At 41.1% G+C, this 57671-nt stretch carries 57 protein-coding genes (2 of these 57 only partly in view); 15 read left to right on the top strand and 42 right to left on the bottom strand.

Annotation, left to right across the window (positions count from 1 at the left end):
• On the bottom strand, positions 1-1031 hold the 5' portion of the coding sequence (locus CYLST_RS20805) for an NAD(P)/FAD-dependent oxidoreductase (protein WP_015209719.1). The gene continues 319 nt to the left of window position 1, outside the view; only the first 1031 of its 1350 coding nucleotides appear in the window; its start codon is at positions 1029-1031; its stop codon lies beyond the left edge, outside the window.
• Positions 1032-1429: 398 nt separating this feature from the next.
• On the opposite strand from CYLST_RS20805, the gene ilvC reads away from it, so the two are divergent.
• Positions 1430-2425 carry a ketol-acid reductoisomerase gene (ilvC, locus tag CYLST_RS20800; protein ID WP_015209718.1) on the top strand — a complete coding sequence of 332 codons (996 nt, stop codon included), beginning with the start codon at positions 1430-1432 and terminating at the stop codon, positions 2423-2425.
• A gap of 186 nt (positions 2426-2611) precedes the next feature.
• Here ilvC and CYLST_RS36060 read toward each other — a convergent pair whose 3' ends face one another.
• A complete protein-coding gene (locus CYLST_RS36060; protein ID WP_015209717.1) occupies positions 2612-3382 on the bottom strand; it encodes a hypothetical protein in 771 nt (256 codons plus the stop codon).
• Between the two features lie 344 nt (positions 3383-3726).
• On the opposite strand from CYLST_RS36060, the gene CYLST_RS20790 reads away from it, so the two are divergent.
• Positions 3727-4218, top strand: a complete 492-nt coding sequence (locus CYLST_RS20790; RefSeq protein ID WP_015209716.1) for a hypothetical protein — start codon at positions 3727-3729, stop codon at positions 4216-4218.
• Between the two features lie 327 nt (positions 4219-4545).
• Entirely contained in the window at positions 4546-5871 is a 1326-nt protein-coding gene (locus CYLST_RS20785; protein ID WP_015209715.1) for a hypothetical protein, read from the top strand.
• A gap of 87 nt (positions 5872-5958) precedes the next feature.
• Here CYLST_RS20785 and CYLST_RS20780 read toward each other — a convergent pair whose 3' ends face one another.
• Positions 5959-7173, bottom strand: a complete 1215-nt coding sequence (locus CYLST_RS20780) for an RNA-guided endonuclease InsQ/TnpB family protein (RefSeq protein WP_015209714.1) — start codon at positions 7171-7173, stop codon at positions 5959-5961.
• A 62-nt stretch (positions 7174-7235) separates the two neighbouring features.
• Between CYLST_RS20780 and CYLST_RS20775 the strand changes: the two genes are divergently transcribed.
• Positions 7236-7421 (top strand): hypothetical protein, encoded by a 186-nt coding sequence (locus CYLST_RS20775; RefSeq protein ID WP_015209713.1) that lies wholly within the window; start codon positions 7236-7238, stop codon positions 7419-7421.
• Positions 7422-7672: 251 nt separating this feature from the next.
• Here CYLST_RS20775 and CYLST_RS20770 read toward each other — a convergent pair whose 3' ends face one another.
• From CYLST_RS20770 to CYLST_RS36055, 17 genes are all read right to left on the bottom strand, one after another.
• Positions 7673-8230 (bottom strand): 3'-5' exonuclease family protein, encoded by a 558-nt coding sequence (locus tag CYLST_RS20770; RefSeq protein WP_015209712.1) that lies wholly within the window; start codon positions 8228-8230, stop codon positions 7673-7675.
• Positions 8231-8315: 85 nt separating this feature from the next.
• Positions 8316-9713 carry an amidase gene (locus tag CYLST_RS20765; protein ID WP_015209711.1) on the bottom strand — a complete coding sequence of 466 codons (1398 nt, stop codon included), beginning with the start codon at positions 9711-9713 and terminating at the stop codon, positions 8316-8318.
• A 680-nt stretch (positions 9714-10393) separates the two neighbouring features.
• The gene (locus CYLST_RS20760) at positions 10394-10591 is read right to left on the bottom strand and encodes a hypothetical protein (protein WP_015209710.1); all 198 of its coding nucleotides are present in this window, start codon (positions 10589-10591) and stop codon (positions 10394-10396) included.
• Positions 10592-11069: 478 nt separating this feature from the next.
• Positions 11070-11708, bottom strand: a complete 639-nt coding sequence (locus tag CYLST_RS20755; protein ID WP_015209709.1) for a hypothetical protein — start codon at positions 11706-11708, stop codon at positions 11070-11072.
• A 31-nt stretch (positions 11709-11739) separates the two neighbouring features.
• On the bottom strand, positions 11740-12027 hold the full coding sequence (locus tag CYLST_RS20750; RefSeq protein ID WP_015209708.1) for a hypothetical protein: 288 nt from the start codon (positions 12025-12027) through the stop codon (positions 11740-11742).
• Between the two features lie 41 nt (positions 12028-12068).
• Positions 12069-13205 carry a HEAT repeat domain-containing protein gene (locus CYLST_RS20745; RefSeq protein ID WP_015209707.1) on the bottom strand — a complete coding sequence of 379 codons (1137 nt, stop codon included), beginning with the start codon at positions 13203-13205 and terminating at the stop codon, positions 12069-12071.
• A 282-nt stretch (positions 13206-13487) separates the two neighbouring features.
• Complete coding sequence (locus CYLST_RS20740; RefSeq protein ID WP_015209706.1) at positions 13488-14432, bottom strand: hypothetical protein; 945 nt, start codon at positions 14430-14432, stop codon at positions 13488-13490.
• The gene (locus CYLST_RS20735; RefSeq protein WP_015209705.1) at positions 14416-15105 is read right to left on the bottom strand and encodes a hypothetical protein; all 690 of its coding nucleotides are present in this window, start codon (positions 15103-15105) and stop codon (positions 14416-14418) included. Before CYLST_RS20735 ends, CYLST_RS20740 begins: the two co-directional genes overlap by 17 nt.
• A 181-nt stretch (positions 15106-15286) precedes the next feature.
• Positions 15287-15628: a hypothetical protein gene (locus CYLST_RS20730; protein ID WP_015209704.1), complete on the bottom strand. Its 342-nt coding sequence runs from the start codon at positions 15626-15628 to the stop codon at positions 15287-15289.
• Between the two features lie 49 nt (positions 15629-15677).
• On the bottom strand, positions 15678-15911 hold the full coding sequence (locus tag CYLST_RS36840; RefSeq protein WP_085960652.1) for a papain fold toxin domain-containing protein: 234 nt from the start codon (positions 15909-15911) through the stop codon (positions 15678-15680).
• Positions 15912-16003: 92 nt separating this feature from the next.
• Complete coding sequence (locus tag CYLST_RS20725) at positions 16004-16657, bottom strand: hypothetical protein (protein WP_015209703.1); 654 nt, start codon at positions 16655-16657, stop codon at positions 16004-16006.
• Positions 16658-17058: 401 nt separating this feature from the next.
• Entirely contained in the window at positions 17059-17223 is a 165-nt protein-coding gene (locus tag CYLST_RS34705) for a hypothetical protein (protein ID WP_157162618.1), read from the bottom strand.
• A gap of 229 nt (positions 17224-17452) precedes the next feature.
• A complete protein-coding gene (locus CYLST_RS20715; protein ID WP_172642163.1) occupies positions 17453-17752 on the bottom strand; it encodes a hypothetical protein in 300 nt (99 codons plus the stop codon).
• A 139-nt stretch (positions 17753-17891) separates the two neighbouring features.
• Positions 17892-18833, bottom strand: a complete 942-nt coding sequence (locus CYLST_RS20710; protein ID WP_015209700.1) for a WD40 repeat domain-containing protein — start codon at positions 18831-18833, stop codon at positions 17892-17894.
• 143 nt (positions 18834-18976) lie between these two features.
• Complete coding sequence (locus tag CYLST_RS20705; RefSeq protein WP_015209699.1) at positions 18977-19402, bottom strand: hypothetical protein; 426 nt, start codon at positions 19400-19402, stop codon at positions 18977-18979.
• 80 nt (positions 19403-19482) lie between these two features.
• The gene (locus tag CYLST_RS20700; protein WP_015209698.1) at positions 19483-19908 is read right to left on the bottom strand and encodes a hypothetical protein; all 426 of its coding nucleotides are present in this window, start codon (positions 19906-19908) and stop codon (positions 19483-19485) included.
• Between the two features lie 23 nt (positions 19909-19931).
• Positions 19932-23969, bottom strand: a complete 4038-nt coding sequence (locus tag CYLST_RS36055) for a phage tail protein (protein ID WP_015209697.1) — start codon at positions 23967-23969, stop codon at positions 19932-19934.
• Positions 23970-24232: 263 nt separating this feature from the next.
• On the opposite strand from CYLST_RS36055, the gene CYLST_RS20690 reads away from it, so the two are divergent.
• Positions 24233-24517 carry a hypothetical protein gene (locus CYLST_RS20690; RefSeq protein WP_041233194.1) on the top strand — a complete coding sequence of 95 codons (285 nt, stop codon included), beginning with the start codon at positions 24233-24235 and terminating at the stop codon, positions 24515-24517.
• Here the strand turns inward: CYLST_RS20690 and map are convergent.
• The 17 genes from map to CYLST_RS20635 all read right to left on the bottom strand — a co-directional run bounded on the left by map (position 24514) and on the right by CYLST_RS20635 (position 39925).
• Entirely contained in the window at positions 24514-25341 is an 828-nt protein-coding gene (gene map / locus CYLST_RS20685) for a type I methionyl aminopeptidase (RefSeq protein ID WP_015209696.1), read from the bottom strand. The two genes, CYLST_RS20690 and map, sit on opposite strands and share 4 nt — an antisense overlap.
• A 709-nt stretch (positions 25342-26050) precedes the next feature.
• Positions 26051-27283 (bottom strand): nucleotidyltransferase domain-containing protein, encoded by a 1233-nt coding sequence (locus tag CYLST_RS20680; RefSeq protein WP_015209695.1) that lies wholly within the window; start codon positions 27281-27283, stop codon positions 26051-26053.
• 7 nt (positions 27284-27290) lie between these two features.
• Positions 27291-29108, bottom strand: coding sequence for an ABC transporter ATP-binding protein (locus CYLST_RS20675; RefSeq protein ID WP_015209694.1), 1818 nt, complete (start codon positions 29106-29108; stop codon positions 27291-27293).
• 3 nt (positions 29109-29111) lie between these two features.
• Positions 29112-29555, bottom strand: a complete 444-nt coding sequence (locus CYLST_RS20670; RefSeq protein ID WP_015209693.1) for a lasso peptide biosynthesis B2 protein — start codon at positions 29553-29555, stop codon at positions 29112-29114.
• Positions 29552-29647 carry an NAD-dependent epimerase/dehydratase family protein gene (locus tag CYLST_RS36835; protein ID WP_157162617.1) on the bottom strand — a complete coding sequence of 32 codons (96 nt, stop codon included), beginning with the start codon at positions 29645-29647 and terminating at the stop codon, positions 29552-29554. The genes CYLST_RS20670 and CYLST_RS36835 overlap by 4 nt, the downstream gene beginning before the upstream one ends.
• A 29-nt stretch (positions 29648-29676) precedes the next feature.
• Positions 29677-30573, bottom strand: coding sequence for a glycosyltransferase (locus CYLST_RS20665; protein WP_015209692.1), 897 nt, complete (start codon positions 30571-30573; stop codon positions 29677-29679).
• Between the two features lie 52 nt (positions 30574-30625).
• Positions 30626-31639, bottom strand: a complete 1014-nt coding sequence (locus CYLST_RS20660; protein WP_015209691.1) for a phosphoenolpyruvate carboxykinase (ATP) — start codon at positions 31637-31639, stop codon at positions 30626-30628.
• A gap of 278 nt (positions 31640-31917) precedes the next feature.
• Positions 31918-32067 (bottom strand): hypothetical protein, encoded by a 150-nt coding sequence (locus CYLST_RS35260; protein ID WP_015209690.1) that lies wholly within the window; start codon positions 32065-32067, stop codon positions 31918-31920.
• A 392-nt stretch (positions 32068-32459) separates the two neighbouring features.
• Positions 32460-32603 carry a hypothetical protein gene (locus CYLST_RS34690; protein WP_157162616.1) on the bottom strand — a complete coding sequence of 48 codons (144 nt, stop codon included), beginning with the start codon at positions 32601-32603 and terminating at the stop codon, positions 32460-32462.
• Positions 32604-32860: 257 nt separating this feature from the next.
• Complete coding sequence (locus tag CYLST_RS35255) at positions 32861-33001, bottom strand: hypothetical protein (protein WP_015209688.1); 141 nt, start codon at positions 32999-33001, stop codon at positions 32861-32863.
• 179 nt (positions 33002-33180) lie between these two features.
• Entirely contained in the window at positions 33181-33342 is a 162-nt protein-coding gene (locus CYLST_RS35250) for a hypothetical protein (protein WP_015209687.1), read from the bottom strand.
• Positions 33343-33520: 178 nt separating this feature from the next.
• Entirely contained in the window at positions 33521-33676 is a 156-nt protein-coding gene (locus CYLST_RS35245; RefSeq protein WP_015209686.1) for a hypothetical protein, read from the bottom strand.
• Between the two features lie 314 nt (positions 33677-33990).
• On the bottom strand, positions 33991-35172 hold the full coding sequence (locus tag CYLST_RS20655) for a glycosyltransferase family 4 protein (RefSeq protein WP_015209685.1): 1182 nt from the start codon (positions 35170-35172) through the stop codon (positions 33991-33993).
• A 24-nt stretch (positions 35173-35196) separates the two neighbouring features.
• Positions 35197-35487, bottom strand: a complete 291-nt coding sequence (locus tag CYLST_RS20650; RefSeq protein ID WP_015209684.1) for a PqqD family protein — start codon at positions 35485-35487, stop codon at positions 35197-35199.
• 290 nt (positions 35488-35777) lie between these two features.
• A complete protein-coding gene (locus CYLST_RS20645; RefSeq protein WP_015209683.1) occupies positions 35778-38615 on the bottom strand; it encodes a M16 family metallopeptidase in 2838 nt (945 codons plus the stop codon).
• Positions 38616-38918: 303 nt separating this feature from the next.
• A complete protein-coding gene (locus CYLST_RS20640; RefSeq protein WP_041233777.1) occupies positions 38919-39347 on the bottom strand; it encodes a VOC family protein in 429 nt (142 codons plus the stop codon).
• 68 nt (positions 39348-39415) lie between these two features.
• The gene (locus tag CYLST_RS20635) at positions 39416-39925 is read right to left on the bottom strand and encodes a TIGR02652 family protein (protein WP_015209681.1); all 510 of its coding nucleotides are present in this window, start codon (positions 39923-39925) and stop codon (positions 39416-39418) included.
• Between the two features lie 242 nt (positions 39926-40167).
• Here CYLST_RS20635 and CYLST_RS20630 point away from each other — a divergent pair, with 242 nt between their 5' ends.
• The 3 genes from CYLST_RS20630 (at position 40168) to CYLST_RS20620 (ending at position 42467) form a co-directional block, all read left to right on the top strand.
• Positions 40168-40695, top strand: a complete 528-nt coding sequence (locus tag CYLST_RS20630; protein ID WP_015209680.1) for a gamma carbonic anhydrase family protein — start codon at positions 40168-40170, stop codon at positions 40693-40695.
• Between the two features lie 143 nt (positions 40696-40838).
• Positions 40839-40964 carry a photosystem II protein Y gene (locus tag CYLST_RS20625; RefSeq protein WP_015209679.1) on the top strand — a complete coding sequence of 42 codons (126 nt, stop codon included), beginning with the start codon at positions 40839-40841 and terminating at the stop codon, positions 40962-40964.
• Positions 40965-41168: 204 nt separating this feature from the next.
• Positions 41169-42467, top strand: a complete 1299-nt coding sequence (locus CYLST_RS20620; RefSeq protein WP_015209678.1) for a bifunctional folylpolyglutamate synthase/dihydrofolate synthase — start codon at positions 41169-41171, stop codon at positions 42465-42467.
• Positions 42468-42536: 69 nt separating this feature from the next.
• Here the strand turns inward: CYLST_RS20620 and CYLST_RS20615 are convergent, their stop codons facing one another.
• Positions 42537-43832 (bottom strand): ABC transporter substrate-binding protein, encoded by a 1296-nt coding sequence (locus CYLST_RS20615; protein ID WP_015209677.1) that lies wholly within the window; start codon positions 43830-43832, stop codon positions 42537-42539.
• Between the two features lie 127 nt (positions 43833-43959).
• Here CYLST_RS20615 and pilM point away from each other — a divergent pair, with 127 nt between their 5' ends.
• The 7 genes from pilM to CYLST_RS20580 all read left to right on the top strand — a co-directional run bounded on the left by pilM (position 43960) and on the right by CYLST_RS20580 (position 52786).
• A complete protein-coding gene (gene pilM, locus CYLST_RS20610; protein ID WP_015209676.1) occupies positions 43960-45084 on the top strand; it encodes a type IV pilus assembly protein PilM in 1125 nt (374 codons plus the stop codon).
• A 4-nt stretch (positions 45085-45088) separates the two neighbouring features.
• Positions 45089-45853 carry a PilN domain-containing protein gene (locus CYLST_RS20605; RefSeq protein WP_015209675.1) on the top strand — a complete coding sequence of 255 codons (765 nt, stop codon included), beginning with the start codon at positions 45089-45091 and terminating at the stop codon, positions 45851-45853.
• Positions 45850-46629, top strand: coding sequence for a hypothetical protein (locus CYLST_RS20600; protein WP_015209674.1), 780 nt, complete (start codon positions 45850-45852; stop codon positions 46627-46629). Before CYLST_RS20605 ends, CYLST_RS20600 begins: the two co-directional genes overlap by 4 nt.
• A 259-nt stretch (positions 46630-46888) precedes the next feature.
• Positions 46889-49228: a type IV pilus secretin family protein gene (locus CYLST_RS20595; protein WP_015209673.1), complete on the top strand. Its 2340-nt coding sequence runs from the start codon at positions 46889-46891 to the stop codon at positions 49226-49228.
• Positions 49229-49757: 529 nt separating this feature from the next.
• Positions 49758-50042 carry an HU family DNA-binding protein gene (locus tag CYLST_RS20590; protein WP_015209672.1) on the top strand — a complete coding sequence of 95 codons (285 nt, stop codon included), beginning with the start codon at positions 49758-49760 and terminating at the stop codon, positions 50040-50042.
• Positions 50043-50068: 26 nt separating this feature from the next.
• Positions 50069-51184, top strand: coding sequence for a threonine-phosphate decarboxylase CobD (gene cobD, locus CYLST_RS20585; protein ID WP_015209671.1), 1116 nt, complete (start codon positions 50069-50071; stop codon positions 51182-51184).
• Between the two features lie 78 nt (positions 51185-51262).
• Positions 51263-52786: a dihydrolipoyl dehydrogenase family protein gene (locus tag CYLST_RS20580; protein ID WP_015209670.1), complete on the top strand. Its 1524-nt coding sequence runs from the start codon at positions 51263-51265 to the stop codon at positions 52784-52786.
• 303 nt (positions 52787-53089) lie between these two features.
• On the opposite strand, the gene CYLST_RS20575 is transcribed toward CYLST_RS20580, so the two are convergent.
• The 4 genes from CYLST_RS20575 to CYLST_RS20560 all read right to left on the bottom strand — a co-directional run.
• A complete protein-coding gene (locus CYLST_RS20575; protein WP_015209669.1) occupies positions 53090-53440 on the bottom strand; it encodes a hypothetical protein in 351 nt (116 codons plus the stop codon).
• Positions 53441-53541: 101 nt separating this feature from the next.
• On the bottom strand, positions 53542-55671 hold the full coding sequence (locus CYLST_RS20570; protein ID WP_015209668.1) for a GumC family protein: 2130 nt from the start codon (positions 55669-55671) through the stop codon (positions 53542-53544).
• A 110-nt stretch (positions 55672-55781) separates the two neighbouring features.
• The gene (locus tag CYLST_RS20565) at positions 55782-56558 is read right to left on the bottom strand and encodes a WecB/TagA/CpsF family glycosyltransferase (protein ID WP_015209667.1); all 777 of its coding nucleotides are present in this window, start codon (positions 56556-56558) and stop codon (positions 55782-55784) included.
• 26 nt (positions 56559-56584) lie between these two features.
• A protein-coding gene (locus CYLST_RS20560; protein ID WP_015209666.1) for a glycosyltransferase family 4 protein crosses the window boundary here: on the bottom strand, positions 56585-57671 show its 3' portion. Its footprint extends 104 nt past the window's final position; 1087 of the gene's 1191 nt are visible here — the last part of the coding sequence; the start codon falls outside the window, past its right edge; its stop codon occupies positions 56585-56587.

The following is a 57671-nucleotide window of genomic DNA, read 5'->3' as shown; positions in this document are numbered from 1 at the left end:
TGAATTAGTTTTGCTACATATTCTCCTTCCTGCTTGGCCACTGGTGCAACACCAGGTAGGGGTTTACCATTTTGATGTGAAAAATTTGCTAAGTCGCCAACTACGAAAATATGAGAATGTCCCTGAATACTTAAGTCAGGTTCGACAATCACACGTCCTAAGCGATCGCATTCTGCACCTGTGCGTTCTGCTAGCACTTTGCCCATCGGGTTCGCTTTTACACCCGCAGCCCACAATATGGTTTTTGATGCTAGTTCTCTAACGCTATCACCTTGCTTGATGGTTACAACGCCATTTTCAATATTCGTTACCATTGTTTTTGTCTGGACAAGCACACCCAACTGCGTCAGGGATGTTTCTGCTGCTTGTGATAACTCGGGGGCAAAGGGCGGCAAAATCCGCTCCATCCCTTCTAACAGCAAGATTCTGGCTTCTGAGGTGTCAATGTTGCGGAAATCTTCTTTGAGGGTTTGGTTTGCCAGTTCGGCGATCGCACCCGCTAATTCTACACCAGTCGGCCCACCACCAACAATCACAAAGGTTAACCAAGCACGGCGTTTTTCGGGATCAGTCTCTTTTTCTGCGGCTTCAAATGCCATAAAAATCCGCCGACGCATTTCAATCGCATCTTCCACAGTTTTCAAGCCAGGGGCAAACTCTTCCCAGTTGTCTTTGCCAAAATAGGAATGCTTGGCACCTGTGGCGACAATTAACGTATCGTAATGTATGGTTTCATCACCTACCATCACGTTTTGCGCGACGGTGTCAATATCATTCACGAATCCCAGCCGCACTTTTGTATTCTTGCTCTTGCTGAGTACAGAGCGCAACGGTGAGGAAATATCAGCGGGAGATAAAGCACCTGTAGCCACCTGGTACAAAAGTGGTTGAAATAGATGAAAGTTGCGTTTATCAATCAGAGTCACGTTCACATCTGCCTTCTTCAGTGCTTTAGCGGCATACAGTCCCCCAAAACCACCCCCAACGATAACTACTTGATGTACTGGGTTATTGTTATCTGCATCAACCATTAGAAATATATCCCTGTGTTCTGTTGTAACTATTCTTAACAAATTTGTATCGAAATTGTTACATTTTTTCTGTTTATTTTGAACATCTAAAAAAATGATTAAACTAATTAAAACTAGACTTTTAGATGAAAATATGATATGTAGCCGACTATAAACAGAGTAGCTGTAAACAACATCAGGCTGACAGGCATTGTTTAAGCAGTTGTGAGCACCAAAAGACGAAGGAGATTAGGGACAAGGAGGACAAGGGGGAATGATTGACTTAGTCTCCCATTACCTTTTTCCCAATTACCCATTACCAATTACCCATTACCCATTACCAATTACCCATTACCAATTTGAGGTACAATCATAAGCCTGCCAATTAATGACGATGCTTGCTGACAGGAGATGCTTCTATGGCCCGGATGTATTATGACGAAGATGCTAATTTAGACCTTTTAGCTGGAAAAACTATTGCCATCATCGGCTATGGTTCTCAAGGTCATGCTCACGCCCTCAACCTGAAAGATAGTGGCTTGAATGTCATTGTCGGACTATATCCGGGCAGTAAATCAGCCGCAAAAGCCGAAGCATCTGGCTTAACTGTGAAAAATGTGGCAGATGCTGCCAAGGCTGCTGATTTCATCATGATTTTGCTGCCAGATGAAGTGCAAAAAACTATTTACAAAAACGAGATTGAACCAAATCTGGAAGCAGGGAATGTGGTAGCCTTCGCTCACGGGTTCAACATTCATTTTGGGCAAGTTGTCCCACCTGCCGACGTTGATGTGGTGATGGTAGCACCGAAAGGCCCAGGGCATTTAGTGCGACGGACTTATGAACAAGGGCAAGGTGTACCAGCCTTATTTGCAGTTTATCAAGATGCTAGTGGACAAGCACGCGATCGCGCCATGGCTTACGCTAGAGGTATTGGTGGTACTCGTGCCGGCGTGCTCGAAACTACCTTCCGGGAAGAAACCGAAACCGATTTATTTGGGGAACAAGCCGTACTGTGCGGTGGTTTGAGTGCCTTAATCAAAGCTGGATTTGAAACTTTGACCGAAGCCGGCTATCAACCAGAATTAGCTTATTTTGAATGTCTCCACGAAGTCAAATTGATTGTTGACTTGGTGGTAGAAGGTGGTTTAGCCAAAATGCGCGACAGCATTTCTAACACCGCCGAATATGGTGATTATACCCGTGGCCCGCGGATTGTCACCGAACAAACCAAAGCAGAAATGAAGAAAATTCTCAGCGAAATTCAATCTGGGCAATTTGCGCGGGAATTCGTTCTCGAAAACCAAGCTGGTAAACCAGGATTTACCTCCATGCGTCGTCAAGAAGCAGAACATCCAATTGAGGAAGTTGGCAAAGATTTACGCGCCATGTTTAGCTGGTTGAAAAAAGCCTAAAATTAATTAGTAATTGGTAATCAGTGAAAGATCTGATTACTGATTACCAATTTGTTAAATGTAAGATGAAAATTTTGTTTGTAGTCAGAAATTTATCGCTCTCTGCAAGTATTTAAAGGACTAAAGTCCTTACTACCAGCTCTCTGCAAGTATTTAAAGGACTAAAGTCCTTACTACCAGCCTTGTTCATAATTTGAGAAATTGGCGTATCCGCAGAACTGTATATTGGACGGTGTTTTCGTCGGTATATTCTAGGTTAATCGGTATGTCTTGACCAAATTTTAGCAAAATCACAGCCCGATAAAGTTTTTTGTATTTAAATTGCTCTTCTTGAATTTCAAAATTCAAAATTGATAAGAGTGAATATTTGATGATTTTTTCACCAAACAAACCTTTACGTTCTATAAATACCTGATTGAGACTTTTATAAAAAGTGCAAGTGCTTACTGGTGATGATAAGACAAAAGCACCGAAAGCCGTGAGAATCAACATACATAAGCTGAAGTAGAAAAGATATTCACGCTGATTTTGCCGCAAAAATAGGGAAGTTTTATCAGAGTAAATAAAATTGTTAATTTCCGCAGCAGCGTTTTGATTTGCTTGATAGCTAGCATAAGGTAGCAAAGCAAATTCTCCAAAGGGAGTTGTAATTACAACCTGATATGATTTTCCCCCCTTACTACCGCTTTTGGTGATGATTTGCGCTTGCTGGGGATCGAAAATGTTGAGTTTATCTATCTTTCCCAACCTTCCCAACAAACTAAGCCGCTTCAATTCACAGTTAATTTTGTTGGGTGAGGTGCGAGTGCAGGTTAAACTGACTGAAGCAAAATTAAAAAATATACAGTAAATCAATAAACTCAACCCAGCGATAAAAAGACACCCCCCACTGAGCCATTTTCTGATTGGTTGCTGCTGGATGACTAACCTCGTGGGGGTTTCCTCTATAATTTTCATTAGTCTTTGTATCTAGAAGACTTAAGCCATAAGTAAAGTATTCCCCTGATAATCGATGCACATATCACCATTGCTAAAATTTTTTGGATAAAGAAAATATAATTAAATTATTGCCTTCTCTTAGCTATCTCAAAAACAGCAAGATAAATTTCTGGCCAATTGGGGATAGAACCAGTTTAGAGGGTTATAGTGATAACCAACCCGACTCTCAATTTCTCAACCGCTTCCGGACGCCAGGTTTTAGCAGCAGGTGGTAAAAACATCTGCGTCCCGGTGGATATTTAGCTACAAAATATTTTGAGAAAGCAGCAGATAGCAATTAGTTTTTTCTGGAGTTCGCATCCATGACATCCTTAATTTCCACCTTCTCACAACACCTAGCTTTTTCCCAACCTGAGGTAGAAGCGTTACTTTCACAACCGCTAAATAAAGTTCTCAATTCGCTGGAAATTAAACAAGAATTAGACAGTCTAGATACTAATTTGCTCAGGGAAACTTTACCCACAGCAGGGGGAGTTTTAGCTCAGGAACTACCGCCTTTTTACCATTGGCTAAAACATGAGTTAGGCGTTAAGCGTGTTCCTGATAGTCCAGAACACACAACAAAATGGGTGATTGGTTTTGTCAATAATCAAGAAAGTCTAACTCGCTTGGTGGAGTTACACCGTCCTGTACCTCGTCCGGCTTTAGAAGCTGCGGTTCCCCGGTTGGTAGGTCTGTTTGATGGCGTGGAAGATCTCAAGGTGCGGTTAGAATGGCAAAAGGCGATCGCAGTTTTGTGTCTAATTCTGGTCGTTGATACCCGTGAGCAAAATCCAGCCGCTGTCGCTGTCTGATTTCTCATCGACATAGCTTTAAAGCCGAAACTTTAATATGCATTATGCAAAACCCTTGTAGAGACGTTGTAGGCAACGTCTCTACTAATTTTTGCACCCTTGGAGAGAAAAACAACGAGGCTGCGACAAATTTTTATTTCAAAAACTTTCTAAAATATCCTTGAAACCTGCCTTACAGCCTTAACTTGCTACCAATGATTGATCGCTGTGAAATCAGCCGCATTTTGATCACCAAAAAATCTTCAACCAATGTTATTAAATTACAAAAATCACTTTATTTTGAATCAATTATAAAGTACAATCACAAAATTGAATGAAGTATAAACAATGACAGATACAAATGATAAAACTCTAGATACACGTAACCGCGTTGTGGAATCTGCTAATCGTTTAGGGGTTCAACTCAATGAGCAAGAATTAGAACGCTGGATGAAGTCCATCACCGAGGCGACAGGCGACAGCGATATTGTGGTGGATAAAGAAACTGGTGTTTTTGGGCACAAAGTCACCATGTTGGATTTCGACCCACAACAGCTGGCACGGTTTCGCACCATTGGCAAAATCGTAGAATTTGACGATGTTCCTGGTGTCGTGGAAACTGCATTAGCGCTTTCTGGTTCAGCGGCTCAATCGAAAATTCAAACCTATCCCGGTGACTGTGACTACTTTGAGCGAGTGAATATCATTGCACCCACTCGCACCGAAGCCTGCGAAATTCTTGCTAAAATCATGCGCGAAAAGGGGCTCAACAGCTTATCTGGCCCCAGTTACCAGTTACTTGAGTTGAAGTTTGGTAGCTACCCCCAAGAAGTGATTCGGGGAAAACAAACTATGCGTGTTGGTTCACCAATTAGCTGGCTACCCAATGATCTTGTTGCTGGTCAAATCGAAGCTATCGATGCCTTGGGTAATCCTATAGTCATCACCTGGGATTCTGTAGCACAAGACCCCGGTTGGTGCAAGCTAGACTGGGTGATTGCCGACACGATACGCGGTCAGTTGTCCAATGCCAGTAATATGTTGGATGTCACCTGGGAAGCGCCAGATGGTGTCATCACTCCACTAGACGGCTATCTGGACGGCTACTTCCAGGAGGTTTACTTAGATGCTGAATCAGCCCCAATCTTTGCCAAGCTGGTGAAGCAGGTCTCCACTGACGTCATGGATAGTTATGTGGTACGGTTGGAAAATGAAGTCAAAAAATGCGTTAAAGGCGATAATCTCAACTACGGCAAAGCCGCAAAGCGTCTTTACAACATCTTCCGACTGAACGGGCGTTATGAAGAAGCCGCTTTTCTGCGTGAGTTGTTTGATGAACCTGCGGCGCTACTCTATCAAGTCCATGCCCTAGTGCGAACTGTCCAAGAAGCTAGGGACAAGACCACTGTTTTTGATATCGACACCATTCTTGATCAGGCGGATGAACTGATTATCTCAGTAGTCAAGGTCTTGGAGGGGGAAGAAGAGTCGGAAATAGTCCGCCATCTGCTGCGTTTATACCGTAGTCTGTGCCGCCAAGAGCCTGGCACTCCCCTCGATGCTGAGGTAGATGTAGCCCAGGCGGAAGTAATGAAAATTGTGAACAATTTCTTCTATGAAAAAATGACGGCGTTACCCACGATTAAGTCTTATATCGAGGGTTTCCAGATTTGACACTCCCCGCTCTTTCATAGACGGGGATTCTTGGTTCAACGAGACCACTTAAACTAGATTCCTTAACGTGACATCTCCCACACTTCTCTACGAGTAAGTGTGGGCTTCCAAGACAATCCGGCTATTGCTGAGGAGGCTCTTGGCTTTAAGAACGGAATGCCCTACCGCTCTATTTTTGATATTGATTGCTGCGTTGTGGTCACGGTCAAGCCTACACTCACAATTAGGGCAGTCGTGCCAACGCTCATGCAGTTTTTTGGGAACTTTCACCCCACAACTAGAACAATCAAGTGAAGTACCCGATGGATTCACAGCAATTACCAACAACCCAGCATTTCCGGCTTTGGTGGTTAGGATTGACAGAAAACTTGACCATCCAGCATCATGCACAGATAAGGCTAGCATGGATCGTGTTAGACCTTTGATGTTTAAATCTTCGTGAACTATGACGTCATATTTTTTTAATAGATGGTTAGCTGTTTTAAATTGAAAGTCACGGCGCTTATCCGCAACTTTCTTGTGTTGCTTTGCAACTTGATTAATCGCTTTCTTGCGCCGATTACTTCCTTTTTTTCGCCGGGATATTCGTTTTTGAATCACCCGTAAGCGCTTCTGAGATTTGCGGTAATGTTGAGGAATTGAAATAGCATCACCCTCAGAAGTTGTCAAAAATGCCTTGAGACCAAGGTCGATACCTGTAATTGAATCTGGATTTAAATCAGGTTTAAGAACTGGAACTGTTGTATCTTCAAGGCTCAAAGTCAAATAATAACCATCAGCTTTTTTTGTGACTGATGCTGTTTTGATTTTAAAACCTTCCGGTATTGGGCGATGTAAAATAACCTTAACGATACCGAACATCGGTAAAGTTATCATATTATCTTGCAAACACCCATCTTTCATCTGTGGATATGTAAAAGTTCGATAACGCTCACGGGGCTTAAATCTTGGTCTACCGCTACGCCTACCATTGCTATCACCTTGAAGAAAACGGTCAAATGTTAGCTTCACTCGTTTAACTATATCCTGTAGTACTTGCGAGTAAATTTCCCTGTACCAAGGATGAGTCTTTTTCAGATGTGGTAACGTTTTCTTTTGTGAGTAATAGTCTGGACTATCCCGTAACTCTGGTATATGGCACACAAGAGGACAAGCATTAATCGGTGAGCGATTGCACTCATACCAATCAAATCTATCAGCCAACAAGAAATTATACTGGGCGCAAAGCATAGACAGCCATCTATCTATTTCAATGGCTTGTTGTTTTGTTGGTCGTAACTTGTATTGGTGTGCTGTTTTCACTTGTCCGTCCTTAGCAGTCAATAGTATGCTAGCATATTTGTAATAACATTGGGTAGACAAATATGAAAACTACTAGATTAAATGTCAGGATGTCTGAACGCAGATTAAACAAGCTCCGCCAATATGCTGCAATCAAGGATAAGACAGTCACGCAGATAGTAGAAGATTGGGTTGATAGACTGCCAAATAAAAATATAGAAACTGTTAAAAACGACGCTGACCTCTTCTCTGTCAAGCCTACGGCTTAAATTGGTCGGAGGTCGCTTCGTTTTTAACCGCCTTATATCTCACCACTGACTCGGAGTACCGAGTACAGTGGGAGGCTTACGGCGAAATAGCTAAAAACTTTTTGGGTTTTTAGGTTTTGATTCCAGGGTTTTCAGCCTACTTTTTTATAAAGCAATATCTGGGGCTTCTCAAAGCAGCGAGGCATTTCCGACAACGACAAATAGACAATTCTTCGTTATCGGAAATCTTTGACAAAATCTCACAGGTGCGATCAACGCTGTAGATTCGCTTGCAACAGATTACAGAATAACTCCCCTTGCTGTATGGCATCATCCAAGGCAATGTGCGCCAATGGAAGATTTTTTAACCATGCAGCAGGTAGATTTTGCTTGCCTGATTGGCTGTAGTTTTGTTTCAGGAATGCCATCGCATAGGAGCGGATATCTAAGGACGAGTATTCAAATGGGCTATCCCCTACAAAGTTCATCAAGTACCAGTAGACAAACATAAAGTCAAAGGCGGCTGGATAGCCAACAAAGATTGGTTGACCTGGCAACACTAAAAGCCAGGAGTGATAAGACTGCATCACCGCCAAAGGGGGCTGTGGGTTGACTCGACTAGCTGCCCAAGCGGCTGGCTGTTCTGACCACCATTTCATGGTTTTGGGATGCCCTTGTGCGCCTGGCAAGGTTTCTAAATTAGCTGTAAAAGTCGCAACCAATTGTTTGTCTGCGGTATACGCAGCTGAGGCAAGACTAAGCATTGAGTGGGGTCCGGGAATCGGGCCATCTGCTTCTATATCGGTGCTGACGTAGATTTCAATTGTCACCTTTTTCCTGCCTGTCTTTCATCATTGCCTGATTTTAGCAACACAGGGAGTTTTCGTGGTTATACCTAGCGCGTCAATTTTGCCATTATGTCGCAAATACTGGACGATGCCCAATCCAAGGGTTAGCTGCTTCTAATTGGGCTGCAAGGCTGATGAGGGTGGCTTCGGCGGCGGGTTTGCCAATTAGCTGTACACTCATGGGTAAATTATTTTGATCAAAACCTACAGGAATAGCGATCGCAGGTTGTCCGGTGGCATTTACTGGCGGACAAGGTGCAACCCAGTGAATAATCTTTTCAAATGTCTCTTCTGGAGTCAAATTAGCCCATTCGCCAACTTGGATCGGTGAATGCAGATAAACAGGCAACACCAAGACATCGACGGTATCGAAAAACGCGACTATTTGCCGTGAAACGATCTGCATTTGGGCAACTGCTTGCAGGTACTCAACGACAGAACCAGTTTGGGCGATTAGCCAGCGGTTCATCAGCTGCAATGCCTCTGGCGGAATTCCGGCAGCGGCGATTCCCGCTTGCCATACGACTTGAAACGGTTCGATTAACCCGCTGACATCTGGAGATTTCTCTTCAACTTGGTGTCCGAGTTGCTCTAATAACTGGACTGTTTGCAAAACAGCTGCTTTGCAGTTGGCGTCAGCTTCCCCGATGGGAGGAATGCTAGTACCATAGGCAATTCGCAAACTACCCAATTTCCCTTGAGTGGCGGCGAGAAATGATGGTTCGGGATTCGGTAACCAGTAGGGATCACCTGTGGCATAACCGGATATGGCATCTAATAAGGCGGCGGCATCAGCGACGGTACGGGCGATTGGTCCATTGGTAGCAATCCCCGCGAGGCGATCGCCTAACGGTGCTTTTGTCACTCTTCCCCGCGATGGTTTTATCCCCACTAAGCCGCAACAAGCCGCAGGGCCACGAATTGAACCACCACCATCAGAACCTTGAGCGATCGCAGATAATCCCGCTGCTACTGATGATGCTGCACCACCACTGGAACCGCCGGGGGTGTAATCCAAATTCCACGGGTTTCTCGCTGGGGGAAATCCCGCGCTTTCGCTGTAAGGAAGTGAACCTATTTCTGAAGTCGCGGTTTTGCCGAGAATAATCAACCCAGCTTGTTTAATTCGCGTCACGACTCCATCATCAAAGTCAGCGATATTGTTCATCAATACCGGATTACCGTAGGTACAGGTAACACCCGCTACAGCGTTGAGGTCTTTGATGGAAATCGGCACACCAAAAAACGGTGGTAGTTCGGCAGTCGTTGTCAGTAATTGGGTTTTGGCTTTGGCATCTGCGATCGCCAATTCTGAAGTTACCGTAAAATAACTTCCCAATTGCGGATTTAAGCGCTCAATCCGTTCTAAATATAATTCCACCAACTCTAGCGGCGACACTTCCCGGCGACGGATTAATTTTGCTAACTCCAGTGCAGGGGTAAAAGCTAAATCAATATCATTCATTGTTGTTGCTACTCATCTGTAATACTGACAAATTGGCAATGAGTTATAGCTTTTACACAATTACCAATTATCAACTAAGAGGCTTGATCTGTCTTCTACTTTTTAGCAAGCTATCATTTGCAGACGCTTATGTCTAGCGACACAAACTTGACAACACATCTAGGGAAAATAAATCAAGACAATAGGCAGCTAATCACAATGAACTCCAAGTTTATCTTTATCCTCAGCCCCAAGAATCAGGTTACCAAGAATAAACTTTACTCCTGCAAGATGCAGTGATACCAAGGTTAGCTTTTAGCGAAATTGAAATATCTTTTTCTAACTTATTTCTTTCCTAATTTCTTATTTTCTCTTCCCTTTGAGGGAAGCATTAGAAAATGCGCCCCTTTTGGTAAGGCTATTTCATTTTAAATTTTGACATTTTATGCATTTACGAGAATGCTCACATCTTGCACGCCTTCGATTAAAATCTTTGATTGCCCTGATACCATTTATAGGCAATTCAGTAAATTAGACAAGCCATTTTTACAACAATTATTTACAATTCTTCCCAAGTTACACGTATAAAACTCGGAATCAGCCTAGTAAAAAATGTCTATTAGTAGTAGGTTGGGTTGAGGAACGAAACCCAAAATTAATTAGCTACTCAAAATCAAAATAATTGTTGGGTTTCACTCTGTTCAACCCAACCTACATACTGCGGGGTAAATGCGTTGGTAAAGTTCTGGGTTGATTTGGAAGGTGAGATGGGACTCGATAGGGGTGTCGTTTTGGGTGGTGAGGTTGAGGGTAATGGCGTGGATGGTTAGGGGAGTTTGTGCGGTGTCGTGTAGGGTTAATTCAGTCTTTATTTGGTGGGTTTGAGTATGGGTGGTCATCTAACTTTATTTCAGAACTGATGAAGTCTTGGTTTGAGGGGGTGCAATAGCTACCTGTATACAATGCATTTTCAGTACTTTTTCAGCCTAAGTTTTACAGTTATCATCAATGTATAGTTTTAAGTAGCTTGGCACAATTAAATATAAAACCTCGTGAACATTCCTCTCCCCCTTCCCTCGTAGGGAAGGGGGCTGGGGGGTTAGGTCTATCTTATATTTTTTAACGCCCACCTACTTATAAAACCTGCATACAATATTAGTAGACTGCTTTAGCAAAACAATCTATAAACTAAAAACCAGAAGTTCACTATCAGAACCATTTAGAGATTTGCATCCCAACACTAAAGCAGGCGGATACCCATTTTTTGCAGATATGGTGTCTAAGTCAGTATAAAATTCCAACAGTTAGTAGGCTGGGTGATTTTTCTGTAGATTTTCCATTTTTTAATATATTGCACTCTGACTTTTAATAAAAAATTTACCATCCAGCCAAAGTTTTTGCCCAGTTATTTGAAACATCATACTGCTCACAAGCACGTAAGAACTCCATGACCTTTTCTTCTTCATCGGGAAAATTAATTACTCCTAAGTTAAATCTTACCTGACGAAATAATCCACGTAAAAGGTAAGTTTCAAAATTCATACATTGGGCAAAAATAGGTTGTTTTTGTAATTGGTAATCTTCTAAAAATCCGCTCCATTCCCAAAGCTCAAAGTCTACAATGGCAATGTACTGCATACTCTTCCAATCCCAGGAATCTTCCATTTCTTCCCATGTATCATCCTTGCCATTCCATACAGCAACTGGATTAAACATACAGAACTCTAAATCTGAGTATTCCCTGTAAGTTTGTGTGAAAGAAATATTTACTCGCCAAGCCATTAGATGGCGAGATTGATAATATTCGGACACCATGTCTTCTGAATAGTAAGCACTACAGAAAGGTTCAATATTCCACTCTCTTGGTTCAGCTTCAATTCCCAAACATTGTAAAAATTCTTTCATTAAATCTAGGGTTCCAGAAGCAACTTGATAAAGACCTGGAGTTACATCAAAACTACAGCCTGTGCGGTCTGAATTAATAATTGGATTCCAAAGTGTGTAGGTTATTCTCATAATAAAGCTCCAACAGTTAGGTCAATATTGGTTACTCACCTGGCCCCTTAAAATTTTGACCTACTTTTTTATTATAAGTTGGCCCTTTTTTACTAGAGTTATGATGCCCGCAAATTACTTGATGGTTATTTATATCATTAAACCAAGCTACACGTTCAGCCTGAGTCTGATTATGACCGATTGTATTCCAATGAGTTCCTACCTCAACTGTATGATCAAGTTCTGGTGTTCCATCGGGACTTTTGCTTTTTTCATTAACTAAGTGGCTATTAATATCAGCTAATATATGAAAATAAGTAAGCTGAGAAATCCATAACAAAAGAATAAGGTAGCTAAGTTATTAAAAATTCTAGCTTATTTCTAGCTGAACTTGATGGGAGTGTCTCCTATTAGATGATAATATGTGGCACTTTGTTGGTAACTAAGAGTCAAAGGGTCTTGTGTTAATAGCAATTTAAAACAGGGTACATCTCCTTCATCATAATGGTCATATGTGGTTTCTTCAATTTCAAACTTAGTTTCTATCCATTGTTCTTGATTCTCTAATAAAAAATAAATTTTCTCCTCTTCTACTCGGAAGTGAAAAGGGACTTCATCACTGGTAACTCCCATGTTGAAATACTTAAATTCCCCCGTTCCATCTTCAAAAAATTGACAGACATCTGAGCTAGCATTAATCGTGGGTTCACTCAACCAAGCTCTGTAAAGCCACTGTTCACGGGGAATTTCGGGCGGAGGCCCAGCTTGTATTTGTTCAATACAATACTCTAAATAATCCCGCACATCCTCGTCGTCTTCTTCTATCAAGACTTCGGTAAGATAGGGAATATCTTCTACTCCACACAGTTGAATGAGTGCACCGGCGGACATATTACATACATAATCTTCACTGTCATATAACATCTCTACTAAAGGTTTTACAGCTTTCTTATCTCCAAGTAAACCAAGTGTCTTGACTGCACGGTATCTGATATAACTTAATACATCGTCCAAGGCATCCAGTATGGCATCTACAGAAGCTGGATCTCGAATTTTGTGCAACGCACAAACAGCATCTATCCGAATAGTCTCATCTGGACTTTTTATACACTCACATAAAGCAGTAGTTGCTCGTCTATCTCGAATGTTTCCTAGAGCGTTAATTGCACTATTCTGAACTAACTTACCAGAGTCTCTTGTTAAAGTGATTAGTGGCTCAACTGCTCGCACAATCTTCATTGTCCCCAAGCAATCAGCTGCTTTTTTCCTTACACCCTCATTCTCATCCAAGAGTGCGTGGATAATTCTATCAATAACAGTTTGGCTATTATAATTTATAACCATTCCAATCATGTCCTGTTTCAGTTCTGCATTTTTGCCTTGCAGTAACTGAACTATATACGGTTCTGCATCTGGTCGCTTTCTTAAGATATACCAGAGGCTAGGCCATTCCCCACTATCAGTTACCTGGAACTGTGCTGCAATTTCTGCTGTAGATAAAGCGTCTAATTCGTTCATTACTTTCCTCTCAATTTTTGTACTCCATGCTTACCAACAACAAATGGAGAAGATTTATTAACATTCATAATTCAGTTTTTTATATAAAAATTTGAATTTTTTCTGTAAAACTATATCAACACTGATAATAACCTCAATGTATATTTTTATAAGACCTTCATACAATATTAGTAAGCTGTTGTGTCTTTAATTTTCCAGAGTGTTCCTGTTACAACAAGGGTTCCAAGCCATAAAAAGTGCAAGTTATACGCGCAACAGCTTAGACTGCTTTAGCAGAACAATCTATAAACTAAAAACCAGAAGTTCACTATCAGAACCATTTAGAGATTTGCATCCCAACACTAAAGCAGGTGGATACCCATTTTTTGCAGGTATAGTGTCTAAATCACTGAAGCAAAAATTCTCTGGAGCCGAATAAGTAAATTCTATTTCCCCGTTTTGATTAAGAGAATACACTTCATACTCATACATCACAAATAGCTGGTTAGCTAAAGCAGCCAATTTAATTAAACTTAGAGGAAATAAATCAATATCTATACTTTCTTTATTACCCTCCGTACTAATCAAAGAGAAGGGCCCAGCAACTGTAGGGACGGGCTTCGGAGGAATGACAGACCAAACTGTCTCATCACGCCAGTTTGCCAAACCAATTTGCTCTGGTTTATCGACTCCATTGTGGTAAAGCATTTGAAATAGATCAGACTCTACACGCAATACATTGGAATTCAAGGCTGAGATGCTACTTAGAATAATTCTCCAGCCCCACTGTGCACGACGAGACTCTATGGATGAAATTTCCGTGAATACAGGTATATTTTCCTTCCAACCTAATTTATAAAAATTATAGGACTTGCCACCACTCAGCAAGAATGAATCCTCATCCCAAACATAACGTAAATCACCAATTCTTGGCATGAGAGGGCATTCAATATCGTATGAAGCACCACCTTCGAGTGATAGCCAGCATCCAGTTGGATTGTCTTCATTCAACGCTAACATAGCTTTGCCATCTGACCGTAAGCACCATTCATCAGTTGCTCCTGAGCTATTGTAGTTTTCCGTGAAAGGAATGTGTGCTTTTATCTGTTCACTCCAAGGATCTATAATTTGAACGCCTGTATTACTATCGTTGATGACAATTTCAGGATGCATAGGTCGTCTATGCAATTTATATAACTCACCTGGCAAAACAATTTTTTTATACACGTCTTTAAACAGATTCGCCATAAACAATTAATACCTCTCCATCTGCATCAGTGTGATTCTCAAGACTAAAGCCATTGATCAAAGCATAATCACTGCAACTATTTGTGTAAGGCTTTACATTTAAGCGTGCTTGAATCTCTTGGAGTGCTGCCTCCAAACGTGGCGCATTACGCTTCCATACTTCTATCTGTGGTTGTGCTACAAGAGTGTAAGGAAGCCAAGCGTCACTCTGGGTACAGACATCAACAATATGGGCATCCAGAGTTGTACCTAGTAGCCAACTGACATCAGGTAATTCATATTCCTGTCCATTAGCATCCAAAACAACGCCCACTCCTAAAATTTTTACATCAGTGGGATAAAGAAAAGAGCGCTGTTGCTCCAGTTGGTCTAAAGTTTTTTCGCATTGAGTTAATAATTCTTGACTACCTGTTGATTCAAGAATTGTGATAGTGATATCTGGTTCCTCTACACGAACTAGATTATTTTCATCAGGTTCAGCACGGAGCCAACCAGAGAAGATTACCCTAGAAGGTTTAAGTAGTTTATGAGCTTCTAGGACTTCAGCTGCTGATTGACACATTTTCAGCAGCACCTGTAATTCTGAGCGACTAGTTGGAAATGCAAGGCGGCATCTATCCTCAAACCACCAGTCTGCAACAACTCCCAGATTTCTATCAACTATCATGTTCATTTTTATAATCTAGGATTTACGCATTGACAAACAATGCTAAATATGTAAGCTGGTTTTATTCATTAAAAATCTTAATCCGTGCGTTCCCTAACGCACCCTACAGGTAAAATGAGTCTCCTGACGCATAAGAACAAGATTAAAAAGGCCCAATATTAGAATGAATTTTTACGGTGCGTAAGTCCTATAATCTACCTAAATTTTTATCCTCACTTTCTGAAATTTTATCTCTATCTAAATATTCCTCAAACAATTCAAAAAATCTATCTAAGGCGGATCTTTCATCTTCAGAGTAAAAGAGAATTATACTTGCCCAAGATTGACTGGTATTAATTTCATATTTTTCTCGTATCCATTGTAAAAACTCCTCAAATTCCTGTTCCTGCCTTGTGGGATGAATACCAAATTGATCTTGAGCAACTTTATATCCAGACCAAAAAGCCAAAAAACTGAAAATAGAATGCTTACCTAAATACATGGAAGGTCTTTGCTTGATTTTTTGTAATAGGTCATATAAATCACTCACGACTAACCTCCTACTATTAAGAACAATAACTATGGAACTTCTATTTTACCTAAAAGGGGATTTCTTCTATTATAAATTTTTTGCCTGCATCTATAATAGGAGAATAAAGATTTTTGAACCAATTTTGTCTGGTAACACCATCACGATTAATATTATCAAACACTAATTCCTGTCCATCTATTTCAACTGAAACTCCTTCATGTTTACTATTAGTTGCAATAGTCTGTTCAATTCCATCATGATAGATATTTCCCCACGGTTCATGCGATGAACCTGTATCAATATTTGCGGTTTTTTATCAAAAAATTTAATGCCTACGGCAGGCTACGCCAACACAAAAAATTAGATAGGGTTGCTATATAGGCTATTGATAAATTATTTGATATTCTGACAAAATTTTGAAATATCTATATCTGGAAATAAAAATATTATATCAGCCAAAAATTGTTGGATTCTATTGCTATCAAGTATAAAATTTTTATCACTAATAAATAATTCTTGCCACGGATATAACGCTCGACATTCAAGTAATAAATTCATATATTCCTCAAAACCAATTGACATTTTGTAATACGAATCCGTATCAATAGAATAGTAATACAAGTCCGGCTCATCCCTGTCATCGAAAAATTTTACGGCCACATAATTATCTTTTTCTAATTCTTCATCTCCAATAAAATCTAAAATTCTGTATCCTGCGAATAGGTTGAATTCTCCTGATATTTGTTCTTCTGGCTCATAAATTAAAAAAATTAAATTAATATTTGCCATTCCATTGGTAGAGTAGTTTTCATTTGTGCTATTTAGATACCTCCATCTGAACGTAAAGCCAGATGTTACTTGATAAAATTTCTTAAACGGTTCCCAAATGTGAAATCCATCAATGCCATGTTCTTCAGCAATAATTTCTTCAAATTCGCCTATATCCGTAGCTGGACGAGAAATTTCGTAGGATAAATCATACTGTTCTGATACTTCCATCTCTCGGAAAATTAATTGCATTTTTTGTATATATTGTTCAAAATTCATTAATGCTATTTCTCCAAATTATTAAAATATGTCTTGCCTGAGTACTATTTTAACTAATAAAAGGCTAGATTTCTTAATTCAAAAATTCAGTTATATAGGACTCATAATTTACAGCACTTCCTGCTGTTATGAGGTACATTTTTTCATCGCCAAGCCTGTAGGGGCGGGGTTTCCCCGCCCTCGATTGTATTGCATTCGACCGGGAACCGCTGTATGCAAAGCTGTTTAAACAAATAAAATTAACCTAGTTATAAAATTTTTTCTCAAAATCTCTTTTCTGAATAAATTATTCAAAACAATTCAATTTCCCCATTAAATTAAAATAAAATTGCGCTTTTATTCTAGTTGCTCTAAAGTATTTATTTTCAAAACTCAGATATAATTGCTGTATGCTCATTTCCTTATTCATCTTCATCTGCAAACAATTTATTTCGCCAAGTTAAAATTTCTTCTGAACAGTGATTATCTATATTTTGTACTGGAGAAATCAGTCTATCACGCCAGTTAACAATACCATTATTAAAATTTTGACAGTCCTCCAAAATTTGTTTAAGCTGATCTACCATATTAATAAGGTCGATCTCATAACAGATAATTCTTAGTTGATGTTTGTACTCTCCAAATGAACGAATAGATAGTTCAACAATATTTTGATTGGCCAAATAGTTGGTAATTATTTGTTTTCCAATTTGTTGAACTACATTTAAGCTATTGCTAAAATCCGATATTATTAGAGCAGTTTTATTGTGTCCGTCACTGTCTTCTAATTCATAATGCCAGCTTGGATCTGCTTCATCAATATAGAATAGTTGAGTAAAAAAAAATTGGCGATGCTGGGGTTTGACTATCAGTAAAAACTCTGATTAACCATCCTTTTGTCCAACTATCTTCCCAAAGATCATCTTTTTCTGTGTAACTAGAAAAATAATAACTGCGAACTGGTATTACTTGCCATGAACTGACATTAATCTCTATCCCAAAAATAGACAAACATTTTTTGACCCAATCCTTCGTACCTCGATTAATACCAGGGAAATTTGCCTGTGTGATATCAAACTCATAAATGCCATTTTCGTAGCTGTAAAAGTTGAACATATTATAAATATGTATCATTGATCCAATTGTTTCATAAAGTTTGTACCAAATGAATTTGTAAACATTCATCACTACATCTATTTTCTGGGCTTTATGAAAATGATTTATTGTGAATGTACTGATTCTCAAAATATAGGGTTCAAAATTCATCTAGCCCATTTAATTCTAGAATTGAGAGCAAACCTTTAAATCCGCCAGAACAAAGATGTTTACCATCTGGTGTAAAAGCTAAACCTTCAATCTGTCCTATGTCAAGGTATTCAAGTGAAACTATGTCTTCACCGTCACTCATACGGTAGATATTAACAATACTACCTTGTGTACCTATAGCAAGATATTTGCTACTAGGATGAAAACACAGCGAACGAGAAGTTATGTCATCTACACTAAATATATCTGGTAAATGCCTTTTACCTGTTGTCAAATCCCAAACATAAACACCATTAGCATAATAACCAATTGCTGCAAAATAGCGCATATCTGGTGAAAATTTGGCCCAATGTGCTTGCAAAGGAGCATCCTCTAACACCTGAACTATTTCGTTTTGATCAATGTCGTAAATTAATACTTGATTTGTGTTATTTCCTACTACCGCAACTTTGGTTCCATCAGGACTAATATCTGCCAAAGCTGGTCTCATATCTGGTGGAATTTCATAATCTGGCACTTCCCAGATCCAATAGCGCTCTGGTTGTTCAAGATCCCAAATATCTATAGTGCTACCAGCTGTTAATATTCGTGGGGATGTCTTGGCAGCAGCTAACCAAATTACTCTTTCTGCATACAAACCAAATTTTAATACTTGTTGAGTTGTTAAATCATATATTGAAACATTTGTTGCATCTTTCAGATAAACTAATTTATTTCCATCAGGTGTGAAAATTGCTGACTCAATGGCAACACCATCTACCTGCTTTATTTCAGTTAAGATATCTAAAGACGGGAGGCTTCTTAAAGTCACAATAGGGTAAGTGCCGTTACCATCATCTAGTTGTCCAACTACAAGCATGGAACCATTTAAACTAATGTCCAATGTACCTATTGCATGAGGATTATTTAATGTAATTATTCGGTTATTCATATTTATTATTCATATTTATATTTATTCTCACATTAATCGCTCCTTGTAAGCCTCCTTCAACTAATTGACTGGTAAACAGGACTTACGCAACTGACACATTATTAGATTTCTATCTCTAGCCAGCCAGTAAAAGTTTTTTGTTTTCAGCTTACTCTACACTTACCAACGACAAATGGAGATGACATATCAATATCCCAATATTCATCCTCAAGCTCTAGATTTGTATTATATAGCAAAGTGATTCCACCTATAACCTTGTTAGAATCTCTTTCGGAGTTTTTCTCAACTTCAAAAACATCAGCTATTAGTAAATAATGAAACTTCAGCAATGATCTTGTATAAGTATCTTCAAAGATTATGTTTAAAGAAAAACTTTCTAATTGTGCTTTTAAAGGAACTACAGAAATAATTTTTTCATAAAAAACATGATTTTCATCCCAGTAATCAGATATAGTGAAATTTTCTAAATCAATGTGACTCTCGATTAACGCATTTACATCAATCTGCGAAAATATTTTTTCTAAGTCATTCCAAATTTGATGATTTTCTAAATCTAAAATTTCACTCATAGTATTACTAATCAGTATATTAATTAACCAAGTCGCTTTTTGTTATTTTTCGTAAAAAAATGTGGATAAATAATATTTGCTCAATTATTTATAGATTCATCTTTTTTCGCAATAACATATGGAGATAATACATCTACAAACCAATCTTCACTAACCAATTCTAACTTGGTATTAAAACTTAGAAACATATGACCAGTTTTATCAACCTCTTCAATTATTTGATTTTCACACTTACTTCCATCTGCTTTCAGCAAAAAATAAAACTTAATCAAGCGTTCTATATGATTATCATTCCATACTAGGCTAACTGAAGCTGTTTTCAAACTAACAGATAGAGGATTGATAAAAGAAATTTCTTTATAGAAAATTTTTTCATGCCAGTAGCCAGATAGTTTGAAATTTTGGTTATGATTTAGACGTTTCATGGCCAGATCAAGTGGTTGAGTTTGCTCTACAAAATGTTTTAAATCCCTCAAAATATGATGTTTTGTTAAATTAATAGTCATCTGAGTTTCTGCTACTTTTTGTATTAATCATTAGAAATTTTACCAGGAAAGTGCAAAACTACATTAACGCCGTCAATAAATTTCCCATGATAACGGTAATGTGATTGACCTTTTGCTATTGTTTTTGATTTTAGATCGAATCCTTCCAATTGAGATGGAACAAGACCTTGACTACCTTTGGGAGCTACTTTACCTTTGTTAATTGCTTGTAAATGCTTACTATCTAGATCGTGCTGCTTTCCAAATGCGATTTGTTTATCAGCAAAAGATACTAGACCCCAATCTGTCTTATATACCAGATTAGGCTTAATATTAGACCACTCATTAGGTAAGGTTTCTGTTTGTGAATCTTGTTTTAGTGGTATTTCTTTTTGAATTTGAGCTTTGAGCTTTGTAACTTCTGTTTTTATTCTATCAAATTCTTCGACAGCTAACTCGTATAATCCAGGCTCTTTTTCTGTAGCTCCTTTCGTGCTTTTCCATTCTTCTTCCAGGTTTTGTAAAGCCGATTCATATCCATCCAAATTATATCCAAATTGGGACTCAAGTTTGCCTGCTTGAATCAACTGACGCCGCTGGTTACATAATGTCCGCACTTCATTAATAACTGCTTTGGATTGATTTCGCGTTTCAATAAATTTTTGGCTAAGTGTGTTTTCTTCACCGAATAGCTCGAATAATTCCTTGAGGGCATCTGCAAGGTTATCTTGTGCTGCCTCTGTCTCGCTATCAGCCTGAATAAACTCATTTAGTGCCTTCTGATTTCCGGGAGCGCTATCTGCTTTCTGCTTCTCTTTAACAGCCTCCTGCGCTTCTTTCTGTGTGATGCCGAGGTCTTTGTAGGCGATATTAAGTGACTTTTCAGCTTTTGTGCGATTGTTGCCTTGAAGTTCATTGAGTCGCCCTTGCCATTTATCGAGCTTGGTTTTGACCTGTTCTGGTGTACTTGCCACCATAACCTTAACTAAAGTTTTTACAACTTCAATCCATAAACTATGGCTCTCACCTTTGGCTGTGAAGTTAATTGTTTTGCCTACTTCACCATCACTGCGTTGACTGGTAGGACTTTGATTTTGTTGGGTATTTTGAGGAGAATTATTGGGTTGTTGATTATGTTGAGTTTGACTCCCACGCGGCTGATTATTCTGACCAGGAACAACAGCAGGCTGATTATTCTGACCGGGATTTTTCAGAAAAACCTTAACCTTATCAGCAATAAACGTCACCAATTTATCAAGAGCTTCATCAATTTTACCTTTGATATTCTCCAGCAACTTTCTGACCTTATAGCCCAGATTACCCACACCAATTAGTTTCGCCAAAAAACTAATAATTAGTGATAGACTGCGACCCATCACAGTTTCTACTTTGCTCGATGCTGCTGCTAGATTCCCGGCGGCAATATTCCCAATCGAATCAAATACCGCATTTGCTAATTCGGCTATTTCTTGGGCTTTATCGATGAAGAAAGTAATGGTTTTGTAAACATTCATTACCGCTTCTATGATTGCACCACCAGGAACAAACATCACCAGCAGCTTAGGAATTGCGGCACCGATTACGGCTTCTACCACCATATCTTTCAGCTTGCCGATCATCTCCTCTTTTTGCTGTTCTACATTTTCCATCAATTCACTAATGTTCTGCCAAGCTTGCGCCAAGCCACCTTGGAGTATTTTCTGTAATATCTCTACTCCCTGTTCGGCTTTAGCTAACTTTTTCTCACCTACCTTATTTACTAATTTGAGACGGATTTTTTGATAAGTTATTCCTAATACTTCCAAAGCAATAGATATCAACCCTTGAGCATTAAACTCACTGGGAGCAGTTAACCCAGCAGTAGCCAAAGTTCCAAACAACCACTTCATCATACCTGTTTGGAAATGCTGACTAAAGTTATTCTTAAATTGCTCAAAGCCTCCTGTTACTGCCTTCATCAAATTTTGACAGAACTTAATCGGGTCGCTGGCTATTGTCCCAAACACATTACCTGCTTTTTTCAGGATTGCCATCACCTGTGAAACTGCTCCACCAGCACCTTGCATGAAGCCTTCTAAAGTGAATTCCAGCACTTTGTTACCGACATTGGTAGCGAAATTTTTTACCCGTTCTATTGTTGGTTTAAAAAAGCCTTTAACTTTCTCAATTGCCCCACTAACATCGGTGATATCACTCAATCCTAAAGAGTCTATTGCTTTATTAACTAACCCTTTAATATTCTCAATGGTAATATTGAGTTTGGTGATTTCGTCTTGCCACCATGTAAAAGCCTTTTCCAGCGCCCCTGATTGTTGTAATTTCTCAAATATTTGATCACCACCTGGGACTAATTTAAGAAAAGTACCAACTGCTTTAGTCCCGTTGCGTTCTACTGCTTCGCCAGTAATTGGGTTTCGACCTAATGCTAAGAGTAATAAGTCATAACCAGGAATATCCTTAAGTCGCTGTTCTACTTGGTCTAGTAATTCGCGTTTACGGTCATGAAACCAATCACCTTGAATGCGAGGACTAACACTCAAGGTGCTGATATGCTTTGATTGAACCAATTGATGGTCTTGTTGGGGAAGGGGGCGCTTTTCTTTATTGCTATCTAATGGGGTGTCAGAATTGGGGAGTTGTTTGGCTTGCAGCGCTTGTGTCTCATGAGGAAAGCGATATAAGTCTTTATTACTTGCTCTTGATGTGGCATCAGTGGGGAGTTGCTTTGCTTCAAGTGGTTTAAGTTGTGCAGATTCTGAATGATCTTGTTTGGGGATGATTCCCGGTTCCTTGTTAATCTTTGCTGAAACTTGGGGATTTACCAACTTCTTAGCTGGATTCATCCGCACAGCACCACCCTGCTGCACCACATGAGTTAGTTCATGTGCTGTTAACTCATTCTTACCGGGGGTTTTTCCTGCACCAAAGTAAATATCGCTGCCGTGTGCAAATGCTTGCGCCCCCAATTCCTTGTTCATCTGCACGGCAGTTGTGTCAGTATGCACCCGCACTTGATTAAAATCAGCACCAAACCGGGGTTCCATAAATGAGCGTGTCTGCTCATCTAAAGGAGTTCCCCCACCTGTTTGACTTCCCAAACGACTTTCTAAACTGGGAGTTGCAGGCGTTGCATCACTTTTCCCTGACCTTTGAAGCGTTTCGTCAGTCAGGCGTTGAATTGGTTGCTCTTGGGCAGTTGGTTTCTCTGCATGAACGTGTTTGTTTAACCATTTAGCTTGAGCACCAGGACTGATATTCAGCGTACTAATATGTTTTGCCGGAAGTGCTTTAAGTTGTGTAGATTCTAGATAACTTTCTTTGTTCGTAAAGATTGATTCTTTGTTGGACTTGGCTTGAACTTTGGCTTTAGCGAAGCGTTGAACGAGTGGGGTGATGGATGCTGATAAAGGTTGTTTCTGGATGGACTCTGAAAGTTCTTCTTCTTGGCGTTGAATGGGTTGCTGTTGAACAGTTGGTGTGTCCATTGACATCACCTGTTGTGCCATTGAGTCGGCTTCTTGTTCGTATTTATCCCCTGGTGCGCCTATGGTGAGTTTGGTTTGGAAGAGTGATTTTTCCGAATCGCATAGAGAGCAAGCCCGTTGAACATTTCCGCCATTGGGCGAATTGGCATCTTCATCGCCTGACTCTCCTGACTCACTCATCTGCCGAAGTTCAACAGCTTCATTTGATACTTCTTCAGCTTTGTCGAATGGCTCTAATGTTGGATTTTGGGCTGGGGATAAATCTGTGTTGGCTTTGGGCTGGATAGCAATAGGGTTTGATGGGACTGCTTGTTGCTGATATATATTCCCCGGCTGACCTAGGGTAAGCTTCATCTGAATTCTTGGCGTCTTTGGTGGTGTCGGGCGGGGTGTTAATTTTGAGAAATCAATAAAGCCACCTTTATACTGCTTTGTCTCTTCTTGTTGAGCCTCTATATCAGGCGTTTGTTCTTGTTGGGGCTGACTGGCCTCAGTTTTGGGCTGAACGACAAAGCGACGCGGTGCGAATTGATTTGGTGCTTGTGTGTCTGAGGAGTTGGAAGAATTTTTGGCGGTTCTGTGTTGCCTGCTATACATTTATCCAATCCTCTAAGTAGAAGTTTTTACAAGCCATTGCCAGAAAACACTTTTGATGATTTCCGCTTTTCACCCAACTTACTAGCACCAACAACCACAACCTAACTACAACGGCAGTAAGTCGTTAGATTTATATTTCTCTGCTGCTGACTCACTCAGTTGTTGAATTTCCACAGCTTTATAGAGAATTTTTTTAGTTTGGCAACTCAGTATATACTCTATGTTGTTTTTTTATATTTTTCTCTGGGTAAAAGAAATAAAGCTTGATTTTTAAGTTAATAGTCAATGTGATTTTTATAGAAAAAGCCACCCCAGAGGGGCAGCTTGTACGCATTATTATGTTGGAAAAACTGGTTGTGGTATCTGCATATCATGTTGCTTCCAGATTTCATCCTCAGACGCTGGTTCTGGCGTTGGTTGAGAATTTACAGACTTTGAATGTTCTCTGGAAATGCGATCGCTCTTTGAGCGGGTGCTTTGCGCCATCGCCTACGCCCCGTCGTAGCCGATCGCAATTGTTGTGGTTATCGCAGCAAGAGGAAGCTTAAACTTGCGTCCGGTCAGTCAAAATCTCATAACCAGTTTCTGTCACCAACACTGTATGCTCAAACTGAGCCGACAGCGCTTTATCCATTGTCACTGCTGTCCATCTGTCAGATAATATCCGCGTGTGCTTAGAACCAGCATTCAAAATCGGTTCAATTGCCAAAGTCATCCCTGCACGCAATTTCACATTTGGCATCTCGCGGGTGCGGTAGTTGAACACCGAAGGTTCTTCGTGCAAGTTACGACCAACACCATGTCCGGTGAATTCTTCCACCACACTAAAACGATTCATTTTCACATGGTCTTCAATCGCCCCCGCCAAGTCCAGCAAGTATGCACCCGCCTTGACTTGTTCAATACCTTTATAAAGCGCTTCTTCAGCTACGCGAATCAGTTTAGCGGCTTCTGGTGTCACATCGCCAACGGCAATTGTAATGCAAGAATCACCATGAAAGCCTTGGTAATAAGCACCTGTATCTACTTTTAAGACATCTCCAGCCCGAATTACTTTTTTCGGACTGGGAATGCCGTGTACAACTTCATTGTTAATGCTGGAGCAAATAGAACCGGTAAAACCGTGATATCCTTTAAAGCTGGGTGTTGCATCCATTTCGCGGATGCGTTTTTCGGCATAAGCATCTAAATCAGCCGTGGTCATTCCTGGCTTTACCAACTCAGAAATCTCTTTGAGCACGGTTGCCACAATTTTTCCTGATTGCCGCATAATGTCAATTTCTCGCGGCGATTTAATTTCAATTCCTCGGCGTTGTCTTTTTTCTGTTTTCGGCTGAGTTGTTTGAGAAAGCAAGTTACTGAGAATGTTCATAGGAAATTTATAATTGCTGGTGCTTCACAGCTTAAGTATGAATGTGTTTTCTAGATTAGTTGAGAAATAATATCCTTACTTAAGTTAACTTATTTTTCGCCTCTAGATAAACTGAACCCTGGGAACTGTTAGATGGATATTCAGTTGCGTTTGTTGGCAACAGATAAGTTTTTTAAATATAATTTTTGGAAAAAATTCCGCCCTGTCAAGTTTTTCTCAATAAACCTGGTTATTCTCAAGATTATTGACAATAATATCAACTATTTAACGAGGTTACGTTTTTTCAGCGATTGATATTGACGCCTTACTTTTTTGTGGTATTATAACGGTATAATCTAAAAGCTTTGTTCTGACAAATTATAACTGATGCAGTCACTGACTTTAGTTTAGGTCAGAGCGATAAAATCGGCTTGTCTGGCTTGAGTTTTAATCAGTTGTCTTTGTCTGGTAATGAGATTCGTTTAGGCAGTCAAACCCTAGCAGTGCTGACTGCGTTTAATGCTACTACGCTGACACAGAACGATTTTATCTACCTTTAACTGTATTGGGTGGATAAATGTTTGCCCACCCTACTGCAACGTTGATGGAATCTTGTCAGTTTTTAGCTACAGATATAGGCTAACTCCAAATTGGAGTTAATTCGTCCACAGACAGCAGCACATCCAACCCGTTGGCTAAGTTTGGCTGGTATCAATTACGTCTATGGATTTCATCTGTATGTACTGTTAGTTATATATCTGCTTACCAATCGTATTGGTCGGATTAAGTAGTATAAGAAAGAAAGACCAGATGGCAATGGGAAAAATTCTCGGTCTTCTTGGTTAGTATCAGTGATTACAAGCCTGACAGTAAAACTCAAAAATTGCCACACTAGATAAACACGATCTGGCATTCTACTGAGTGGACCATTGATCATCAGGTGCTGAAAAAAAAGTTTAATTATCAGTGGACTTTTAATTTCCGTGAAAAGCTGTTTTTGCATCCGTACAGCATAAATTAAAATTGTTGGATCGACTTGGATCTGTTCTTGAATAGCCTGCTTTACTTGCGCTGGCAAAGGGGCATTCAGGAGAGTGTTAACTATAAGTAGACCAATAAAGAATGGTCTTTTAAGTTCCAGACTGCTTACTTGCTGCAATAATTGTTCCCAATTCAATGTCTGTTGAATGCGGAATAATTCAGCTAAATCGCAAATCTGAGCTAAAGACTCTCTACCTTCATTAACTCCTCTGGCAACTTGTACAGCGAGGATGATCAACAAATCATCAGAAGAGAAATCGATGATAGATTCACCTTTGAGAGTTAAAAACTTGCTTCGTTGCCACAAAGTTTCAAAATCAGGAAGTTTAAAAGGGAAGTAATCTAAGGGAGTCAGTTCCCAGTGAAGATCCACCACTACTTCTGGTTTCTGACTATGGACAAAAGTTTGTTGCCAACTACCGTCAGTCTCTAGTTGATATTTCTGAGTAATCAATAATTCTTGAACTTTGACTATATCCTGTTGTTTCACCAGAATATCCAAGTCGCTAAACTGCCTCATCGCTAAGTTGTCATAAATAGAAATAGCTAAAACAAGTCCTTTAAAAGGAATTGCTGGAATTTTGTGAGATTGAAAGAGCTTAAGAAGGTTAAGCAATTCGTGACTCAAAAATAAGTTGCGGCTAGCATTAGTGTGATAATGATTCTGAAGCTGAGTTAATACTGTTTTGGGAATAGCTTCTCTCCACATCGTCTTGAAGGTCTGGTACAGGAGTGGTATCGTCCCATGACGATCTGCTATTTGCAGGAGATATGCCCAGTCTATGTCTTGCTGGAGCAGGGTTTGAATTCGCTCTGCTGTTTCAGGGTCTATGTGAGTTCGGGTACAACACAGAAGTAGGTCAATTTCTGGACGGCTAACCTTTGTTGGCAATTGAGTAATAGGCTTGTTTAATGTAATCATAAATTACTCACTTATAGTGTTGGGCTTGGGTTTCAAACAGGTGTGCATAGCTACCGCCCAGCTGCACCAGATATTCATGGGTGCCGCTTTCAATAATTGAACCGTTTGCCATCACGTAGATGCAGTCAGCCATTCTAACGGTTGATAAGCGATGGCTGATGAGGATAGCCGCTTGATTTTTGATGAGTTGGCGGAAATTCTGAAACACCTCTTCTTCAGCTTTCGGGTCTAGAGCGCTGGTCGGTTCATCTAACACGATTAACTGTGAATCTCGCAAAAATGCCCTTGCCAAAGCGATTTTTTGCCACTGACCAATGCTCAATTCTTCCCCTTGTTCAAACAATTTACCCAGTATAGTATCGTAACCTTGAGGTAGCTTGTTAATGACATCATCAGCACCGGAACGACGAGCAGCGGCGGTGATTTTTTCGTAGCTGAATGGCAGGTTAATATTTGCCAACCAAATGTTTTCTTTAGCAGTCAGATGATATTTGGTATAGTCTTGAAAAATCACACTAATTTGACGGCGGAGTCCAGCAATTTCAAATTGGCGTAAATCTATGCCATCAATGCTAATACTACCAAAAGTGGGATCGTATAAGCGACATAAAAGCTTAATTAAAGTAGTCTTACCGGAGCCGTTTTCTCCTACCAACGCCACCACTTCTCCTGGGTGAATAGTCAGATTAATATTCTGAAGTGCCTGACGCTTCGTAGTTGCATATTGGAAACTGACATGATTAAACACAATCCCCTTTTTCATTGGTATGGGAAGAGGTTCCGGATAAGATGGTTCTACAACCTTTGGTTTCAGGTCTAGGAATTCATATAAGTTAGCGAGAAATAGATTGTCTTCATATAGACCAGACAGACCACCCAAGAGACTTCTCAGGTCGTTTTGTCCCCGTTGCAATGCCTGGTAATATAATACTAAGTCACCAAAGCGAATAGTGCCTTGTATAGTTTGATAAATAATGAAACCATAGGCAGTAAAAACTAAAATTGCCGCCACTGCTTGAGCAACAAGATTAGCGACAGACTGTCTAGTAGTAATGGCGAGGTTTTCCTGGTATAGTTGTCGCCGCAAGCGCAGATACCACTGACTAAAGAAAGAACCCAAATCAAACAAGCGAATTTCTTTAGCGTGTTGCTCTGTAGTAAGTATCCGACTCAAGTACCCTGCTTGACGTTCCTGGGCTGTCTTTTGACGCTGCCAATGATACATGATGCCGGAGTATTTCACCCGCACTACCATCGCAGGAATCGCGGCAACAAATAAGATAACCCCTATTCCCCAATGTAATGACAGCAGCAACCCCAGCATCGCCACCAAAGAGATACTACTCAAACATAGCCATGCCAAACGATGTAGTATTTGCCCCGGTCGAGAAGGAGCTTCTTTTTGCGCTCGCTGCAAGGCATCATAATATTCGGCGTTTTCGTAATACTCCAGGTCTACCTCAATTGATTTAGCATGGAGGATACCTTGCATATAGTCGGTGAGTCGCTGAGATTGAGCACTATAAACCAGTTCAGTCAGCGAAGAACACAGGGTAGTTACCAGGGTGATAGTACCAAAGAAGCCAAGCAAAAGTAATACTCGATTAAAGGCGGCTCCTTTGTCGGCAACATTAACACTGGCGGCTATTGTATCTACGATGAGTTTGGTGAGATAGAGAGAGAGTAGAGGCAATAAACCTTGAATAACCAAAAGTGCAACCAAAGCAATAGTCAAACGAGGACTACTTTGCCAGACTAGGCGCAAGGCAGGCAGAATGCGTAAGCTTTGCTGGATTTTATATCTTAAAGTTTTGCCTGGTTTCATATTTTAAAGATGCTCTTTTGCAAAAGATGCCAGTTGGCTAAAATTAGAAAGGTTTGTGACATTGCCAATCACAACCTGTCCCTGATTTTCCAACCACGCATGAGCCTTTAACTCTCCTTGTTCACCTTTGGCAACACCAATGCAGAGATTAGATGTATAACCGTGGCGACTCATGAAAAACTGGCAAGTCAAGGCACGCGCCAGACACTTGACACCAGGCATATAATGACTGCTCACTTCAACAGCCCAGATGATTTTGTCAATAGAGATATGGTGTTTTTCTTGGCATTTAGGTTTGGCATTACTTATGCTTGATAGAAGCTTCTGCAAGGTTTTAAATGACAGCAAAAACAAACCTAATCTGACTAATAATAGTAAAACAAAAGTGCTAATTAAAAGTTGTCTTTTTTGAGAATCTAGTCCAAGTAATTTAGATAAGTTATTCATTTATACTTCAACAGTGACGTGATGTTTTTTAACAACTCTTCTGTAAGATGAGAGCCAATAAATCCGGCTCCGCCAGTAACAAGAAAATGCATACTCTTAAAATTTTATAGGTTTAGACAATTTATTCAGAATGGGCAGATAATCGCAAATACTCATATTTTGAGGTCTCACCGCGCATTTCTCGATAGCGATGCAAAACTCTACGTGCTTGCTCTATTTGATGATTTTGAATATGTAAATTAGCAAGTCCGAGGTAGATATTGTAAAAGTAAGGATCGAGAAAATTAACAGGGATTTTTAGGAATTCTGGATTGCGCTCGATGACTTTTTCCTTAACACGCAGGTGGTTAGTGAACATCTGCTCTTCATTTTGAGAAAGATTATTTGGCGATTGCCGATAACGTGCTAAGGGTTGATTTAAAAAGTAAATCGGAAATTTTTCAATCAGGCGCAGCCATAAATCGTAATCTTCACAACATCTCAGAGTTTCATCAAACAAACCCACTTTATCTAAACAGTCTCGACGCACAACAACCGTTAGGACTGGAATGTAGTTGTATCTAAAAAGAGTCCATAATACCTGAAGATTAGGGGTAGGAAATGCTGTATTGTACGAACGCAAAGACAAACCCCGTTTATCAGAAAAAAAGAGTGAATCTGAATAGATTAAACCAATGCGTGGATTGGCTTCCAAGACGGAAATCTGTTTTTCTAACTTCTGAGGTTCCCAGAGATCATCATCATCTAAAAAGGCAATATACTTCCCTTGAGCAGAGCGAATTCCGGCATTGCGAGCCGCAGATAATCCTTGATTGGCTTGATGAATAGCGGTAATTCGATGATGATCGCTAAATTGAGCCAGGACTTGCGGAGTATTGTCCTGAGAACCATCGTTGATGACGATAATTTCGTAGTCTTTGTAGGTTTGTGCCAGAACGCTGTTAATTGCCTGACTGACAAGATGGCCACGCTGGTAAGTAGGAATAATAACACTGACGGTTGGCTTAAAAACTTGCATATTTAAAAATTTGCTTAGTAAATATAGGCAGATATTCAAATTACTGGTGTTGCTAAACCAAAGTATGAATCAGGTGTAAATCCTCTAAAATAACATCATAAATTTGCCCCAAACTTCCCAAATTATCAGGAAGTAATAACTCCCGCACAGGAACAGTCTTTGCCAATTGGCCTAATTCTTGAAACTCTTGTCTACACTGTTGAGAAGTGAGGAAAGCACGCCCATAGGAATTGAAGATTAGATGCTTCATTGCGTCAGGCAGAGAGAGGTAATTAATTATAGGTGCTGTGAGGTTTTGGTCACGTTCTCCTAATATGTACACAGCAATTAATGGCAAAGCTTGGGATTGAAACTGCCACTGTTCTCTATCTTTTATTTGCAAATCTATAAAGCGTTTATCTAGATTTGTTGATACCAGTGATAAATCTTCTATTGAACCGTGAATGGCATTTGCAGAATTAGGCCACAGGCGTAGACGAGGATAAGCAGATTGTACCCAAAACCTTTTTCCATCAGGAATCAGTGCGGCAATATCATCTGCCAATACGGAGAATCCACGGCTAGCCAACGCTGCTGCTGTGGTTGATTTCCCAGCCCCTGATTGTCCTAAAATGGCGATCGCGCTCCCATCAACCGCAACCACGCTGGCATGAAGACAAGTCACTCCCCGCAGCCGTAACAGATGACCGAGTACACAACCCAGCAGCAAAGATACCGCATCCGTAAATAGTGCATCTCTAGACCAAAAACCCCAAACTTGACTACCATCAGGATTCAAGATGAATTCCAAGCAATCAACTCCATCAAAAGACCTTATCCTCCAGTAAGTACCGTCATCCCTATGCGTCGTCCATAGGTGAAAGCCTGTTTGTTGATACCACTCAAGCGGCACATTCCAAAAAGTTTGGTCGAGTAACGGCATTTGACTCTGCTGTTCACCAATTAGGTGAATAGCAACATCTATCGGTGCAGAACTGTTAACAGTAACTAACCCTGGAAGCAGTCGATTAATAGACAGGTTGAGTCCATAAAATTGATAGCAATAATTATCGTTTTTAATCGACATTGAATTTATCAATAACCTGACGGAGTGACAATACGATTCGTAACCACTGGCTACAGTGGCTACGAGGACATCCAATTCAACTGTTGCTTGATGCTAACGTTGTTGTTGTAGCGGTTATCGATTTTATGAAAACACTAAATTCCTTACTATACAAGCATTTTAGTAAAGTTTTTAGATCTCACGCGACTACAGACCGCTATAAAACTTGTTCACTTGATATGAAAAAATGAAAATTTACACGCGTAAACTTGATTATTGTTTGTATTTAATTATACTGTTTAAGCAGTAGTTGGAGCAGTAGTGCTGAAGCCGATTGTAGTGCCGAAACCACCGCTACCTCCCACTTGTTGTGTCAAACCAGATATTTTACCGTGAGCTTTCAATTCTGGTTCAGAATAGTTTTTTTTCGTGTTTTCAGCTTGAGACATTTGAGAAGTCCTTATTTTTTGTGTTTTCCTGATTTAGAGTTATCAGATTATCAAATAATACCATAGCCAAATCTCATTTACATAAAGCTTGTTAAACTTAATTAGTACTCTTAGGAATAGCTAAAGCTTGGCAAAGCTTGTCCACAGGCAATACGGTTCGGATCAGATCCCCCCGCCTGCGGCGACCCCCTTTTTAAGGGGTAAAGGAGCCTTAAAAATCCCCCTTTTTAAGGGAGTAAAGGAGCCTTAAAAGTCCCCCTTTTTAAGGGGGGTTGGGGGGATCTTCGATAGATTCAAACGTTAACCAAACCGTATTGTGTCCACAAATGGAAACCTGTTTGTTGATACCACTCAAGCGGCACATTCCAAAAAGCTTGGTCGAGTAATGGCGGTTAAATCTGCTGTTCACCAACTAGGTGAATAGCAACATCTATCGGTGCAAAACTGTTAACAGTAACTAACCCTTGGAGCAGTCGATTAATAGATAGATTGAGTCCATAAAATTGATAGTAATATTCATCGTTTTTAATCGACATTTGCATTTATATTTATTTTTATCTGCAAACTCATAAGTTTCAGAACCCCGACTTTTTGAAAAAGTCTGGGTTCTTTTGGAAAGGACAAACTTACACACTTTATTTTCACAAAATGTTAAGGAAAAAAGTAGGTAAAAAATCTCTTTTAGTCTAGATTTCTAGGCACTTTTTTCTACCTAATAAACTAGCTTTACCTTCCCATTATTTATATGACAGGAATTCAAATTTACTGCCATTATGTTTTTTATACTGCTTGCTTAAGGAAGACCAGTAATGGGGGCGGAAGTTGTAGCAAAACCACCACTACCACCGACTTGTTGTGTCAAACCAGATATTTTACCGTGAGCTTTCAATTCTGGTTCCGAATAGTTTTTTTTCGTGTTTTCAGATTGAGACATTTGAAGAATCCTTACGTGTGTAAACAATAGCCTCATAAGAGGGCAATTAGAAAGGTGTATTTAGTCTAGATTTATTAGCTCAAGAAAATTTCCTAATAAATCCTTCCTACTTGCTAACTCTACCCTGCCATCATCTATATGACAGCGAGTGAAGTTGAGCTTTTCGTGTTTTTTTCTACTTAATTATCAGGAATACCCGCAGTGGTAGTAGATATGGGGAATCCGGTTGTAGTACCAAAACCACCACTACCACCCACTTGTTGTGTCAAACCAGATATTTTACCGTGAGCTTTCAATTCTGGTTCAGAATAGTTTTTTTTCGCGTTTTCAGATTGAGGCATTTCAGAAATCCTTATGTGTATACAGAGTAGGCATGTAGGCGGGGAGGTAGAAAGGTGTATTTAGGCTAGATTTATTAGGCAATTTTATTTACTTAATAAATTCTTCCTACTTGTGAAGTCTACCTTTCCAGACTTTATGTGACAGCGAATCAATTCAGCAATTAACGTATTTTTTATACTAACCAGATGTATCAATAGTAGTAGATATGGTGAATCCGGTTGTAGTACCAAAACCACCGCTACCACCCACTTGTTGTGTCAAACCAGATATTTTACCGTGAGCTTTCAATTCTGGTTCAGAATAGTTTTTTTTCGTGTTTTCAGATTGTGACATTTGATCAATCCTTGTTTTTTGTGTTTTAGTTGTTTGGAATTATCAGACTATAAAATATTACAATAATTCAGATTACTTGATTTATAAATTTTATGTAAAGTTATTACTATTTTCTGCGATCAAAAATTGCGGCTAAAAATTTCCAAAGTCTATATTTACAGATTGGTAAAAAAAATATTTTAATGAACAAAATTTAATATATTGATGTGATTTACACAAAAACTCTCCTAAACTATTATTCTTGCCTCTATCCTTTACAGTTAGCTATTTCGTGACTTATTGGTAAGTCCTAATTAAATTGAGTGATGGAAAATTTAGGCAGAGACTACCTTAGTAGTAAATGCCAAATCTTCATATATTTGGAATATCCGCTTTTGTAAAATTGCTTCATCATATTCCTCGACAATAACTTGCCGTGCTTGTGCAAGATGTGCTTCTCGCTCTTGGGGAGGTTGATTGACAACTTTAATCATTGCCTCTGCTAGAGCAGTTGGGTTTTCAGGTTCTACCAAAGTACAAAATTCTTCAATAAAAGTACCTCGATAAGCTAACAAATCACAGGTAATAACTGGGCGTTCACAGGCAACTGCTTCAATTAGTGTCGAAGGAAAGGCATCACTGACGGGATAATTGAGAATCACATCTGCTAAGTTGTAGCCTGTAGGCATAAAATTATAAGGTAGAGCAGGCATCCAGCGCAGATTCTCTAATAACCCAAGTTCTTCTGCTTGTTTGCGGATGCTTTCGTAAATAACTACTGCGTCCTCTCCACCGGCACGCCCTAGCTTTGAAAAGACGAGTACCGTCGGTTTGGTGAATTGGGGATAAGCCTGTGCATAAGCTGCAAATATCTGCTCATGGTTGTACACTTTAGACCAACCACGGGGCGAAAGCAGAATTGTGGCTGCTTCGGTAATCTTCAACACTTCCCGCCGCCACTTTGGCAAATCCTTGGTGACTCCAGGGCGAAAATGTTGGGGGTTTGTCCCTAAAGGAATTAATTCTACCCGTTGATTAGGGTTCAACAGTGCTTTGGATTTTTCTATCAAACTAGGTGTCTCTACAATCAGCACACCAGTGTTCTTAAACACTTGGCTAACCCTATCGTTATGCTTGCTTTGTTCCCTTTCTGGTTGTAGCAAATGATTTAAAAAGCCCCAAGCAGACACGACAAGAGGGCTTAGATTCGCCAGGACACAACACTGGGCGTGCCAACCAATGGCGTGGACATGGATAATATCAGGCTGGAATTCGTCTGCAAGTTTACGTAACGGCTCTGCCATTTCCTCAGCCATCTGATCTTCGTATGGGTAGGTGTTGGTAAACTCCTCTAGATACTTTCGCCAAACAGTGGGGAAATAGCGATAATTTTTGGGAGTTTCCGTTTCATAGGGGTCTACATCACCTAGTAGCCAAACTTCATAACCTGCTTTGACTGCCCAATCTAAGGGTCTTGTCAAGGCAACACCCCCAGCACCAATCATCAGTACACGCATGATTTGATTTTTTGCTTCAACAAGTTAAGAACCAGTAATTTCCACTAGTCCAGCCTTAACCAATTTATCAATAAACTTGAGCAAGTCTTGTTTTAACTTTTCTGGCTCTACCTCATATTCTTTTAGCAAGGTGTCGTAAGCTGTCTGGATAGAATCTGACTCAGTTAGCACAAAGAATATTTTTGTACCAACTTCGTTTTGACTAAAATATTCTTCACTTTGCAGATTCAACAAAACAGACTCTCCTGCTAAGTCTTGAGTCAGAACATTTGCAGATAAGGACACTTTTTGATTTAAGGCTATTTGTAGTGTCATTTTTTACAGTAAATATCGAGCCTGGTTAATTAGTGTTTATTAAGCTGTTACTTCGGACTACCAATTGCCTGACAATTACGTCAAGCTTAGGTGAGGTTGGATCGTCACAAGTTGAAAGGTTGCTATTCACAACTACATACACACTTTAAGTAGTGTATAACAATACCTTCGCTAAAAATAAGCTAATTTAAATACGCCTGTAGCGCTTTGTGTGAAGGTTGGTAAAGTTTCTTAACTAAACTGCTCATTTTGAATTTTGGATTTTGTATCTCTTACGGGGGTCTCCGTCTCTATTTTGAATTTTGAATAATGCTTCTGTCTGCTAAGACAGGCGGGCCTGCTGTTACGACCACGATTTTATCTGGGTAGAGCAACTCACGAGCTGCTTGATTAACCTGGGGAAAGGTGACTTGGTGGATTTTTTGAGTAAAAGAGCGCAGTTCTATTTTGTCCAGTCCGTACACTTCATTCATCAAGATTTTTTTAGTTAATTCTTCTGGATTTACTAGAGAAACGTTGTAGTTACTGATTAAGGTGCGTTTAGCCGTCTCCACTTCTTTTTCGCTGACACCTTGCTGATGGATTTGTTGTAGTAGTTTGCGGGTGCTAGCGATCGCTTGACTGGTATCTTCTGGGCTGGTTTGCATCTCAATCAAAAATGTGCCGACGTTTTTTCCGGCTTGGAAGCTGCTATAAATTCCGTAAGTTAATCCAAGGCGATCGCGCACTTCTGTTCCCAATCTACTCGATAGCGTATCGCCTCCCAAAATCTGATTCAACACTAAGGCTGCATAAAATCGGGGGTCTTGACGGTTAATAGCTGCATAGCCCATATAAGTAATCGCTTGGGCTTTACCTGGAAGAACTGGATTTATCCGCACCAGTTTTGCTGGCATCGAGACTGCGGGATATTTGACTGTTGGTGGTTGACCTTTGACTTGCCAGTCACTAAACTGAGCCTGAAGGAGCGATCGCACTGTCGCTACCTCAAAATCTCCCACCAGCGCTAGCACCATCGTGTCTGGACGATAATGTTTTTCCTTGAAAGTAATCACATCCTCACGTTTAATCTGCTGGATGCTCGCAGTCGTAGGAAAGGTGTGCAAGGGATGCTTTTTGGGAAAAATCGATTGCACAAATACTTTTTTTGCTACTTCATCAGGGTCGTCTAATTGTAAGTCAAGAGCAGTTAAAGCCTGTTGGCGATTGATTTCCAACTCTTTTGCGGGAAATGTACTATTTTTAACTACATCTGCTAAAGTTTCCAGCAGCACAGGTAAATCCGCTGCTAAACTATTCCCTTGGATACGCACACCTTCACGATCCGCTTCAAAATCTAAACTCGCACCGCGTTCTTCTAAAGCTTTGGCAATAGTCAATAAATCTTGAGTTTTAGTACCATTCACCAGGCTGTCAGCCACGAGTGATGCCAGTCCAGCTTGCTCATCTGGGTCAAATTCTGTCCCGGCTGTAATGTGACCACTCAAAGTCACAGTCGGAGTACTCTTGTCAGACAACAGCAATACCCGCAGACCGTTGGCAAAAGTGAATGCTTGTGGTAGTTCTCGTGTCACAGCGTCTGTAGCTCGAGGTACAGGCGGTAGGTACTTGATCACCTCAGATGGAGTTACAGGTGCGACAGGAGAGAAATTTTCTGTAGTTTGTGCCAAATGTGGTTTAGCGACAATCCCTTTTGTTAGTTTCTCGGTTGGTTCAAAAAAGCCCACTACACGAATTTCCGGTTTCAGATATTTGTTGACCACAGCCACTATATCTGCTGCGCTTACCCGGTGGACAGCGGCTAAGTAGCGGTCTGTATAGTTATAATCATCAGCAGTGGTCTGATCATTGCCTAATTGCATTGCTAGGCTAGTGATATCACGGTTACTTAAGATGACAGATGCGATTAATTGAGCCTTGGCTCGTGCTAATTCCTCAGATGTCACCCCTGTTGCGGCTAAATTAGCGATCGCACTTTTGAGCATTGAGTCAATAGTTGTCAAATCCTGATGATGAGCGGCAGTCAACAACATTCCGTACCAGCCAAATTCTCGCAAGCTGGCAACAGCAGATGTAACTTCACTAACTAAACCTGATTCCACCAATACCTGATACAGCCGAGAATTTCGTCCCTCTGTCAAAATGTAATCCATCACAGCCAAGGCTGGCACATCCGATTGATTCCCCTTTGGGAGTGGATACACTACTTGCAGCATTGAACCAGCCCCTAGTTCTCGCAGCACTATCGGCGTGCTGATTGCTGTTAGCGGGGCGTTTAGCCCGTGGGGAGTATTCAGTTGCATAGGCGATTCAGAAAAGAGCGATCGTTTCTCAGGATTATTCTGGGGTATTTTGCCAAATATCTCTTTAACGGTTTCCAGAGTTTTTGCCGTTGAGAAGTCTCCCACAATTACTAAAACAGCATTTTCGGGACTATAGAATTTGCGGTAATATTTCCGCACCTGCTCAACTTCAAATTTCTCAACATCGGCTTTAGTACCACCAACAGGTAACCCGTAACCATGATCAGGAAATGCTGCCCGCATCACGGCTCGATTTAGGCGGTATTCCGGGCTATTTTCATAAAAGAGCAACTCTGAAATTACTACCCGCTTTTCACTTGCTAGTTGCTCAACATCAATCAGGGAATTTTGCATTCTGTCTGCTTCCAGCACCAGCAGCGCTGTCAATTTTTCCCGTTCCGCAGTGCCGTAATATGCCGTTTGGTCATAGCTAGTGAAAGCGTTGGAGTCACTGCCTAAAGCACTAAACAGTTGTCCAAATTGAATCGGACGGTTTTTTGTGCCTTTAAACATCATATGTTCCAACTGGTGGGCAATGCCATTTACTCCCGGTTCTTCGTTACGCGAACCGACTTTATACCACACCTGCACAGTCACCACGGTTGCATTATGTACTTCTTTTGTCAAGACAGTCAGACCATTTTCTAGCACTGTCTTGCTGACATTTTCTGTCACTGCCGGGGTCTTGATGCTTTTTGCTAACAGTGTTTGGGGAAAATTTTCAATATGGCTAATAACAGGCTTGTTGCTTAACAAAAACACTGCAATTATCCAGACACTCAATATTAATAATGGAAAACGATATCGATGCACGGTGGAAAACACAGACTGAGCTTTGGCAGATATATATGTAAATTTTATTACATATTTATTTTGGAGTATGACTATAATCTATTATTTATGAGAGATTCTGTAACCTCGGCAACACTCTAGAAAAAAGTTATTTTATGCAAAAAGGCGCAATAATTTACTGCGTCTAAATCTGGGAGCTATCTGTGTGCTACGACTAATTTAGCACTAAGGTAATATGCCCGAGCAGCTAATCTTAGCATCTTGCCAGCTACAAGCAAAAGCTACATGCAACAACATTGGGAATTGGGAAAGAAAGACCTTCGGGTTCCCTATTCACTAACCGAGTTTAGCTAAAACCCGGATAAATTCTAGGGGTAAGTTATCAGTATCAGCGATGAAGGCGACTTCAAAAATGCGCGAGCCTATTTGTTGCTGTGTTGGTTCCAAAAGGATCTTCAGTGGCTGTAATTGATCTACCACCGCCAAACGTTTTTTTAAGCTATCCAGCCAACTGGGTAAATCTGGTGTCATCTCCGTCAGATCGAATGAAAGATGATAGTAGCCCACATAATGCTCGTCTGCAAAAGCGTCCGGGGCTGGTTTTGGTTCGGGAATTTGGATCAGTTCAATTCTCCCCCCCAGTCCTTCCATCCAGCAAGCTAGGGTGTAGCCTGTAGTGAAGCGTTCCGAAATTGTAAACCCCAACTGCTGATAAAAGGCGATCGCACGATGAATATTTGCAGTCCGAATAGAAGCATGATGCATAAATTTAGTCATTAGTCATTAGTCATTGGTCTTTAGTCACTTGTCAAATGACCAATGACTAATGACCATTACTCAAACAATCGGAAATAAGGATAGCGCACTGGCACACCAGGCTCCTTTTCCAAATCAAAATTAATCACTTCCCAGCAAGGTTCCTCCCCAGAATCGGGGCTAAACTCCACCGGTAATCCGTACAGTCGCGCACCTGTAGTTTCCGGCACTCCTGTACGCCAAGGTGCACTGCGTTCTAAATAACCACTCATCAATTCCTGATAGCGTCGCGCAATAATCACCCTTGTTGCTCGATAGCCTTGGGTATACAGCTTATCTAGGGCTTCGTGAATTTCAAACCGAATACCATCAGGATGGGTATGTTGACGATACCATTCATTATTCCACCTCCGCCAGTGACGCCCCGACTGTAGATGGATCAATTCCCCAGTTTTCGGATCAGCTTCAAAAGCGCCATGACGCGGACATAAATATGTATCTGTTAGTGTCAGCGCTGGAATAGTCTGGCGACAGTGAGGACACTGTATTTCGGGGCCAAACATTGGGTACTGCAAGCCTGGATTCATCATGAAGTGCGTACAAACATAGTTTTGTCTTCACCAGCATCAGTGGGTTCGATTTTACACTTCTGCTCTCATCCTTTGGGTTACTTGCTCACTGCTACACAGACACGAAGTTGCGGCAGGGATTTTTTTCACTCTTGCCTTCCTCGGTATAGAGGCTAGACACCGTGATATCCTGGTTTTGCAACCAGCCTCAAAGGTTGGAGTTTTTCCAGTGTTCCTGGGTACCATATTCATATTCTATCGTGTCTACCACTTCTTACTGGACATCTCCCGATTTTTCTCAAGCTGCCTTCATAGCAGCGAATTCTGTCGTTATGGGTTCGGTAAACATAGCCTCCGGAGTGAGCATTTGGTATGGAGCAGTCGTTAGGGGGGATGTAGAACGCATTGATATTGGCGAGTTTACCAACATTCAAGATGGGGCAATTCTACATGGTGACCCTGGTTTGCCCACGATCTTAGAAGATTATGTTACCGTAGGCCATCGCGCTGTGGTGCATTCTGCTCACATTGAACGTGGAAGTTTGATTGGCATTGGTGCAGTGATTTTAGATGGGGTAAGGGTGGGTGCTGGTAGTATCATTGGTGCTGGTGCAGTAGTGACTAAAAATGTACCGCCCTTGTCCCTAGTCGTTGGCATTCCTGGCAAAGTGCAGCGTCAAGTTACAGACACCGAAGCGGCAGAACTCATCGAACACGCTAAACGCTACCAAAAATTAGCCTTGGTTCATGCTGGTAACGGTACAGATATTGGTTTTCACCAGCCCTAGCCAAGAGGCTGGGGACATGACTAATGAATAAACTTTAATCATTCTTTACACATCAGGCTGGAAAAGTTGCCCACTTCAGCTAAAAATAAAAATGAGAGCAGTTGACAAAACTTTAAGTTCTGATTAAAAGAGGGTTTCTAGATATGGACATTGATTATCGCGTAGTCATCGTTTTAGCACCAGTAGCCATCGCTGCTGGTTGGGCTGTCTTTAACATTGGTGCTGCGGCATTAAGACAAGTTCAAAACTTTTTGAACAAAGAAGCTTAAATTCCCCATTGGCTAATGGGTAATGGGGAATTTTTTACCTATTACCCATAAAGTTTGTAGTGAGGGCTTCAGCCCTCTCTCTGAAACCCTCCGCAGTCAGGGCAGCTATGCCCGCTTTCTCCGGAAAAAATAGGACTAAAGTCCTGACTACAAACCAATTTCAATATTTTTAATTATTATTCGAGACTAATTACTTACCCATTTGTGCATATAGATTCTTTACTCAAACCCTTTCAACACTTTGGTGTCCATCTGGGACTCGCGCGCATTGTCAAATTATTGGCAAATCTCGGCAACCCCCATCACCAAGTCCCAGTCATTCATGTTGCTGGCACTAATGGCAAAGGTTCTGTCTGTGCCTATCTCTCCTCTGTACTCACCGAGGCTGGTTATCGCACAGGACGCTACACTTCCCCCCATTTAGTCGATTGGACAGAACGCATCTGCCTCAACGAACAGCCAATTTCTTCCGAGGCATTTTCTCAATTAATCCTACAAGTTCAAGGGGCCATTGACCATAATCAAGAGTCCCCAACTCAGTTTGAAGTAATTACCGCAGCGGCTTGGTTGTATTTTGCTCAACAGCAAGTCGATGTAGCGGTGGTAGAAGTTGGACTAGGAGGGCGCTTGGATGCCACTAATGTCTGCTCCCAGCCTCTTGTGACGATCATTACGAATATTAGCCGTGAACACTGGCAACAACTCGGCCCCACTGTCGCTGATATTGCCAGAGAAAAAGCTGGAATTTTGAAACCTGGATGTCCTGCTGTGGTTGGTCCGTTGTCACCGGACGCAGATAGAGTAGTAGAATCGCGGATTGTAGAATTACAATGCCCTATTTTTACCCCTCAACCTGCCCGTCAAATAGCTACAGGATGGGCAGAATATGAAACAATTCAAAATTCAAACACTCTTAAATATCCTTTACCATTGCAAGGACAAATCCAGCTAACTAATTCGGTTTTGGCTTTAGCTGCTTTGGAAATCCTGCAAGAAAAGGGTTGGCAAATTTCTGAAGCAGCCATAATCAATGGTATGGCGAAAACCAAGTGGCCAGGACGGATGCAATGGGTTACTTGGAAAAACCATAAATTATTAATTGATGGCGCCCATAACCCCGCCGCAGCCGAAGTTTTACGCGATTATGTTGATAGTTTGACCCCACCCCCTACCCCTGAGAGTCAGCAGGGAGAACAGACTACTCAGGATTCTGTAACTTGGGTGATGGGAATGCTCTCTACTAAAGAACATCAAGACATATTCCAAGCTTTACTTTGTCCAGGAGATAAATTGTATTTAGTGCCAGTACCAGATAGTAGTTCAGCTTACCCTGGTGAATTAGCCAAACTAGCCGCTGATGTCTGTCCAGAATTGAGCTTTTGCAGCACATATCCAGATTTAACATCAGCGTTAGATGCTGCTTTTACTCCGACAGATAATTTAGTAGTTTTATGTGGTTCCCTGTATTTAATAGGGCATTTTTTCGGCATGGGCAATAGATAAGGGTTTTTTCTTTTTCCCAATTACCAATTACCCATTACCAATTACCCGTTACCCGTTACCCGTTACCAATTACCGATTATTCCACTGTTGCGCTGCATCTTCTACGGCTTTATCTACTGTCTTCTCACCCAGCATAGCGGCTTGCAAGTTCTCGTAAATTGACTTTTGCAGTTTTTTGGAATCCTTGAGTGTAGGGGTTAATATCTCTGCCTGTTGTAGTTGTTTGGCACTGGTAACTCTTGCCTTTTCCACTGTTGTAGCATTAGCTGCCACATCTTTAAAGTAGCTGTCACCCAGTGCTTTGATTGTTGATGGTAAGACGTTCGCAGCTTTGGCAAAAGCTAGTTGGTTTTCGTCATTAGTGACAAATAGGGCAAATTTGACTGCAGCGTCAGGTTTTTTGGTGTCGCGGGGAATGACTATATTCATCACGGCGACATTTTTCTTGCCTGTATCACCTGTGAGTTGGGGAGCTATAGCTGAAGCTTGAGCGATTTTCGGGGCATTATTGGCGATCGTCTTGAGAAACTCTGGACCAGAAGCTAACAACGCTGTCTCTCCAGCTTGGTATAAATCAATTGCATGACGGTGTCCCTGCGTCAAAGATTCTTTAGGAAGCAAACCTTTTTTATACAAATCTACCCAATATTGAAATGCTGCTTTGCCTTGTGGGGAGTTAAACGCCGCTTTACCCTCGGTATCTACTAGGGTAACTCCCATCTGCACAAAGGATTCCAGCACTTCACCGGAATCTTGCGGTACAAAAGTCACAAAAAACGCATATTTCTTAGTCTGATCTTTAATTTGTTGTGCGACTTTGGCTAATTCTGCGTAAGTAGCAGGCGGTTTGCTGATACCTGCCTGTTTTAATAAATCGGTGTTATAAATAGTTAACCGCGTGGTGAGATACCAGGGAATCCCAAAACTCTTGCCATTGAGCGTACTTGCTTTCCAGATATTTGGCAGATAGGAGGAGCGTACGACCTTAGAGACTTTCGCATCCAAATCTAACCAGGCATTTCGTCCTGCCAGTTGGGAAGCGAAATCTGGGTTGAGGTTCACAACATCAGGTGGCGTTTTTGCTGAGACAGCTGTTAAAATTTTGTTCTCCATAGCAGCCCAAGGTACATCCACCCAGTTAATCTTGATACTGGGGTTTTGCGATTCAAACTTCGTGATTAAGCTTTGGAAGTAATTGGTAAACTGGGGTTGGAGTTGCATCGTCCAAAACTCAATAGTTGCCGCTTCTGAAGCTTGTTTTGCACCTGTGCCAACGTTACCTGTGCTGCAACTTACAATCCAACTGGTGAATAAGCCGAGCAGTACAAAAACAGTTAGCTGTTTAAATTTTGGCATTTTAATCATCGTGCTAGTACTTTTACGGTTGATCGGGGTGAAAAGTTATGTATAGTTGTCGAGATTATAGGCTAAATCGATTACTTGATATCCAGCTCGTTTTGAATAGTATTTAAATTTTCCATTTAGCAGTCTAGTGGACAAAACTGTGGTCAAAAGCTTCAACCTCAATAGTCTATTTCGTAATTCTAATAAAGGGGTTGGCATTGAACTTGCGCCAGAACGAGTGAATATAGTTCAACTACGCAAGCAACGCCAAGGTGTGAAATTAGAGTCTTTGACATCGGTAGCTGTTCCCGAAGGTATAGTTACCGATGGTCAAATTGCCAACCCTCCAGCAATGGCGGAACTAATCCAGCAGGCCCTAGCTGAAAGTAAAATCAAGGTATCTCGTGTGGCTACTTGTGTACCAGGACGAGATTCCATTGTGCGTCTGATACCCGTGCCAGCAGAGTTAGATGATAGAGAATTACGGGAGATGGTGTTAAATCACGAAGCTGCTTTGTATTTACCCTATCCCCGTGAAGAAGCTGATGTGGATTATCAGAAACTTGGGTACTTTGTAGATGAGGATGGCATTGAAAAAGTACGTGTGCTGTTGGTTGCTACTCGCAAGGAGGTGACGGATACCTACATTAGTACATTTGAGCAGGCAGGATTACAAATTGATGTTTTAGAGATTAACAGTTTTGCTTTAATTAGGACTATTCGTGATCAGCTGCGGCTATTCGGACCGCAAGAAGCTGCGGTACTAGTTGACATTGAGTTCGACAGCACAGAAATTGCCATCATCATTAATGGAGTGCCGCAATTTTCGCGCACGGTGCCAATCGGCACTTATCAACTGCAAACTGCTTTATCAAGGGCAATGAATTTACCCACTTCACGAGATATGGAAATGTTGCAGGGAATGACTATTCCCTCAAATCCCATAGATGGTGGGAAAACTGGTGTCACCGGCATTAATCCTGGTATGGCAGCGATGTTGAGAGTGTTGGGAGAACTATCAGATGAATTGAGGCGTTCCATCGATTTTTACCTTAATCAAAGTGAAAATTTGGAAGTAGCGCAGATTCTACTGGCTGGACCGGGGGGCGGACTCCAACAGTTAGATGAGTTCTTTACTCAACGATTGAGTTTGCCAACTACCCAAATAGATCCCATAGGGTCTTTGTCTTTGGAAGTTGATGCGGAAAAATATCCCCTAGCACAACGCCCTGGGTTGGGGATAGTACTTGGTCTAGGAATGCGGGAGGTGTGACGGAATGTACAGTCTGGATATTAACTTTCTTAAAGACCGCCCAGCTTATCATAAAACCTCTGACAAAAAGCCGGGAAAATCGGTTCAAATTGGCGATTTAAGGCCTGTTTATCTGGGACTTGGCATAGGTTTGTGTTTCCCGGCTTTGGTGGCGTGTAGTTGGTTATTTTTGCAAGCGAAAAGTAGCGAGTTAGAGCGGCAAACAGCAGCGCTAGAACAGGAAAACCAGAAGTTAGACAAACAAATAGCAGACATTAACAAAATCCGGGGTGAGGCGATCGCCATTAAAGGAGAAACTCAAGCTTTAGTCACTGTGTTCGATCAGATTCGTCCTTGGTCGGCAATGTTGCAAGATTTGCGCGATCGCATACCAGTTCCGGTACGAATTGAGAATATCAAACAAATACCACCCGTTGTCCCAGTTAAGGGAGAAGCACCGACCAATATCGCTGGGGGGTTAGAAATTAACGGGTTTGCTAGCTCATTTAATGATGTCAACGATTTCTTGCTAAGTCTGGAACAATCTAAATTCTTGAATTCCTCAGACAGCAGAATTATTGCAGCAGAGTTAGTAGATGCTCCATTACCAGCGGGTTCTGGTGGAAGTTCTGTGCCAATTAAACCACCCAAAATAGTGAAATACACTATCCAATCAAGTCTGAGCGAGATTCCAGCGTCTCAGCTACTTCAGGAATTGGAGAAAAAAGGCACAGTGGGACTAGTGGCTCGGATTCGTAGTATGCAACAAACAGGAGTCATTTCAAAATGACGTTCACGGATGATTTGAATTTTGCAGAACAAGGTGGGGTGTTTGATGAAGGCACACCACCCTATCCCGTTGTCTTTGGTATTTCCTTCACACCCCCAATGATTGGCATTATCGTGGGAACCTTGGGATTTTTGGGAGCAGTCTATATGCTGCTAAACTTGGTGATGCCAGCTTGGGAAAGCTATCAGCAGCAGCAAGAAAAAAGCAACGGACTCCAAGGGCAAATTGACCAAAAGAAAATTCAGGTCAAACAGGCTGACAAGGTAAAAGAAGAGTTAGCTCAAGCAAAGCAGCAAAAGAGTCAGGTTTTAAGTTTATTTGCTAACGAAAAAACCTTGGATACCTTGCTGCTAGACATGAATCGCTTAGTTCAGTCCGCCAGCAATGGGAAAAGTCCTGTAAATGGCGTGGGCGCTCAAATGAAGAAGTTTGTGCCAGCTTCAAATAAACCAGAAATAATTACTGATAGCACTCTAGGAGTACAAGTCGATAACAAGCTGAAACGCCTCAATACCAACGTTGAAATTGTTGGCACTTTTGAACAAACACAATCGATTATACGTAACATTGAGCGATTACAGCCTTTGTTAATACTTAAAGACTTTCAATCAACATTGACTCCACCAGAGGTTACCTCCTCAGAAGATAAAAACAAAGGGGTGCGAAATGCTCCAGCGAAGATTACAACATCCTTCCAGATACAGGCATTGATGCCACTTACTCCAGAGGATGAAGCAACAATTGCCACCGCAGCGAAAGCCACGGCCAAGAAGTAACAAAAAAAGTTCTGAGTGCTAATAGATTGCGACTTATCCGGAAACCTAACCCCCAACCCCAACAACTTCTCCCTAGCCCTCCTCTTGTAGGGGAGGGAAGCGAAAAGAATGATTGTTAGCTGTTTGGGGATCAGGATTAAAAATCTCTCTCCTACAATGAAGAGAGACCAAAATCTTAAGTCGCACATCACTAAATTAGGGTTTAACTACTCAAAGAATTTTGGTTAACACGGTTTTAATTTAAGGTGAGGAATGAACTGTGAAACAGTTTCACGGTAACGGTTTAATATTGGGTGCTACAGCTTTTGTATTATTGGCCTCACAACCAGTGTGGGCACAGACTACCGCAATTACTGCGGTGCAGCTAAATCCAGTTGATGGTGGAGTTAATGTTGTTTTGAAAACTTCTTCAGGCGATCGCCCGCAAGTTTTCACCACCAAAAAAGGCAAAGCCTTAGTTGCAGATATTATTAATACTCAACTACGTTTACCACAAGGCAATAATTTCCGCCAAGAAAACCCCGCTCCAGGAATTGCTTCAGTCGAGATTGTTCAGATTGATGCCAATAGCGTCCGGGTGATGGTAACTGGAAGCAACAATGTCCCCAGCAGTCAACCTGTGGTGCGAAAGCAAGACGGCATTACCCTTGGCTTTACACCATCTACTAACACCACAGCATCAGCACCAACAACGCCAATAGCCGCAACACCGCCTACCGCTACCCCAGTCCAGCCTGGTCAAAAACCAGATGTTCTCGTCCCCAACCCAGAAGTCACAATTGATGGGACACCTGCAAAGCCAGCAGGAATTGGTCAACCTTACAACCAAGCTCCACCTTTCTTGCCCAGAGCCGTCGCTCCACCGGTGGGGGATATTTCCGTCGCCAATACTGATGCCTCTCCAAGTAATATCGACTTGGGAACTCAGGAACGTGTTCCTCGCTTAGTGCTGCGAGATGCTCCGGTTCGGGAGGTTTTGTCACTGCTGGCCCGTGCTGCTGGGATGAACTTAGCTTATGTGGGAGGCGAAGGAGCGCCGACTCCAGGCGGTCAGTCTGCGCCTGCTAATAGCGAACAAACAACTTCTCAAACCATCTCTCTAGATATAGAAAACGAGCCAGTACAAGATGTATTTAACTATGTCTTGCGCCTGAGTGGTTTAGAAGCTAACCGCAGTGGACGCACGATTTTTGTCGGGGCTAAACTACCTAATTCCACCCGTGATGTGGTGATGCGTAACCTGCGACTTAATCAGGTAACGGTGGGTGTCGCTCTGAATTTTTTGGTCGGCTTGGGTGCAGAAAGTGCCATTAGCCGTGAACGACTTGTTACCAGTGTTAATGCTGTACCTGTGGGCGCTGGAGCCGCTCCCATCACCCAAACTCAGACAACTACAGAAACTAAACTGGAAACTCAACGCGCTGATTTTAAAGACTCTAACCCGTTATTGAGAGGTGTACAGGCATTAGGAGACGAGCGCACAAATTCCGTTACCTTGATTGGTGCTCCTCGGTTACTTGACATTGCAGTGGCTCAATTAACTCAGCTTGATATCCGTCGTCGTCAAGTGGTAGTTAACGTGAAAATTATTGATGTTAACCTCACCGGAGATCAACTTTATAACACCAGCTTTTCCTTTGGCGTCGGGAACAACTACTTCTCTAATGATGGCGGTGCCGCAACTCTGAATTTTGGGGGTTCAAGACCAGCTACTCGTGATGAAGTGGCAGGTAGTGTTACTAGTACACCTACAACTAGCAATCCACTAAGTGATGCCAATGTTTTCCTCAACAACCCACAAAACCCCAATCAAGTCACAGGTAGTGCGGGTGTTAGCACTGATCCCACAACGGCAGGTATTACAACATTTACCGCAGGAACTCCACCATCTGGTGACAGTTCTGGAACTCCTGATCAATATACATTCGAGTTACCAAGTTTGTACAAGTTTCCCAAACGGTTTCTTGCTAGTTTGCAGGCACAGGTTACAAGTGGCAATGCCAAGATTCTGACCGACCCAACGATGATTGTGCAAGAAGGTCAAACGGCTAATGTCAAACTTACCCAGGAAGTGGTAGGAAACATTAAGAGCGAAACTACTCGTGGTGACGGTACCTCTATACAAACGATTACAGCTGAGAAAACAGATGTGGGTTTAACTTTGGCTGTAAAAGTTGATCGGATTGACGATAATGGCTTTGTATCCTTATCGGTTGCTCCCATTGTCAAAGCACCCCAATCTTCAGCCATACTCAATGTGTCAGGTAATAACCAAACTATATTTTTGGTTTCTGAGCGATCGCTTCAGTCTGGCTTGATTCGTCTGCGAGATGGTCAAACCTTAATTCTCTCAGGCATCATTCAAGATCAAGACCGGACTACTATCTCCAAGATTCCCATTTTGGGCGATATTCCGCTAATTGGCTCGTTGTTTAGAAGGACAAACAGAACGAATGAACGCAGAGAAGTGATTGTCTTGCTCACGCCTAATGTGATGGACGACACTCAGAATTCCTCCTATGGCTATAACTACAGCCCTAGCCCAGAGGTGCGGCAAATCCTTGAGCGTCGTGGGTTGAAGGTGCCTGGTAGGCAATAACTTGTTGGTTGCACTGGCAAATTACCCACAAGCTCCGGGGCACAGCACTGCTGTGCCCCTACGAATATAGCAGGTTGCCGTTACGTCCAATGCAGACCTAAGCCCCTAGCCCTCGAACCGAAGAAGTAATGGTGAATGTAGAGACGTTGCATGCAACGTCTCTACATCTGTGTGGAACTGCTTCAAGTTATGCATTCTTTGTCCCTACTTTCCTGTCCTGTTACTCAACTCCCGGTGACAAAAATAGGTTTTAAGTACTTGTTCTTAATTTTGCGGTAATATTTGCTACAGCGAGCACTTAAAAATCACAAAAAATCCTGAAATCCATATAAATTAATGGTTTCATCTATCCACTTCAGGCTACAACACCTTAGAATGATTCATTGAAAAGTCGAGCCTATGGGATTTGCAGACATTTTGCGTGTAAATGCTCCCAAGGGTCGATTTTAGTAAATTTCCAAACAGAGATTTTGGTAAAGATGCGACAAGTATCTGTAGGGAATCTCAAGTAAACCTCAAGGAGTTTGATATGAACAAGGGTGAATTAGTTGATGCAGTAGCTGAAAAGGCTAGCGTTACCAAAAAACAAGCGGATGCTGTCTTAACTGCCGCTTTAGAAACGATTATTGAGGCTGTTTCCTCTGGCGATAAAGTAACGCTGGTGGGATTTGGCTCTTTTGAATCACGGGAACGTAAAGCTCGTGAAGGCCGCAACCCGAAAACCAATGAAAAAATGGATATTCCGGCGACGAAGGTTCCTGCTTTCTCTGCTGGGAAGCTGTTTAGAGAACGGGTAGCACCCCCAAAATCTTAGGTTCTGTCTTAGGAAACTTGTTTTTGATGCGGCAACCTGCACATGGGGGAAATTTAGCCTGGGCAGCAGCACTGGCTGGCTGTCCCCCTGACGCTATTCTGGATTTTTCTGCCAGTATCAGCCCGTTGGGACCACCTGATAGCGCGATCGCTGCTATTAAGTCCCAACTTGGTAATCTGAGGCACTATCCAGACCCAAATTATAGTGAACTGAGACTAGCTCTCAGTCACTTCCATCAACTGCCGCCTGAGTGGATTTTGCCGGGTAATGGCTCCGCAGAATTGCTGACTTTGGTAGGTAGAGAACTATCTCAATTAGCCGCAACAATGTTAATTACTCCAGCCTTTGGCGACTACTACCGTACGCTGGCAGCGTACGACGCTAAAGTTCTGGAGTTTCCCCTATTTAGTCCTGAGCAACGAGTTATGAGTTATGAGTTACCAGAGTTACTCAGCACTCAGCATTCATCATGGGCTACGCCCTGCACTCACTACAGCACTGACTACGGGTTACTGCTGAATAACCCCCACAACCCAACGGGAAGGCTATTTTCGCGGGAGTCCATTTTGCCCTACCTAGAGCAGTTTGCTTTGGTGGTGGTGGATGAAGCGTTTATGGATTTTGTGCCGCCCCCTCAGGAACAAAGCCTGATTTCAGTGGTGCAGGAATATGGGAATTTAGTGGTATTGCGATCGCTCACCAAATTTTACAGTCTTCCAGGGCTGCGATTAGGATATGCAATCGCTCATCCCGACTGCCTAGCTAAATGGCAGCAATGGCGAGATCCCTGGCCTGTCAATACCCTAGCGGCAGCGGCGGCTATTGCGGCACTTGAAGATCGCTCGTTTCAAGAGCAAACCTGGAAATGGCTACCACCTGCGCGAAACCAACTCTTTCAGGGTTTAGCCGAACTTCCCGGATTGCAACCGGAAAACAGCGCTGTTAACTTTTTACTGGTGGAGTCAAAACAGTCAACTTCGCAGCTACAACAACAATTACTCCGGCAGCAGCAGATTTTAATTCGCGATTGCCTTAGCTTTAAAGAATTAGGCGATCGCTTTTTCCGCATTGCTGTACGTTCTGAGCCTGATAACCAACGCTTACTTATAGCTCTAAAATCAGTACAACATTCTGAGTGCTGAGTTTTTTGTCAGTTGCCAGTTGCAAACAAAAAACAACTGGCAACTGACTATTGACTATTGACTATTGACTATTGACAAATGACTATTGACTACGATGTCGTAATTATTGGCGGCAGTCTTGCCGGACGATACGCAGCCTTGGCTGCAACCCAACTACACGCCACAGTTGCCTTGGTAGAGCCAAAAGTCAACTACGGGTTGATTCATCACCACACACTAAGCAAAATCGGCAGACTGGCGCAGCAGTTGCATAATGCGGTGAACCTTGGTATTCCTTCCCCAACGGCTAACACCGCACCGGAAATTTATCTTAACGGGGTAGCTCTCCCGACAGTAGCATCCTCAGAAAAATTGCCAATACCTCTGGACTCGTCAGAGGCGATGTTATATGCTCGTGGTATCGTGTCAAATCTTGCAGAACTCAATTCTCCTGCCAAGCTAGCCGCTTTAGGGGTCGATGTCATCTTTGGTAATGGTCAATTTCAATCTTCACCCCAACTAGCTTTTGATGTTAGCGATGCCGAGGGCGGGCAACACCAACGCCTACTACGCGCACGCACCTATTTGCTTGCTAGTGGGTCAAGTCCAGCAATTCCAAAAATCGACGGATTACAAGCCACAGGCTACCTTACCCTTGCTAATATTTGGCAATCCCTAAACGAACCAACCCCGCCCAAAAATTGGGTAATTATTGGCGGTGTCCCCCAAAGCATTGAAATTGCTCAAACTTTAGCCTGGTTAGGTTACAGCGTCACGCTGATAGTTAAACACGCCTATATTCTGTCCAATATTGACCCAGAAATAGCTCAGTTGCTTCAGGCACAGTTAGAAGTTGATGGCGTGCGTGTCCTCACCCAAACACCAGTAACTCAGGTGCGGCGAATTGAGGATAAAAAGTGGATTCAGGCAGGAGATAAAGCTATTGAAACTGATGAAATTTTAGTCGTAACTAAACAGCAGCCAAATCTAAAATCTCTAAATTTGGCAGCAGTAGGCGTGAAATGGCATGAGCATCGCTTAGTGGTAAATGATAAACTGCAAACGACTAACCACCGGATTTACGCCTGTGGTGATGTAATTGGTGGTTATGACTTGGCTAACGTCGCCAATTATGAAGCCAGTATCGCCCTGAAAAATGCCCTCTTTTTCCCAGCAATTTCAGTTAATTATCAGTGCATTCCTTGGGCAACATTTACTCAGCCGATGCTAGCACAGGTAGGTTTGACGGAGGCGCAAGCCAAACGCCGATTTGGTCAAGATAAAGTTTTAGTTTTACGGCAATATTTTAAATCAATAACAGCAGCCCAAATCAGAGGCGAAATCACGGGTGTTTGTAAAATTATTGTGCTCGAAAATGGAGAAATTTTGGGATCTGCCATATTGGGAGCAAAAGCTGGAGAATTAATTAATCTGATTGCTTTGGCAATGTCCCAAAAAATTTATGTCAAGCATCTAGCGAATTTATCTACCATCTACCCCAGTTTCTCAGATATTTTGGAACAAACAGCACGAGAATGGAGCAAGCAACGGCTAAATAGAAATACGGCTTTGCAAGACTTTCTAGAAGACTTCTTCCAGTTCCGCCGCGATTGGAATTTGTAAAAATTGTTTCTTGATACCTACGGAATTTATCCTTAATAGAGGAAAACCTGATCTAAACGGAGTTGAAGCCCAGATAAAAGCAGTGAGTAAATTTATTGGTTGAGTTTGTATTCTTGTTGGGTATAGGTGCCGTCAATTAGTTGACAAACAGTAAAGGTAGGTTGTTTGCGTTAACCAATAAATGGTAGACTGTCTAACTCTCGATAATCTACCTAAACTCTAAACTAAAACCCTCACAGTTAAGAAGTTACTGATGACTGTTGCTACTCCTTCGAGCATCAACCTAGAAATAGGTAGAGTACCTCAGTTGTTCACTCTTATGAAGTTTCTCAGACCACATTCATTTCCAAAAAAGTCTTTTTGCGATGGGGAATTACAAAAATCTTTGCTGTCTATATTATTTCTGCTATTGTCTTCATTGTTAGTATCAACCTCAATACCTATAGAGGTTGTTGGCGAACTGTTAGCTTTTTGACAAATGCTTTTCAAATCAAGCCATTTATTATCTTCAGTACGTGCAAAACAAATAAAAGATTGAGCTTCTATTGGGGAAACTATCGGGTAACCTGAGCTAGAAAGTGGACGAGCAATTGCTGTTGTAGGCAGCAACATACCGATAACGCTTATGGCTAGACTAGAGATAAGCTGTTTCATATTCTGGATACTTTGTTTTATTAGTTTAAAATGGTGCTTAATATTAAGTTAGTCATTTATAACTTAGTCTATAACAATTTAACATTAGTATATATACAGATCTATTTCATTCTGAACGTAGGAGTTATCTGGTAGGGTTCATTTTTCTCAATCATCCCATTAACCACCAAACCTAATACGTGTTGACCAGAACGCTCTAACATCTCTTGAGCAGTTGCAGCGCTGTTGTAATTAATTACCCCAGGTCTAGCAACTAACAAAATTCCATCAGTCATTTGGCCTAAAGTAAGAGCATCGGCGGCAAGCAGAAAGGGTGGAGAATCGATAATTACAAAATCATATTGGGACGATAAATCCGCGATAACTGATGCCATGCGTTTAGAATCAAGCAAAGCTAGGGGATTGGGGGGTTTAACTCCAGAGGGTAAGACATCAAGATTATCCATGACCGGATGGGCGATCTTGTGAAATTCAACTTCGCCTACAAGGAAATCACTTAATCCTGCTGTATTGGTTAATTGCCAGAGAGTATGCTGAAAAGGAACTCGCATATCTGCATCAATTAATAAAACTCGACGCCCTAGTTGAGCGATCGCAGCTGCTAAATTAGCTGAGACTGTAGACTTACCTTCTTTAGGAACTGCGCTAGTGACCACAATAGTTTTTAGCACCTTATCTGAACTTATAAATTTCAGATTAGCTTGAATCATCCTGTACATTTCACTAGTTAAGCAGTGGGGCACATTTTTAACTGTAATTTCTGGATACTTTAATTCTGCATTGCGACGACGGGAGAGAGGCTTTTTCTCTAACAAGGGAAGAATACCCAGCAAGGTATATCTAAAACTCTCTCTAACTTCCTGAAGCGTTTTTAGCGATTTATCACTGAGTTCTATCAATAAAACAATAGTCGTAGCAAAAAATATACCAAATAGCATACCTAGCACCAAAAATAGCATTTTTGTCCCTGATACTGGTTTTTGGGGAACTAAAGCTTTAGCAATGATTTTGCCATTAGCTGTATTTTTATTTTCCGCTAACTCTAATTCTTGAATCTTTTTCAACATTGTTTTATAGGTAGATTCGGCAACTTCCAAGTTCCGTTCTAAATCATGTTGCCTTTGCACTAACTGGGGTATTAATTTCGCTCTTTTGTCATAGTTAGACCGGGTACTATACAAAGATGCAAGTCTTTGAGCCAAGCCAATACGCTGGATTTCTAATTGCAAAAAAGTTTGGATCAGAGATTGCCTGAGCGCTCCAATCTGTAACAATCCCTGCGGAACTTTTGTTTGACTGCCAATAGTTTTTTCAATTTCCTTTTGGAGAATATTGTTTAAACTAGCTTTTTTGTCTAATAAGTTAACAATTATGGGGGTTTCATCCAAGAAACGGCTACGCTCAGTCCCTAACTGTATGTCTATAGCTTGCAGATTCTTCAAGATTTCCTGCACAGCAGGAGATTGACTCAAGCTACTCACAATGATCGCTTCCTGAGAAGTAAGACCAATTTTTTGGCGTAGTGCATTAGCTTGAGCATTAATATCTTCTATTTGAGCCTTAACAATATTAATCTCGTTGTTTAAATTACCCATAAACGCAACAGAAGACTTTGTTTCTTCCGCTATATCTACAATATTATTTTTCTGTTTAAATCTGCGTAGTTCTAATCCGGAAAAGTTAACAGCAGCTTCATTTTGAGGAAGACGCTTGGTCAAAATTTTGCGAGTCGCTTCTGCCTCCGAGCTATTTATGAGAATATCATTTTTTAAATAAAGACTCATAATTGTATTGACTACTTCCGCTGCTTCTTCTGGGTTACGGCTTGCATAGCTAATTCGCAATACATCTGTGCCGCCAATAATTTTTAAAGTCAGACCACTCGCTAGGGATTCAACTTCGAGCACTTCGTTTTTTTTGTTTTTAAGTTCTAATTTATCTATTACCTGTTGCAAAAAAGCAGGAGAAAGTATAAGTTCTATCTGATTATTGATAGGATTGCCGGATAGTACTGTTTTTAACTCTCCTCCATTTTCTCCTTGTACTAATTGAAAAGAAGGAGTTATAAATAATAGTTTTCCGCTCGCTTCATAGGATGGCTTAAGAAAAGTTGTAGCTACAGCACTGAGGGTAACTGTAGTAGCAAGTACAAGGGCAGCAGTCACCCACTGCCGTTTAAACATCAATAAATAACGACTGATATCTATATCAATTGATTCTCTAGATTCCATAGCGTTGACAGCATTTATTTTTGAAAATTTTTATATCGGCGGCTTTAATTGTCATATCTTCTTCGTAAGTCCCATTTTCAACATAGACAACATTTCCAGCAGCTACTTTTTTATTTCCTTACTGTTATTAATTGAATGAGGAAAAATATCACAAACCGAGGGTTATGCTTAAAATATCGCTTCCACAAACGCTTTGGTTCCATTATCAGCCTAAATAGCCATTCTAAACCTATTGTCTGCATCCAGCTAGGAGCTTGCTTGACACGCCCTGAATGAAAATCAAAAGCAGCCCCTACTCCTAACATTACTGCTGGGATTTGGTCTTTATGTTCCGCAATCCAAACTTCTTGTCGGGGGCAACCAATACCTACAAATAGAATCTGCGCCCCTGATTCGACAATTTGACGAGTGTAAGCTGCATCTTCCTCGGCTGTTAACTGACGGAAAGGAGGCGGAATCTGGCAAACAATCTTAATGTTTGGAAATCGCTGTGCTAAAAAGTTCCTGAATGCATTTAGGCTTTCCTGTGTACCGCCATAGAGGGCAATAGAAATACCCATTGGTTCTGCTGCTTGGCAAACATCTAAAGTGAGAGTTGGCCCATAAACTCGTGAGGCATTTTTGACACCAAGGGCGCGTAAAGCCCATACTAAGGGCATACCGTCAGGTGTGACCAAATCAGCATTATTAACGATTTGAGCAAATTTTGGATTGTCATAGGTTTCCATTGTCATGTGGACATTGGCAGCACAAACACATTTGCTCTCTCTTTTTTGTGACCAAGCTACAATTCTTTGCGTTGCATCTTCATAGCTAGTAGCATCTACACGCATACCAAGAATGTGGCGATATTCTAGGGGTAACATTTCCTCAGTCTTCAATTTCATCTTGTACTAGCTCCAAATTGAAAATACTAACTATTCGGTTTAATTATGCTTGTTTTGCTATCCAAATTATTGCCTTGGCTGATAACTGATGTATACAAGAGCAATAAGGAGTTTATGTAATTTTTAATATCTAAGCATTCAACACTCTTGCGGGCAGCAGTTCCCAATGAAGTTCTTAAACATTCGTCTCTAATTAGGTTTTGCATTGCTTGTACCAATTGTTCCTGGTTTCCTGGTTGCACCAATAAACCATTTTTATTGTTATGAATAACCTCAGGTATACCACCGACTGGAGTGACAATAACAGGCAAACCCCAAGCCATTGCTTCCAACATTGACATAGGCAAGCCTTCATTATAAGAAGGCAAAATAAAGGCATCTGCTGCTGATAAAAGTTCATCCCGTTGTTCAGGACTCAACCAAGGACAAATAGTAATTTTTCTCTCAATATTTAATTCTTGAATTAGCTTTTGAGCAGCTTCTAAATCACCATTGCCCGCCAAAATTAATTCGGTGCAATTTCTATCTGATTCTGGCAGTGCTGCAAATGCTCTAATTAGATTAAATGCACCTTTGTCTTGTTTAGGAAAAGTCACAACTGACTTGGCTAAATCCAATGCACCACCGCGTTTACCAATGCGTCCCAAAAATATCATTTTTAACTGTTTCTTTCCCAGTCGATGGGGAATAGATGATGGTATTTGGACTGGATTGTACAAGACTGTAATTTGCTTTTCACTTAAACGGAATTGTTGTGAGTAATAATCTTTCCAGCTTTCAGACAGAGCTATAAATTTAGTAGATTTACTAAACAAAGTATCTAATAAATGCTGAATTAAATTAGGAAGTCCCGCATGAAACTCTTTATATGTTGCACCGTGAGCATGAAAAATTAACGGCTGACGGAAAGCTAAGACTATCAATGCAAGAATTGTTTTTCTGAGGGTACTTCCTCTTTCAGCAAAATGAATATGAACTAAGTCTGCTTCTCCTTTCAGGAGTGTCCATAAAAGTATCTGAACTGATTTGATAAATACGATCACATTGTACAGTGCAGACCCTTGGGCGAAGGTAGCGACATGATGAATTTGCAGTTCTGGAGGTGCGTTGTCA

Source organism: Cylindrospermum stagnale PCC 7417 (genome assembly GCF_000317535.1).
GTDB classification, from domain to species: domain Bacteria; phylum Cyanobacteriota; class Cyanobacteriia; order Cyanobacteriales; family Nostocaceae; genus Cylindrospermum; species Cylindrospermum stagnale.
Note: the sequence above shows the minus strand (reverse complement) of the source record. Positions and strands in the feature narration are given on the sequence as shown.

Coding starts and splice junctions, on each gene's coding strand:
- CYLST_RS20725 (WP_015209703.1), bottom strand. CDS start 16,657: ATGAATTTTGAACAATATATACAAAAAATGCAATTAATTTTCCGAGAG.
- CYLST_RS20755 (WP_015209709.1), bottom strand. CDS start 11,708: ATGAGAATAACCTACACACTTTGGAATCCAATTATTAATTCAGACCGC.
- CYLST_RS20570 (WP_015209668.1), bottom strand. CDS start 55,671: ATGGAATCTAGAGAATCAATTGATATAGATATCAGTCGTTATTTATTG.
- CYLST_RS20625 (WP_015209679.1), top strand. CDS start 40,839: ATGGACATTGATTATCGCGTAGTCATCGTTTTAGCACCAGTAGCCATC.
- CYLST_RS20580 (WP_015209670.1), top strand. CDS start 51,263: ATGACTATTGACTACGATGTCGTAATTATTGGCGGCAGTCTTGCCGGA.
- CYLST_RS35250 (WP_015209687.1), bottom strand. CDS start 33,342: ATGCCTCAATCTGAAAACGCGAAAAAAAACTATTCTGAACCAGAATTG.
- cobD (WP_015209671.1), top strand. CDS start 50,069: ATGCGGCAACCTGCACATGGGGGAAATTTAGCCTGGGCAGCAGCACTG.
- CYLST_RS20700 (WP_015209698.1), bottom strand. CDS start 19,908: ATGACTATTAATTTAACAAAACATCATATTTTGAGGGATTTAAAACAT.
- CYLST_RS20655 (WP_015209685.1), bottom strand. CDS start 35,172: ATGCGTGTACTGATGATTGGTGCTGGGGGTGTTGCCTTGACAAGACCC.
- CYLST_RS20790 (WP_015209716.1), top strand. CDS start 3,727: ATGACATCCTTAATTTCCACCTTCTCACAACACCTAGCTTTTTCCCAA.
- CYLST_RS20735 (WP_015209705.1), bottom strand. CDS start 15,105: ATGAACATGATAGTTGATAGAAATCTGGGAGTTGTTGCAGACTGGTGG.
- CYLST_RS20635 (WP_015209681.1), bottom strand. CDS start 39,925: ATGAATCCAGGCTTGCAGTACCCAATGTTTGGCCCCGAAATACAGTGT.
- CYLST_RS20760 (WP_015209710.1), bottom strand. CDS start 10,591: ATGACCACCCATACTCAAACCCACCAAATAAAGACTGAATTAACCCTA.
- ilvC (WP_015209718.1), top strand. CDS start 1,430: ATGGCCCGGATGTATTATGACGAAGATGCTAATTTAGACCTTTTAGCT.
- CYLST_RS36060 (WP_015209717.1), bottom strand. CDS start 3,382: ATGAAAATTATAGAGGAAACCCCCACGAGGTTAGTCATCCAGCAGCAA.
- CYLST_RS20600 (WP_015209674.1), top strand. CDS start 45,850: ATGACGTTCACGGATGATTTGAATTTTGCAGAACAAGGTGGGGTGTTT.
- CYLST_RS20680 (WP_015209695.1), bottom strand. CDS start 27,283: ATGATTACATTAAACAAGCCTATTACTCAATTGCCAACAAAGGTTAGC.
- CYLST_RS20740 (WP_015209706.1), bottom strand. CDS start 14,432: ATGGCGAATCTGTTTAAAGACGTGTATAAAAAAATTGTTTTGCCAGGT.
- CYLST_RS20565 (WP_015209667.1), bottom strand. CDS start 56,558: ATGAAATTGAAGACTGAGGAAATGTTACCCCTAGAATATCGCCACATT.
- CYLST_RS20745 (WP_015209707.1), bottom strand. CDS start 13,205: ATGAACGAATTAGACGCTTTATCTACAGCAGAAATTGCAGCACAGTTC.
- CYLST_RS20705 (WP_015209699.1), bottom strand. CDS start 19,402: ATGAGTGAAATTTTAGATTTAGAAAATCATCAAATTTGGAATGACTTA.
- CYLST_RS35255 (WP_015209688.1), bottom strand. CDS start 33,001: ATGTCTCAATCTGAAAACACGAAAAAAAACTATTCGGAACCAGAATTG.
- CYLST_RS20640 (WP_041233777.1), bottom strand. CDS start 39,347: ATGCATCATGCTTCTATTCGGACTGCAAATATTCATCGTGCGATCGCC.
- CYLST_RS20590 (WP_015209672.1), top strand. CDS start 49,758: ATGAACAAGGGTGAATTAGTTGATGCAGTAGCTGAAAAGGCTAGCGTT.
- CYLST_RS20650 (WP_015209684.1), bottom strand. CDS start 35,487: ATGACACTACAAATAGCCTTAAATCAAAAAGTGTCCTTATCTGCAAAT.
- CYLST_RS20660 (WP_015209691.1), bottom strand. CDS start 31,639: ATGTCGATTAAAAACGATAATTATTGCTATCAATTTTATGGACTCAAC.
- CYLST_RS35245 (WP_015209686.1), bottom strand. CDS start 33,676: ATGTCACAATCTGAAAACACGAAAAAAAACTATTCTGAACCAGAATTG.
- CYLST_RS36835 (WP_157162617.1), bottom strand. CDS start 29,647: ATGCATTTTCTTGTTACTGGCGGAGCCGGATTTATTGGCTCTCATCTT.
- CYLST_RS20615 (WP_015209677.1), bottom strand. CDS start 43,832: ATGATTAAAATGCCAAAATTTAAACAGCTAACTGTTTTTGTACTGCTC.
- CYLST_RS34705 (WP_157162618.1), bottom strand. CDS start 17,223: ATGGTAGATCAGCTTAAACAAATTTTGGAGGACTGTCAAAATTTTAAT.
- CYLST_RS36055 (WP_015209697.1), bottom strand. CDS start 23,969: ATGTATAGCAGGCAACACAGAACCGCCAAAAATTCTTCCAACTCCTCA.
- CYLST_RS20665 (WP_015209692.1), bottom strand. CDS start 30,573: ATGCAAGTTTTTAAGCCAACCGTCAGTGTTATTATTCCTACTTACCAG.
- CYLST_RS20675 (WP_015209694.1), bottom strand. CDS start 29,108: ATGAAACCAGGCAAAACTTTAAGATATAAAATCCAGCAAAGCTTACGC.
- CYLST_RS20710 (WP_015209700.1), bottom strand. CDS start 18,833: ATGAATAACCGAATAATTACATTAAATAATCCTCATGCAATAGGTACA.
- map (WP_015209696.1), bottom strand. CDS start 25,341: ATGAACATTCTCAGTAACTTGCTTTCTCAAACAACTCAGCCGAAAACA.
- CYLST_RS20575 (WP_015209669.1), bottom strand. CDS start 53,440: ATGAAACAGCTTATCTCTAGTCTAGCCATAAGCGTTATCGGTATGTTG.
- CYLST_RS20775 (WP_015209713.1), top strand. CDS start 7,236: ATGAAAACTACTAGATTAAATGTCAGGATGTCTGAACGCAGATTAAAC.
- CYLST_RS20670 (WP_015209693.1), bottom strand. CDS start 29,555: ATGAATAACTTATCTAAATTACTTGGACTAGATTCTCAAAAAAGACAA.
- CYLST_RS20715 (WP_172642163.1), bottom strand. CDS start 17,752: ATGTTCAACTTTTACAGCTACGAAAATGGCATTTATGAGTTTGATATC.
- CYLST_RS34690 (WP_157162616.1), bottom strand. CDS start 32,603: ATGTCGATTAAAAACGATGAATATTACTATCAATTTTATGGACTCAAT.
- CYLST_RS20605 (WP_015209675.1), top strand. CDS start 45,089: ATGTACAGTCTGGATATTAACTTTCTTAAAGACCGCCCAGCTTATCAT.
- CYLST_RS20785 (WP_015209715.1), top strand. CDS start 4,546: ATGACAGATACAAATGATAAAACTCTAGATACACGTAACCGCGTTGTG.
- CYLST_RS35260 (WP_015209690.1), bottom strand. CDS start 32,067: ATGTCTCAAGCTGAAAACACGAAAAAAAACTATTCTGAACCAGAATTG.
- CYLST_RS20765 (WP_015209711.1), bottom strand. CDS start 9,713: ATGAATGATATTGATTTAGCTTTTACCCCTGCACTGGAGTTAGCAAAA.